Source organism: Lichenibacterium dinghuense (genome assembly GCF_021730615.1).
GTDB classification, from domain to species: domain Bacteria; phylum Pseudomonadota; class Alphaproteobacteria; order Rhizobiales; family Beijerinckiaceae; genus Lichenihabitans; species Lichenihabitans dinghuensis.
Genome location: NZ_JAJLMN010000001.1, coordinates 2,708,296 through 2,765,245, shown reverse-complemented (window position 1 = coordinate 2,765,245; position 56,950 = coordinate 2,708,296). Strand labels below are relative to the sequence as shown.

Annotated in this window: 49 protein-coding genes (2 of these 49 running past the window's edge); 30 read left to right on the top strand and 19 right to left on the bottom strand. The window is 73.2% G+C overall.

Annotation, left to right across the window (positions count from 1 at the left end; genetic code table 11):
• The 3 genes from L7N97_RS13240 to leuB all read left to right on the top strand — a co-directional run.
• On the top strand, window positions 1–273 hold the final stretch of the coding sequence (locus L7N97_RS13240) for a LysE family translocator (RefSeq protein ID WP_237478788.1). It extends 333 nt beyond the left edge of the window; only the last 273 of its 606 coding nucleotides appear in the window; its start codon lies beyond the left edge, outside the window; it ends in the stop codon at window positions 271–273.
• Window positions 274–372: 99 nt separating this feature from the next.
• Entirely contained in the window at window positions 373–654 is a 282-nt protein-coding gene (locus tag L7N97_RS13235; protein ID WP_237478787.1) for a DUF6894 family protein, read from the top strand.
• A gap of 73 nt (window positions 655–727) precedes the next feature.
• Window positions 728–1,837: a 3-isopropylmalate dehydrogenase gene (gene leuB / locus L7N97_RS13230; protein WP_237478786.1), complete on the top strand. Its 1,110-nt coding sequence runs from the start codon at window positions 728–730 to the stop codon at window positions 1,835–1,837.
• A gap of 109 nt (window positions 1,838–1,946) precedes the next feature.
• On the opposite strand, the gene L7N97_RS13225 is transcribed toward leuB, so the two are convergent.
• Entirely contained in the window at window positions 1,947–2,219 is a 273-nt protein-coding gene (locus tag L7N97_RS13225; protein WP_237478785.1) for a hypothetical protein, read from the bottom strand.
• A gap of 582 nt (window positions 2,220–2,801) precedes the next feature.
• Here L7N97_RS13225 and L7N97_RS13220 point away from each other — a divergent pair.
• A complete protein-coding gene (locus tag L7N97_RS13220; RefSeq protein ID WP_237478784.1) occupies window positions 2,802–3,974 on the top strand; it encodes a zinc-dependent alcohol dehydrogenase in 1,173 nt (390 codons plus the stop codon).
• Between the two features lie 136 nt (window positions 3,975–4,110).
• Window positions 4,111–4,539, top strand: coding sequence for a GtrA family protein (locus tag L7N97_RS13215; protein WP_237478783.1), 429 nt, complete (start codon window positions 4,111–4,113; stop codon window positions 4,537–4,539).
• A 145-nt stretch (window positions 4,540–4,684) separates the two neighbouring features.
• On the opposite strand, the gene lpdA is transcribed toward L7N97_RS13215, so the two are convergent.
• The 4 genes from lpdA to L7N97_RS13195 form a co-directional block, all read right to left on the bottom strand.
• Window positions 4,685–6,070 (bottom strand): dihydrolipoyl dehydrogenase, encoded by a 1,386-nt coding sequence (gene lpdA, locus L7N97_RS13210; protein WP_237478782.1) that lies wholly within the window; start codon window positions 6,068–6,070, stop codon window positions 4,685–4,687.
• 15 nt (window positions 6,071–6,085) lie between these two features.
• Window positions 6,086–7,375, bottom strand: coding sequence for a dihydrolipoamide acetyltransferase family protein (locus L7N97_RS13205; protein ID WP_237478781.1), 1,290 nt, complete (start codon window positions 7,373–7,375; stop codon window positions 6,086–6,088).
• A gap of 1 nt (window position 7,376) precedes the next feature.
• Window positions 7,377–8,390 carry an alpha-ketoacid dehydrogenase subunit beta gene (locus tag L7N97_RS13200; protein WP_237478779.1) on the bottom strand — a complete coding sequence of 338 codons (1,014 nt, stop codon included), beginning with the start codon at window positions 8,388–8,390 and terminating at the stop codon, window positions 7,377–7,379.
• A gap of 209 nt (window positions 8,391–8,599) precedes the next feature.
• Window positions 8,600–9,832, bottom strand: coding sequence for a thiamine pyrophosphate-dependent enzyme (locus L7N97_RS13195; protein WP_237478777.1), 1,233 nt, complete (start codon window positions 9,830–9,832; stop codon window positions 8,600–8,602).
• 336 nt (window positions 9,833–10,168) lie between these two features.
• On the opposite strand from L7N97_RS13195, the gene L7N97_RS13190 reads away from it, so the two are divergent.
• The 8 genes from L7N97_RS13190 to L7N97_RS13150 all read left to right on the top strand — a co-directional run bounded on the left by L7N97_RS13190 (window position 10,169) and on the right by L7N97_RS13150 (window position 20,857).
• A complete protein-coding gene (locus tag L7N97_RS13190) occupies window positions 10,169–11,773 on the top strand; it encodes a sensor histidine kinase (protein ID WP_237478776.1) in 1,605 nt (534 codons plus the stop codon).
• Between the two features lie 196 nt (window positions 11,774–11,969).
• The gene (locus L7N97_RS13180; RefSeq protein WP_309242796.1) at window positions 11,970–15,284 is read left to right on the top strand and encodes a PAS domain S-box protein; all 3,315 of its coding nucleotides are present in this window, start codon (window positions 11,970–11,972) and stop codon (window positions 15,282–15,284) included.
• A gap of 156 nt (window positions 15,285–15,440) precedes the next feature.
• Window positions 15,441–16,280 carry a prolipoprotein diacylglyceryl transferase gene (gene lgt, locus L7N97_RS13175; protein WP_237478775.1) on the top strand — a complete coding sequence of 280 codons (840 nt, stop codon included), beginning with the start codon at window positions 15,441–15,443 and terminating at the stop codon, window positions 16,278–16,280.
• Entirely contained in the window at window positions 16,277–17,371 is a 1,095-nt protein-coding gene (locus tag L7N97_RS13170; RefSeq protein WP_237478774.1) for a class I SAM-dependent methyltransferase, read from the top strand. Before lgt ends, L7N97_RS13170 begins: the two co-directional genes overlap by 4 nt.
• On the top strand, window positions 17,368–18,144 hold the full coding sequence (locus L7N97_RS13165) for a purine nucleoside phosphorylase YfiH/LACC1 family protein (RefSeq protein WP_237478773.1): 777 nt from the start codon (window positions 17,368–17,370) through the stop codon (window positions 18,142–18,144). Before L7N97_RS13170 ends, L7N97_RS13165 begins: the two co-directional genes overlap by 4 nt.
• A gap of 172 nt (window positions 18,145–18,316) precedes the next feature.
• A complete protein-coding gene (locus tag L7N97_RS13160; RefSeq protein WP_237478772.1) occupies window positions 18,317–18,529 on the top strand; it encodes a hypothetical protein in 213 nt (70 codons plus the stop codon).
• A gap of 64 nt (window positions 18,530–18,593) precedes the next feature.
• Window positions 18,594–19,028, top strand: coding sequence for a CBS domain-containing protein (locus L7N97_RS13155; protein WP_237478771.1), 435 nt, complete (start codon window positions 18,594–18,596; stop codon window positions 19,026–19,028).
• 392 nt (window positions 19,029–19,420) lie between these two features.
• The gene (locus L7N97_RS13150) at window positions 19,421–20,857 is read left to right on the top strand and encodes a nucleobase:cation symporter-2 family protein (protein ID WP_428980992.1); all 1,437 of its coding nucleotides are present in this window, start codon (window positions 19,421–19,423) and stop codon (window positions 20,855–20,857) included.
• 7 nt (window positions 20,858–20,864) lie between these two features.
• Here the strand turns inward: L7N97_RS13150 and L7N97_RS30265 are convergent, their stop codons facing one another.
• From L7N97_RS30265 to L7N97_RS13135, 3 genes are read right to left on the bottom strand one after another with little or no spacing between them, the layout of a single operon-like run.
• Entirely contained in the window at window positions 20,865–21,500 is a 636-nt protein-coding gene (locus tag L7N97_RS30265) for a DUF533 domain-containing protein (protein ID WP_237478769.1), read from the bottom strand.
• 3 nt (window positions 21,501–21,503) lie between these two features.
• A complete protein-coding gene (locus L7N97_RS13140; protein WP_237478767.1) occupies window positions 21,504–21,884 on the bottom strand; it encodes a response regulator in 381 nt (126 codons plus the stop codon).
• A 24-nt stretch (window positions 21,885–21,908) separates the two neighbouring features.
• On the bottom strand, window positions 21,909–24,224 hold the full coding sequence (locus L7N97_RS13135; protein ID WP_237478765.1) for a hybrid sensor histidine kinase/response regulator: 2,316 nt from the start codon (window positions 24,222–24,224) through the stop codon (window positions 21,909–21,911).
• Window positions 24,225–24,401: 177 nt separating this feature from the next.
• Here L7N97_RS13135 and L7N97_RS13130 point away from each other — a divergent pair, with 177 nt between their 5' ends.
• The gene (locus tag L7N97_RS13130; RefSeq protein ID WP_237478763.1) at window positions 24,402–26,177 is read left to right on the top strand and encodes an SLC13 family permease; all 1,776 of its coding nucleotides are present in this window, start codon (window positions 24,402–24,404) and stop codon (window positions 26,175–26,177) included.
• 31 nt (window positions 26,178–26,208) lie between these two features.
• Here the strand turns inward: L7N97_RS13130 and L7N97_RS13125 are convergent, their stop codons facing one another.
• On the bottom strand, window positions 26,209–27,600 hold the full coding sequence (locus L7N97_RS13125) for a pentapeptide repeat-containing protein (protein WP_237478762.1): 1,392 nt from the start codon (window positions 27,598–27,600) through the stop codon (window positions 26,209–26,211).
• Window positions 27,601–27,736: 136 nt separating this feature from the next.
• Between L7N97_RS13125 and L7N97_RS13120 the strand changes: the two genes are divergently transcribed.
• Together L7N97_RS13120 and L7N97_RS13115 are read left to right on the top strand one after the other, a co-directional pair.
• Window positions 27,737–28,666, top strand: a complete 930-nt coding sequence (locus tag L7N97_RS13120; RefSeq protein WP_237478761.1) for an AEC family transporter — start codon at window positions 27,737–27,739, stop codon at window positions 28,664–28,666.
• 123 nt (window positions 28,667–28,789) lie between these two features.
• The gene (locus tag L7N97_RS13115; protein ID WP_237478760.1) at window positions 28,790–29,014 is read left to right on the top strand and encodes a hypothetical protein; all 225 of its coding nucleotides are present in this window, start codon (window positions 28,790–28,792) and stop codon (window positions 29,012–29,014) included.
• A gap of 15 nt (window positions 29,015–29,029) precedes the next feature.
• On the opposite strand, the gene arfB is transcribed toward L7N97_RS13115, so the two are convergent.
• Both arfB and L7N97_RS13105 read right to left on the bottom strand, forming a co-directional pair.
• Complete coding sequence (arfB, locus tag L7N97_RS13110; protein ID WP_237478758.1) at window positions 29,030–29,452, bottom strand: alternative ribosome rescue aminoacyl-tRNA hydrolase ArfB; 423 nt, start codon at window positions 29,450–29,452, stop codon at window positions 29,030–29,032.
• A gap of 76 nt (window positions 29,453–29,528) precedes the next feature.
• A complete protein-coding gene (locus L7N97_RS13105; RefSeq protein WP_237478757.1) occupies window positions 29,529–30,032 on the bottom strand; it encodes a hypothetical protein in 504 nt (167 codons plus the stop codon).
• Between the two features lie 149 nt (window positions 30,033–30,181).
• On the opposite strand from L7N97_RS13105, the gene L7N97_RS13100 reads away from it, so the two are divergent.
• From L7N97_RS13100 to L7N97_RS13090, 3 genes are all read left to right on the top strand, one after another.
• Window positions 30,182–33,571, top strand: a complete 3,390-nt coding sequence (locus tag L7N97_RS13100) for a hybrid sensor histidine kinase/response regulator (protein WP_237478755.1) — start codon at window positions 30,182–30,184, stop codon at window positions 33,569–33,571.
• Window positions 33,568–34,482: a response regulator transcription factor gene (locus L7N97_RS13095; protein WP_237478754.1), complete on the top strand. Its 915-nt coding sequence runs from the start codon at window positions 33,568–33,570 to the stop codon at window positions 34,480–34,482. The genes L7N97_RS13100 and L7N97_RS13095 overlap by 4 nt, the downstream gene beginning before the upstream one ends.
• A 109-nt stretch (window positions 34,483–34,591) precedes the next feature.
• The gene (locus L7N97_RS13090; protein ID WP_237478753.1) at window positions 34,592–36,115 is read left to right on the top strand and encodes an MmgE/PrpD family protein; all 1,524 of its coding nucleotides are present in this window, start codon (window positions 34,592–34,594) and stop codon (window positions 36,113–36,115) included.
• 3 nt (window positions 36,116–36,118) lie between these two features.
• Here L7N97_RS13090 and L7N97_RS13085 read toward each other — a convergent pair whose 3' ends face one another.
• A complete protein-coding gene (locus L7N97_RS13085) occupies window positions 36,119–36,697 on the bottom strand; it encodes a hypothetical protein (protein WP_237478752.1) in 579 nt (192 codons plus the stop codon).
• A 443-nt stretch (window positions 36,698–37,140) separates the two neighbouring features.
• On the opposite strand from L7N97_RS13085, the gene L7N97_RS13080 reads away from it, so the two are divergent.
• Window positions 37,141–38,826, top strand: coding sequence for a hybrid sensor histidine kinase/response regulator (locus L7N97_RS13080; protein WP_237478750.1), 1,686 nt, complete (start codon window positions 37,141–37,143; stop codon window positions 38,824–38,826).
• Between the two features lie 52 nt (window positions 38,827–38,878).
• Here L7N97_RS13080 and L7N97_RS13075 read toward each other — a convergent pair whose 3' ends face one another.
• Both L7N97_RS13075 and L7N97_RS13070 read right to left on the bottom strand, forming a co-directional pair.
• Entirely contained in the window at window positions 38,879–41,797 is a 2,919-nt protein-coding gene (locus L7N97_RS13075; RefSeq protein WP_237478749.1) for a PAS domain S-box protein, read from the bottom strand.
• 123 nt (window positions 41,798–41,920) lie between these two features.
• Window positions 41,921–42,940: a sugar-binding transcriptional regulator gene (locus tag L7N97_RS13070; RefSeq protein ID WP_237478748.1), complete on the bottom strand. Its 1,020-nt coding sequence runs from the start codon at window positions 42,938–42,940 to the stop codon at window positions 41,921–41,923.
• 359 nt (window positions 42,941–43,299) lie between these two features.
• Here L7N97_RS13070 and L7N97_RS13065 point away from each other — a divergent pair, with 359 nt between their 5' ends.
• From L7N97_RS13065 to L7N97_RS13035, 7 genes are all read left to right on the top strand, one after another.
• Window positions 43,300–43,536, top strand: a complete 237-nt coding sequence (locus L7N97_RS13065) for a hypothetical protein (RefSeq protein WP_237478746.1) — start codon at window positions 43,300–43,302, stop codon at window positions 43,534–43,536.
• Window positions 43,537–43,673: 137 nt separating this feature from the next.
• A complete protein-coding gene (locus L7N97_RS13060) occupies window positions 43,674–43,859 on the top strand; it encodes a hypothetical protein (protein WP_237478744.1) in 186 nt (61 codons plus the stop codon).
• Between the two features lie 169 nt (window positions 43,860–44,028).
• Entirely contained in the window at window positions 44,029–44,988 is a 960-nt protein-coding gene (epsC, locus tag L7N97_RS13055; protein WP_237478732.1) for a serine O-acetyltransferase EpsC, read from the top strand.
• Window positions 44,989–45,041: 53 nt separating this feature from the next.
• Window positions 45,042–46,061, top strand: a complete 1,020-nt coding sequence (locus L7N97_RS13050) for a sulfate ABC transporter substrate-binding protein (protein ID WP_237478731.1) — start codon at window positions 45,042–45,044, stop codon at window positions 46,059–46,061.
• Between the two features lie 109 nt (window positions 46,062–46,170).
• Window positions 46,171–47,034: a sulfate ABC transporter permease subunit CysT gene (cysT, locus tag L7N97_RS13045; RefSeq protein WP_428980991.1), complete on the top strand. Its 864-nt coding sequence runs from the start codon at window positions 46,171–46,173 to the stop codon at window positions 47,032–47,034.
• Entirely contained in the window at window positions 47,027–47,884 is an 858-nt protein-coding gene (cysW, locus tag L7N97_RS13040; protein ID WP_237478730.1) for a sulfate ABC transporter permease subunit CysW, read from the top strand. Before cysT ends, cysW begins: the two co-directional genes overlap by 8 nt.
• Before the next feature lie 34 nt (window positions 47,885–47,918).
• Entirely contained in the window at window positions 47,919–48,956 is a 1,038-nt protein-coding gene (locus L7N97_RS13035) for a sulfate/molybdate ABC transporter ATP-binding protein (RefSeq protein WP_237478727.1), read from the top strand.
• 23 nt (window positions 48,957–48,979) lie between these two features.
• Here L7N97_RS13035 and L7N97_RS13030 read toward each other — a convergent pair whose 3' ends face one another.
• On the bottom strand, window positions 48,980–49,330 hold the full coding sequence (locus L7N97_RS13030; RefSeq protein ID WP_237478726.1) for a hypothetical protein: 351 nt from the start codon (window positions 49,328–49,330) through the stop codon (window positions 48,980–48,982).
• 459 nt (window positions 49,331–49,789) lie between these two features.
• Here L7N97_RS13030 and L7N97_RS13025 point away from each other — a divergent pair, with 459 nt between their 5' ends.
• Window positions 49,790–50,215 (top strand): hypothetical protein, encoded by a 426-nt coding sequence (locus L7N97_RS13025; RefSeq protein WP_237478725.1) that lies wholly within the window; start codon window positions 49,790–49,792, stop codon window positions 50,213–50,215.
• Window positions 50,216–50,317: 102 nt separating this feature from the next.
• Here the strand turns inward: L7N97_RS13025 and L7N97_RS13020 are convergent, their stop codons facing one another.
• Window positions 50,318–51,691, bottom strand: coding sequence for a hypothetical protein (locus L7N97_RS13020; RefSeq protein ID WP_237478724.1), 1,374 nt, complete (start codon window positions 51,689–51,691; stop codon window positions 50,318–50,320).
• 57 nt (window positions 51,692–51,748) lie between these two features.
• On the opposite strand from L7N97_RS13020, the gene L7N97_RS13015 reads away from it, so the two are divergent.
• Window positions 51,749–52,423 carry a hypothetical protein gene (locus tag L7N97_RS13015; protein ID WP_237478722.1) on the top strand — a complete coding sequence of 225 codons (675 nt, stop codon included), beginning with the start codon at window positions 51,749–51,751 and terminating at the stop codon, window positions 52,421–52,423.
• Window positions 52,333–52,779: a transposase gene (locus L7N97_RS13010; protein WP_309242863.1), complete on the top strand. Its 447-nt coding sequence runs from the start codon at window positions 52,333–52,335 to the stop codon at window positions 52,777–52,779. The genes L7N97_RS13015 and L7N97_RS13010 overlap by 91 nt, the downstream gene beginning before the upstream one ends.
• Before the next feature lie 179 nt (window positions 52,780–52,958).
• Here the strand turns inward: L7N97_RS13010 and L7N97_RS13005 are convergent, their stop codons facing one another.
• The 3 genes from L7N97_RS13005 to L7N97_RS12995 all read right to left on the bottom strand — a co-directional run.
• On the bottom strand, window positions 52,959–53,423 hold the full coding sequence (locus L7N97_RS13005) for a cyclic nucleotide-binding domain-containing protein (protein WP_237478721.1): 465 nt from the start codon (window positions 53,421–53,423) through the stop codon (window positions 52,959–52,961).
• A gap of 38 nt (window positions 53,424–53,461) precedes the next feature.
• Window positions 53,462–56,164, bottom strand: a complete 2,703-nt coding sequence (locus tag L7N97_RS13000) for an ABC transporter transmembrane domain-containing protein (RefSeq protein ID WP_237478719.1) — start codon at window positions 56,162–56,164, stop codon at window positions 53,462–53,464.
• A 148-nt stretch (window positions 56,165–56,312) separates the two neighbouring features.
• Window positions 56,313–56,950: the 3' portion of a GNAT family N-acetyltransferase gene (locus tag L7N97_RS12995; protein ID WP_237478718.1), read on the bottom strand. Its footprint extends 406 nt past the window's final position; 638 of the gene's 1,044 nt are visible here — the last part of the coding sequence; the start codon falls outside the window, past its right edge; the stop codon is at window positions 56,313–56,315.

Below are 56,950 nucleotides of genomic sequence, written 5' to 3'. Positions count from 1 at the left end.
CTCGGCTTCCTGCTCAACGTGTCGAACCCCAAGATGCCGGTCTTCTATCTCGCCCTGCTTCCGGGCGTGCTCGGCACCCATCCTCTCACGGCGGCCGACACGCTGGTCCTGCTCGCCGTGATCCTCGCCGTCGAGGGACTGGTGATCGGCGGCCACGTGGCCCTGGCGCTGCGGGCCAGGAGCGCGCTGGCCCGGCCCCGCCGCCTCCGGGCGCTCAACCGCGGCGCCGGCGCGCTGATGGTCGGCGCCGGCGCGCTCGTCACGGCGCGCTGAGGATACCGGGATGATATGGCGGCGATATAACGCCGCTATGTCGGCCGAACCAATCTGTCGGCGGGTGAATTGAAGGAGGTCCTCTGTCAGGGGCCTGCCATGCCGCTGTACTACATCGATCTGTACGACAACGAGACGCTCGCCCGGGACGAGTTCGGGCTGGAGCTCGACAGCCTCTACGAGGCGCGCGAGCAGGCCATCGCGCTGCTGCCCGACCTCGCCCGCCAGGGCCTGCCGGACGGCGACAGCCACGATTACACGGCCGTGGTGCGCTGCCGGGAGGGCCGCGTCCGCTACGAGGCGACGCTGTCGCTGCGCGGCACCTGGATCGAGGCGCCGGCCTACCCGCCGACCGGCGAAACCTCAGCGACCCACCACTGACGCATCGGCGCTTGCGTCCGCGGCGCGGCCCCGGCTAGTCCAGGCGCGACACCGACGCGCCGCGAGAGACACCATGCCGACCCATAAGCTGCTCCTCCTGCCCGGCGACGGCATCGGCCCCGAGGTGGCGGCCGAGGTCGAGAAGGTCCTGGCCCGGATCGAAGCCCGGGGCTCGGCGCGCTTCGCGGTCGAGCGGGGCCTCGTCGGCGGCTGCGCCATCGACGCATACGGCGTGCCGGTCAGCGACGCCGACGTGGCCCGCGCCGCGGCGGCCGACGCCGTGCTGCTCGGCGCGGTCGGCGGCCCGAAGTGGGACGGCGTGCCCTACGAGATCCGCCCCGAGGCCGGCCTGCTGCGCCTGCGCAAGGACCTCGGGCTCTTCGCCAACCTGCGTCCCGCCATCTGCCACGCCGCGCTGGCCGACGCCTCCTCGCTGAAGCGCGAGCTCGTCGAGGGGCTCGACATCCTGATCGTGCGCGAGCTGACCGGCGGCGTGTATTTCGGCGAGCCGAAGCAGATCATCGACCTCGGCAACGGCCAGAAGCGCGGCATCGACACCCAGGTCTACGACACCTACGAGATCGAGCGCATCGCCCGCGTGGCCTTCGAGCTGGCGCGCAAGCGCGGCAACCGCGTCACCTCGTCGGAGAAGCGCAACGTCATGAAGTCCGGCGTGCTGTGGAACCAGACCGTGACGGCGCTGCACGCCCGCGACTATGCCGACGTCGGGCTCCAGCACGAGCTCGCCGACGCGCTCGGCATGAAGCTCGTGCAGCGGCCGAAGCAGTTCGACGTCATCGTCACCGACAACCTGTTCGGCGACATGCTGTCGGACGTCGCCGCCATGCTGACGGGCTCGCTCGGCATGCTGCCCTCGGCGTCGCTGGGCGAGACGGACCTCGCGACGGGCCGGCGCCCCGCCCTCTACGAGCCGGTGCACGGCTCGGCCCCCGACATCGCGGGCCGCGGCATCGCCAACCCGCTCGCCATGATCGGCTCGCTCGCCATGGCGCTGCGCTACTCGCTCGACATGGGCGCAGAGGCCGACCGCCTGGAGCGCGCCATCTCGACGGCGCTGGAGCGCGGCCACCGCACCGCCGACCTCGCGCGGCCCGGCGAGGCCTCGATCTCGACGGCCGAGATGGGCGACGCCGTGGTGGCGGCGCTGGACGAGGCGGCCTGACGGATCGACGGGCCGGGCCGGGGCGCGCTCCGTCGCGGCGCCGTCCCGTCCGGCCGGCGACGTCGAGCCATCCCCGCGCCGCGCCCCACGGGACGGCGGAGGCTCGACGTCACGGGGCCTCCATGAAGCGGGGCAGCACCTCGAGGCCCGCCGAGCGGGCCGCGCGCGGGCTCGCGTAGCCGACGTCCCCCCGGCCGATGGTGACGGCGCCGAAGCGTCGGATCTCCCAGACGAACTGCAGGTGCGCTTCGGGGCGGCGGACGACGAAGACCTCGGGTGTTTCGCGCGGGAGCGCCTGCTCCCTCTTGCGGCGCCGCGCCTCGGCGGCGGCGGCCCGGGCGGCCGCGGTGAAGTGACGACGGTTGGGCTTGTCGAGCGGCATGGGATGACAGCTCCCGCGATGAACACACGTTCATGTGGCACGCGGGCCGCAGGCCCCTCGCCAGCACAGGTTAAGACGAGATCAACAAAATCTTCGGATCCGCTGAATTTCGCACCGCGATCACGCCTCCGCGAAGGAATTCGAGCAGGATGACGGAGCCCTCATAGGTCAATGACCTATGTTGATGCTTGCGGACATTCGACTCGACAGAGCGGCGGAGCCGTTCCAGGCGGCACTCTCATACGGCGAGGCGGCCTGCCAAGCATCGTGGCGCATCCGCACGCGCCAGCATGTCACGCGGGGCCGTCGCCCGTCCCGAGTCCCCGGTGCCGAGGCGCCCGTCGTGCCGCGAGCGTGGGCCGTGCCAGCTCCGATCGATTTCGCCGGCAGCCTCTGGGAGGCCGCGACCACTGGAGGAGTCCGACAGCGCGGAGGTCGGAGGACAATCCGTGCCGGCGTTAAGTAATGTTATAACATTGTATTTTTTTGCACAAATCGTCGATGGCGCCCGCACAGTCGAGCCCGGAACGCTGTCTTGTTCGGCCCCGTTGTTCGGCCGACGACATTTCGAGGAACATCGCCATGAAGGCCCTCTGCTGGCACGGCAAGAACGACATCCGCTGCGACACCGTGCCGGACCCGAAGATCGAGGACGCGCGCGACGTCATCATCAAGGTGACGAGCTGCGCCATCTGCGGCTCGGACCTCCACCTGATGGACGGGCTGATGCCCACCATGAAGAGCGGCGACGTGCTCGGCCACGAGTTCATGGGCGAGGTGGTCGAGGTCGGCCAGGGCTTCACCAAGTTCAAGAAGGGCGACCGCATCGTCGTCCCCTTCAACATCAACTGCGGCGAATGCGACCAGTGCCGCCGCGGCAACTGGTCGGTCTGCGAGCGGTCGAACCGCAACGGCGAGATGGCGGCCGCGCAGTTCGGCTTCCCCACCGCCGGCCTGTTCGGCTATTCGCACCTCACCGGCGGCTATTGGGGCGGTCAGGCCGAATACGTGCGCGTGCCCATGGCCGACGTGGCGCCCATGAAGGTGCCCGAGGGCATGACGGACGACGATGTCCTGTTCCTCACCGACATCTTCCCCACGGGCTACCAGGGCGCCGAGCACGCCGAGATCCGGCCCGGCGACACCACCGCCATCTGGGGCGTGGGGCCCGTGGGCTATTTCGCCATCCAGTCCGCCAAGGTGATGGGCGCCGAGCGCATCATCGCCATCGAGTCCGTGCCCGAGCGCATCGCGCTCGCGAAGAAGGCCGGGGCGACCGACATCATCGATTTCTCCAAGGAGGACACCTACGAGCGCATCCTCGAGATCACCAAGGGCAAGGGCGCGGACAGCGTCATCGACTGCGTCGGCATGGAGGCCTCGGGCGGCCACGGCATGGCCGGCATGCTCGACGCCGTGAAGGAGAAGCTCACCTCCTCCGAGCGCACGACCGCGCTCGACCAGGCGATCCGCGCGGTGCGGGGCTGCGGCGTGGTGTCGGTGCCGGGCGTCTACGGCGGGCCGGTGTCGGTCAACATGGGCAGCATCGTGCAGAAGGGCCTGACGATGCGCTCCGGCCAGACGCACGTGAAGCGCTACCTGGAGCCGCTGACCAAGCTCATCCAGGCGGGCAAGATCGACACGACGAGCCTCATCAGCCACCGCTCGACGGACCTGAAGCAGGGCCCGGACCTGTACCAGAAGTTCAAGGACAAGACGGACGGCTGCACCAAGGTGGTGTTCAACCTCGCCTGACGCCGCGCTGACGGCCCCTTAACGCCGTCGGCCTATCCCTTCGGCCCGGGCGGCGACGCGCGCCGCCCGGGCCGCACGAGGGGCGATCGATGGCGCATCCCGCCGACCCGCAGGGTTCCGTGTCCGAGGTCCGCCCGTGACGGCCGCCGCGCTCGGCCGCGCCGGAGGGGGAAGCCCGCGCCAGTTCCTGCGCTTCTGCTGCGTCGGCGGCGCCGGCTTTTGCGTCGACGCGCTGGCGCTGATGCTCCTCGTCCGCGCCGCCGGTCTCGACCCGATCACGGCGCGCATCCCGTCGGCGGCCGTCGCCATCCTGACGACCTTCGAGCTGAACCGGCGCTGGGCCTTCCGCGGCGCGGGCGCCCGGCGCTACGGCGCGGCGCTGCTCGCCTACGCCGGGGTGCAGAGCCTCGGCCTCGCCTGCAACGTCGCCGTCTACACCGGCTGCTACCTCCTCCTCCCGCCCCCGCTCGGCGCCCCGCTGGTCTGCCTCGTGGCGGCCTCGGCGGCCGCGCTGCTCGTGAACTACGCCGGGGCGAGCCGGGTGGTGTTCCGCAGGGAGGCGTGAGGGTGGCATATCGAGCGCATGTCATCGACCATCGAAAGTCGTGAACTACGTCTTCCACGCTCCTCGTCCTGAGCAGGGCCCGAAGGGCCCGTGTCGAAGGATGAGGGAGGTCGAGGACGGGGTTCAGACCTTCGGCTCCGCGACATCAGATGTGCAGCGCCTCCCCCAGCGCCCGCAGGCTCGCCTCCTGAAACGCCTCGCCCAGCGTCGGATGGGCGTGGACCGTGCCGGCCACGTCCTCCAGCCGCGCGCCCATCTCGATCGCCAGCCCGAAGGCCGCCGCCATCTCGGCCACGCCTCGCCCGACCGCCTGGATGCCCAGAACGACGTGGTTGTCGGCCCGCGCCGCGATCCGCACGAAGCCGTCCTCGCCTTCCAGCGTCATCGCCCGCCCGTTGGCTGCGAAGGGGAACAGCCCGACCTTGACCTCGTGGCCGGCCGCCGCGGCCTCGGCCGGCGACAGCCCCGCCGACACCACTTCCGGGTCGGTGAAGACCACCGACGGGATCACCCGCCGGTCGAAGGCGCGGCGTCGGCCCGCGATCACGTCCGCCACCGTCTCGCCCTGCGCCATGGCACGGTGCGCCAGCATGGGCTCGCCGGTGACGTCGCCCACCGCCCACACGCCGCGCATCGAGGTGGCGCAGCGCTCGTCGACGCGGATGAAGGGCCCCTCCATGTCGAGGTCGAGCCGCTCCAGCCCCCAGCCCGCGGTCTTCGGCCGCCGCCCCACCGCGACGAGCACGCGGTCGGCCGGCACGCGCCGGCGCCCGTCGGGGGCGTCCACCAGCAGCGCGCCGCCGTCGAGCCCCGCGGCCCGCGCGTCCAGCATCACCGCGACGCCGTGGGCGTCGAGCCCGCGCCGCACGGGGCGGACGAGATCGGCGTCGTAGGACGGCAGGATGCGGTCCGCCGCCTCCACGATCGTCACGGCCGCGCCCATCTTGGCGAAGGCGAGCCCGAGTTCCGCGCCGATGTAGCCGGCCCCCACCACGGCGAGCCGCCGCGGCACCTCCGGCAGCGACAGCGCCTCCGTCGACGAGATCACGGCGCCGCCGAAGGGCAGGCCCGGCAGCTCGGCGGCGCGCGACCCCGTCGCGATCACGACGTGCTCGGCCCGCACCGTGTCGGCCCCGACGTCGGTGTCGACGCGGCAGGTCTTGCCGTCCAGCAGGGTGCCGCGGCCGCGCAGGATCTTGACGCCGTTCTTCTTCAGGAGCGAGGCGACGCCGCTGTTCAGCCGCGCCACGAGCCCGTCCTTCCAGGCCACGGTGCGGGCGAAGTCGAGCGCCGGGGCGCCGGTGGACAGCCCGAAGGGCGATCCCGCCGCGCGGGCGACGGCGAGCGCGTATTCATCGGCGGCGTGGATCAGGGCCTTGGACGGGATGCAGCCGACGTTGAGGCAGGTGCCGCCGACCTTGGTGTCCTCGACCAGCACCGTGCCCAGCCCGTGGTGGCCGGCGCGGATGGCCGCCACGTAGCCGCCCGGCCCCCCGCCCAGCACCAGGACCTTGGCGGCGATCTCGGCCATCGTCAGGGCTCCCCCTCAGCCTTCCATGAACAGCAGCGCCGGCACCTCCAGCAGCGCCTTCACGGCCTGGATGAAGGACGCGGCGTCGTGGCCGTCGACCACGCGGTGGTCGAAGGACGACGACAGGTTCATCATCAGCCGCGGCACCACCCCGCCGTCCCGCCACACCGGCCGCAGCACCTGCCGGTTCACGCCGACGATCGCCACCTCGGGCCGGTTCACGACCGGCGTCGAGGCGATGCCGCCGAGCGCGCCGAGCGAGGTGACCGTGATGGTGGAGCCCGACAGCTCGCCCTTCGAGGCCGTGCCGTCGCGGGCGGCCTCGGCGAGGCGGCGGACCTCGCCCGCGATCTCCCACAGGCCCCGCGCCTCCGCGTGGCGCAGCACGGGGACGAGGAGCCCGCCCGGCGTCTGCGCCGCGATGCCGACGTGGACGCCGCCGAAGCGGTGCACCACCTCGGCCTCGTCGTCGTAATGGGCGTTGAGGCCGGGGAAGTCCGGCAGGACCCGCACCAGCGCGGCCACCAGGAAGGGGATCGGCGTCAGCTTCGGCCGCGCGCCGGCGTAGCGGGCGTTGAGCGAGGCCCGCAGCTCCTCCAGCGCGGTGACGTCCACCTCCTCGACGTAGGAGAAATGGGCGACGCGGCGCGTCGATTCCGCCATGGCGCGGGCGATGCGGCGGCGCAGCCCCATCACGCGCACGTCCTCGACCGCGTGGTTCTCGGCCCGGCCGGGGGCGGAGGCGGGCACGGCCGGGCCGCGGAGGTAAGCGTCGAGGTCGTCGTGGGTGATGCGGCCCGCGGGGCCGGTGCCGCGGAGCTGGCGCAGGTCGACGCCGAGGTCCAGCGCGCGGCGCCGCAGGGCGGGCGAGGCGAGCGGGCGCTCGCCGGGCGCGCGGGGCGCTCTCGCTGGAGGGGTGGCGGAGAACCGCGGCGGCGCGGGCCGGACCTCGGGCGTCGGCGCCCGCGCGGGCGGCGCCTCCATGTGCCCCCGGGTGCGCTCCGGCGGGCGCGGAGGGGCCGGCACGGCGGGGGCCGCCGGGCCGTCGGCGGGCGGCTCGGGCGCGCCCACCTCCAGCCGCACCAGCTCGGAGCCGACCGCCAGCACCGTGCCGGCCTCGACACCCAGCGCCGTGACGGTGCCGTCGGCGGGCGACGGGATCTCGACCGTCGCCTTGTCGGTCATCACGGCGGCGAGCACCTGGTCCTCGCGCACTGCGTCGCCGACCTTGACGTGCCACTCGACGACCTCGGCCTCGGCCACGCCCTCGCCGATGTCGGGGAGCCTGACGGAGCGGGTCGCCATCTCAGGCCTCCACGATCTTTAGCAGCGCCCGGGCCACGCGGGCGGGGCCGGGGAAGTAGTCCCACTCCTGCGCGTGCGGATAGGGCGTGTCCCAGCCGGTGACGCGCAGCACCGGCGCCTCCAGGTGGAAGAAGCAGCGCTCCTGGACCAGGGCCGCCAGCTCCGCCCCGTAGCCCGAGGTCAGCGTCGCCTCGTGCAGCACCACGCAGCGGCCGGTCTTCCTCACCGAGGCCTCGACGGCGTCGAGGTCGAGCGGCAGCAGGGTGCGCAGGTCGAGGATCTCGGCGTCCACCCCGCAGTCCGCGGCGGCCGCCTCGGCGACGTGCACCATGGTGCCGTAGGCCAGCACGGTCACGGCCGCGCCCTCGCGCCGCACCGCGGCGCGGCCGAGCGGCACCGCGTAATGCCCGTCCGGCACCTCGCCGAGCGGGTGCCTCGACCAGGGCGTGACGGGCCGGTCGTGGTGGCCGTCGAAGGGGCCGTTGTAGATGCGCTTCGGCTCGAGGACGATGACCGGGTCCGGGTCCTCGATGGCGCTGATGAGCAGGCCCTTGGCGTCGTAGGGGTTCGACGGCACCACGGTCTTGATGCCGCAGACGTGGGTGAACAGCGCCTCGGGGCTCTGGCTGTGGGTCTGGCCGCCGAAGATGCCGCCGCCCGTCGGCATGCGGATGACGAGCGGCGCCGTGAAGTCGCCGCCCGAGCGGTAGCGCAGCCGCGCCGCCTCCGACACGATCTGGTCGTAGGCGGGGTAGACGTAGTCGGCGAACTGCACCTCGACGCAGGGCTTGAGGCCGTAGGCCGCCATGCCGACGGCGGCGCCCACGATACCGAGCTCGGAGATGGGCGCGTCGAAGCAGCGGTCCGCGCCGAAGCGTTGCTGCAATCCCTGGGTGCAGCGGAACACGCCGCCGAAATAGCCGACGTCCTCGCCGAAGACGACCACGTCGGGGTCTCGCTCCATGGCCACCGCCATGGCGTCGCGGATGGCCTCGATCATGGTGCGGCGGGGCATGGGTCAGGGCCTCGCGCGACGCGTCCCCTTCTCCCCTCGCGGGAGAAGGTGCCCCTGCGGAGCAGGGGCGGATGAGGGGGGCTGGTGCCGCGCTCGACGATGCACCCGTTGATCGGATGGCGTCGCGCCATTCCCCCTCATCCCCCTCGGCTTCGCCGAGGGACCTTCTCCCGCGAGGGGAGAAGGGGAAGTCGCGCCGGCCGTCGCCCTCAAAACCCCGCCTCCTGCCGCTGCCGCCTCAGATGCGGCGGCATCTGCGCGAAGACGCCCTCGAACATGTCGCGCGGCGAGGGCTTCGGCCCGGAATGCAGCGTGCCGTGCGCTTCCGCCTCGCGCTGGGCGCTCAGGATCTCGTCGAGGATCTCCGCCTCGCCCTGGCGGTGCCGCTCCTCCGACCAGGCGCCGCGCCCGATCAGGTGCCGCTTCAGCCGGTCGACGGGATCGCCGAGCGGCCAGGCGTCGAACTCGGCCTTGGGGCGGTAGGCCGAGGGGTCGTCCGAGGTCGAATGCGCGCCGGCCCGGTAGGTCACGTGCTCGATCAGCGTCGGCCCGAGATTGCGGCGGGCGCGCTCGACCGCCCAGCGCGCCACGGCGTGGACCGCGAGGTAGTCGTTGCCGTCGACGCGCAGCGCCGGGATGCCGAAGCCGTGGCCCCGCGCCGCGAAGGTCGCGGAGGAGCCGCGCGCCATGCCCGAGAAGGTCGAGATGGCCCACTGGTTGTTGACGACGTTGAGCACCACCGGCGCCCGGTAGGTCGAGGCGAAGACGAGGCCGGCGTGGAAGTCCGGCTCCGCGGTGGCGCCGTCGCCGATCCACGCCGCCGCGATGCGGGTGTCGCCCTTGATGGCCGAGGCCATGGCCCAGCCGACCGCCTGGATGTACTGCGTGGCGAGGTTGCCCGAGATGGAGAAGAAGCCGAACCGCTTCGACGAATACATGACGGGGAGCTGCCGGCCGAGCAGCGGGTCGCGCTCGTTCGAGAAGATCTGGTCCATCATGGTCGAGAGCGGGTAGCCGGCGGCGACCAGCAGCCCCGCCTGCCGGTAGGTCGGGAAGTTCATGTCGCCCGGCTCCAGCGCCCGCCCAAACGCGCAGGACACCGCCTCCTCGCCGAGGTGCTGCATGTAGAAGGACGTCTTGCCCTGGCGCTGGCACATCAGCATGCGCGCGTCGAAGGCGCGCAGCGTCATCATGTGGCGCAGCCCGTCGAGCGCCGCGGCGTCGTCGAGCGTCCCGGCCCAGGGCCCCACGGCGCGGCCCCCGTCGTCGAGCACGCGGATGATCGTGTAGGCGAGGTCGCGGATGTCGTCGGCCGCGGCGTCGACCGGCGGGCGGCGGACCGCGCCGGCCTCGGACGTCGCCACGTCGGCGAAGTCCGGCGTGCCGCCGGGCCGTACGGCCGGCTCCGGCACGCGGAGGCTCAGTGGTTTCGCGTCCGCCATCGCGTCCCCCGTCGGGGCGGGGTCGGCCCCGTCTCGGAGGGGAGCCTAGGACGGGGCCGGGCGGAGATCAACGGCGGCACGCGGAGGGGCCGGCGGCCGACCTCCCGCGGGGGACATTGCCGCAGCGCTCCGACGTGCGCGACGTGCCGGCGCCATTATAGATCGCTCATTCCTCTCTCCCCCGCCAATCGACGGGCGCGGGCGATAACCTAGGTTGTTGTCGTTCATCAATATACGTCTTAACTTGTCGAGCGAGCGCGACTGGCCGAGCCTTGAACACCCGACCGGCGTCACAGCGTCTCGCGACATCTCGGGCGATCAAGGGGCCGGCGAGACATGCACGACTTCAGCCGCCACGCGCCCCCCGAAGCTCCCGTCGGCGACGGGATGGCCGAACGCATCCGCCGGCACGACTGGGCCGCGACGCCGCTGGGCCGGCCCGGACAGTGGCCGGCGGTGTACCGGACCGCCGTGGACTTCATGCTGGCCGCCGACGTGCCCATGGCGGCGCTCCTGGGCCCCGACCTCGTCCAGGTCTACAACGATCCCTACCGCGACGTGATGGGCGGCCGGCACCCGGACGGGCTGGGGCGGCCGGTGCACGCCTGCTGGCCCGAGTCGACCGGCCGCGACCGGGCCGCCGTCGCGCGGGTCCTGTCGGGCGAAACGGTGACGGTGGAGGACGGCCCGCGCGCGTCCGGGCGGGACGGGGCCCGCTTCCGCCTGTTCCACCATCCCCTGCGGGACGGCGGCGGCGCGGTGGTGGGCGTGCTGATCGTGGCTTCGACGTCGGAGGGCTCCACCGACGCAGGGTTGCGCGTCCGGGGCGCAACCGCCGCCGATCCGCGCGCGCTGCTCGACGAGGTCGAGCGCCTGCGCGGCGCCCTGGCCGAGCAGGCGCGGGTCATGCACGACCAGGAGGAGGAGATCCACCACCTGCACGACGAGGAAGCGCGGGTGCGGACGCTGATGGACGGCATCCCCCAGCTCGTGTGGCGGGCGGTCGACCACGGGCGCTGGACCTGGGCCGGCCAGCAATGGATCGACTTCACCGGGCAGGACCAGGACGACACCCACGGCCTCGGCTGGCTGGAGCCGGTGCACCCGGACGACCGCGCCCCGACCCTCCGGGCCTGGGCCGGGGCCGAGGCCGCGCAGAAGCTCGACGTCGAGCACCGGCTGCGCTTCGCCAAGGACGGCGCCTACCGCTGGCACCACACGCGCGCGGCGCCGGTGCGCGACGCGGAGGGCCATGTCGTCGAGTGGCTCGGCACCTCCACGGACATCGACGAGCTGCGCCGGCTCAAGGACGGCCAGAGCGTGCTCGTGGCGGAACTCCAGCACCGCACGCGCAACCTCATGGGCATCGTGCGCTTCCTGGCGGACAAGACCGCGAAGACCAGCGCCGACCTCGACGATTTCAGCGCCAGCTTCCGCGACCGGCTGGACGCGCTGGGGCGCGTGCAAAGCCTGCTGTCGCGGCTCGACGACCACGACCGTGTGACCTTCGGCGAGCTGATGCAGGCGGAGATGAAGGCCCTGAGCGGCATCGCCGACAGGGTGACGCTGGACGGGCCGCCCGACGTCCGCCTGCGCTCGTCCACCGTCCAGACGCTCGCCCTGGCGCTGCACGAGCTCGCCACCAACGCGATCAAGCACGGCGCGCTCGGCCAGCAGCAGGGCCGGCTGGCCATCACCTGGAGGCTCGAGGACGCGGGCGCGGAACACCGGCCCTGGCTCCACATCGACTGGCTCGAGAGCGGCATCGTCATGCCGGAGGCCGACGGCGAAGCCCTGCGCGGCGGCGGACAGGGGCGCGAGCTGATCGAGCGCGCCCTGCCCTACCAGCTCGGCGCCCGCACCAGCTACGACGTGAACCCCGACGGCGTGCACTGCGCCATCTCGCTGCCCGTGTCCGCGACGGACCCCGCGCCCGACTGACGCGGCCTGCGGCCGGAAGGGGCCGGGCAGGATGCCCGGACCTGCCGAGATTTGACCCGTCGCCGATGCTCTGGCACCGATCGGCCATGCTGCCTGCTGTCCCTTCAGCCGCCCCGCACGCCCCCGAGCCGAGCGGATCCGTCGCGCGCGAAGCCCCCATCGGCGGGAAGGCCTGTCCGGCCCGGCGCCCGGCGCCGTGAGCGCGGACGAGATCGCGCGCCTGCGGCGGCGCGAGGCCGAGCTCGAAGCCGAGGTCGCCCGCCTGCGCGCGGAGGTCGCGGGCGCGGCCGGCCGCGCCCCCGCCGATGCAGGGGCTCCGATGCCCGCCGGGCGGGACGAGCTGTTCTCCGCGATCGAGAAGGCGCGGATGCCGATGATCCTGACCGACCCGAACCGGCCGGACGACCCCATCGTCTTCGCCAACCGGGCCTTCCAGGAGCTGTCGGGCTACGCCGCCGCGGAACTCGTCGGGCGCAACTGCCGCTTCCTGCAGGGCCCGGATACCAACCCCGCCCAGATCGCCGAGATCAGGGACGCGATCGCGGCCCGGCGCGACGTCGCGGTCGAGATCCTGAACTACAGGCGCGACGGCACGCCCTTCTTCAACGAGCTGTTCATCAGCCCCGTCTTCGACCGCGACGGCACCCTGCTCTACCATTTCGGCAGCCAGCTCGACGTCACCGGCTGGCGCCGCAGCCGCCGCCTGCTGGAAGCCAGCGAGGCGCGCCTGCGCGCCATCCTCGACAGCGCGGTGGAATTCGCCGTGATGGTCACCGACCGCGACGGGCGCGTGACTGACTGGAACGTCGGGGCCGAGCGCGTCTTCGGCTGGCCGGCCGGCGAGATGGTCGGGGACATGGTGGAGCGCATCTTCACGCCCGAGGACCGCGCCATCGGCCGCGCCGCGACCGAGATGGCTCTGTCCCTGTCCGAGGGCCGGGCCAGCGACGAGCGCTGGCACCTGCGCCGCGACGGCTCGCGCCTGTTCGCGGCCGGCGAGATGATGCCGCTGCGCGGCGCCGACGAGGCGCATCTCGGCTTCATCAAGATCGTGCGCGACCGCACGGCCGAGCACCTCGCCGGGCGCGCGCTCCGGGACTCGGAGGCGCGGCTGCGGCGCGCCCAGGAGGCCGGCGGCGTCGGCCTGTTCACGACCGACGTGGCCGACGACCTCGTCGCGCCGACGCCGGAGTTCTGCCGCCTCTACGGCCTGCCGGTGCGGGACAGCTATCCGGCGCGCGCCTTCGAGAGCCTCGTCTTGCCCGACGACGCCGGCCTCATGTCGAGCGCGGAAAGCCGGCGCAGCGGCGACGTGCTGCGCGACGTCCAGTACCGCATCCGCCGCGCCGACACGGGCGCGCTGCGCTGGATCGCCCGCACGGGCGAGATCGAGCGCGACGACGCCGGCCGGCCCCTGCGCTTCTCCGGCGCGGCGCGCGACGTCACCGAGCGGCGCGAGGCCGACGCGGCCCTGGCCCGCAGCGAGGGGCTCTACCGCGCCCTGTTCGAGGCCATCGACGACGGCTTCTGCATCATCGAGTTCTTCGACGGGCCGCACGGGCCGCTGAGCGACTACGTCCACGTCGAAGCCAACCCCGGCTACCAGCGGCACACGGGCATCGCCGACATCGTCGGCCGGACGCTGCGCGAGATCGCCCCGACCCAGGCCGACGAGTGGGTGGAGCTCTACGGCGAGGTCCTGCGCACCGGCCGGCCCGTGCGCTTCGAGCGCGAGTTCGTGGCCGTGGCGCGCCACATCGAGGTGTCGGCCGCCCGCGTCGAGCCGGCGAGCCGGCGGCAGGTGTCGGTGCTGTTCCGCGACGTCACCGAGCGCAAGCGGGCCGAGGCCGCCCTGCGGACGAGCGAGGCCCTGGTCCGCGAACACGCGGAGCGCGTGCAGCTCGCCCTCGGCGCGGGCGCCATCGTGGGCACCTGGGTCTGGGACCTGCCCACCGATCGCTTCACCGTGGACGAGGCCTTCGCCCGCACCTTCGGGCTCGACCCCACGCTCGGCCGCGATGGGCTCAGCCTCGAGCAGGTGGTGCAGACCGTCCACCCCGAGGACGCCGCCGGCCTCGCCGCCGCCATCGACGCGGCGGTCGCGCGCGGCGGCGCCTACGCGCACCAGTACCGCGTGCGGCGCGCCGACGGCGTTTATCGCTGGATCGAGGCCAACGGCCGCGTCGACCACGGGCCGGACGGCACGCCGCTGCGCTTCCCCGGCGTGCTCATCGACGTGGAGGAGCGCCGCGCCGTGGAAGCGGAGCGGGACCGCGCCGCGGCCGCGCTCAGGGCCCTCAACGAGACGCTGGAGCAGCGCGTCGCCGAGCGCTCCGCCGAGCTGATGCGGGCCGAGGAGCTGCTGCGCCAGTCGCAGAAGATGGAGGCGGTGGGCCAGCTCACGGGCGGCATCGCCCACGACTTCAACAACCTGCTGACCGGCATCTCGGGCAGCCTCGACCTGCTGCAGAAGCGCGTCGCGCAGGGGCGGCTGAACGACCTCGACCGCTACCTCGTCGCGGCCGGGGGCGCGGCCAAGCGCGCCGCCGCCCTCACCCACCGGCTGCTCGCCTTCTCGCGCCGCCAGACGCTGGACCCGCGGCCCACCGACGTCACCCGCCTGATCCACGGCATGGCGGACCTGATCCGCCGCACCGTGGGGCCGGCCATCACGGTCGAGACGGTCGACATGGCGGGGCTGTGGACCGCGCTGGTCGACCCGCACCAGCTCGAGAACGCGCTGCTCAACCTCGCCATCAACGCCCGCGACGCCATGCCGAACGGCGGCCGACTGACGATCGAGACCGGCAACAAGTGGATGGACGACCGCGCGGCGCGCGAGCGCGACCTGCCGCCGGGCCAGTACCTGTCGGTCTGCGTGTCCGACACCGGCACCGGCATGGCGCCCGACATCGTGGCCCGCGCCTTCGAGCCCTTCTTCACCACCAAGCCGCTCGGCCAGGGCACCGGCCTCGGCCTGTCGATGATCTACGGCTTCGCGCGGCAGTCCGGCGGGCAGGTCCGCATCTATTCCGAGCCTGGCGAGGGCACGATGGTGTGCATCTACCTGCCCCGCCATTACGGCGAGGGCGAGGGCCGCCCCGCCGCCGAAGGGCGCGACGGCGGGGCGCCGCGCGCCGCCGCCGGGGAAACCGTGCTGGTGGTGGACGACGAGCCCACGGTGCGGATGCTGGTCGCCGACGTGCTGTCGGACCTCGGCTACGGCGCGGTCGAGGCCGAGGACGGCCCCTCGGGCCTCAAGGTGCTCGCCACCGCGGGGCGCATCGACCTCCTCATCACGGACGTGGGCCTGCCGGGCGGCATGAACGGCCGCCAGGTGGCGGACGCGGCGCGCGTGCTGCGGCCCGACCTGAAGGTGCTGTTCATCACCGGCTACGCCGAGAACGCGGCCGTCGGCAACGGCCACCTCGAACCCGGCATGGCGGTGCTCACCAAGCCCTTCGCCATGGACGAGCTCGGCGCCAAGATCCGCTCGCTGATCGAGGGGTGAGGCGCGGGCCGGAGGCGGGCTCGCGGCGCCGAGAAGGGCCGCGGCCGGTGCGACGGGGCCCGCCGGCGTCGGCCGGCCTGTTCAGAAACGGGGGGAGGCCCCCTCCTCGGGCCCGCCGCCTTGACGCCGCCCCGGCCCCGCGGGCATGTCGCCCCCATGTTGTTCGTCCTCCCCTACCCGGTGATCGACCCCGTGCTGGTCGACCTCGGGCCCTTGCCGATCCGCTGGTACGCGCTGGCCTACGTGGCGGGCATCGTGCTCGGCTGGTTCTACATGAAGCGGCTCTGCGCGGCCGACCGGCTGTGGGGCGACGTCCGCCACCCGACGCCCCTGTCGATCGACGACCTCGTGGTCTACGTGGCGCTCGGCATCGTGCTCGGCGGGCGGCTCGGCTACGTGCTGTTCTACAACCCCGGCTACTACCTCGAACACCCGCTGGAGATCGTGGCGGCCTGGAACGGTGGCATGGCGTTCCACGGCGGCCTGATCGGCACTGTGGTCGGCATGGCGATCTTCGCCCGGCGCGCGGGCGTGCGCTTCCTGTCGGTGGCGGACGGCGTCGCTGCCGTGGTGCCGATCGGCCTGTTCCTCGGCCGCATCGCCAACTTCATCAAGCCGGAGCTGTGGGGGCGCGAGGCGCCGGACGTGCCCTGGGCCATGGTGTTCCCCGGCGCGGGCCCCGTGCCCCGCCACCCGAGCCAGCTCTACGAGGCGGGGCTGGAGGGCATCGGCCTGTTCGTGCTGCTCTTCGTCGCCATCCGCCTCGGCGCGCTGAAGCGCCCCGGCCTGTCGACGGGGCTCTTCGCCGCCGGCTACGCCCTGGCCCGCATCGCGTCCGAGTTCTTCCGCCAGCCCGACCCGCAGCTCGGCTTCCTGTTCGGCGGCGCCACCATGGGCATGCTGTTGAGCCTGCCGCTGCTCGCCGTCGGCGTCGCGCTGATCGCCTGGGCGCTGCGCCCGCGGCGGCGCGCCGGCCGGGCCGGCGCTCCGGCATGACGAGCCGCCTCGGCGACGAGATCCGCGCCCTGATCCTCGACGGGGGGCCGATCGGCGTCGACCGCTACATGGCGCTGTGCCTCGGCCACCCAACCCTCGGCTACTATCTCACCCGCGACCCCTTCGGCGCGGCCGGAGACTTCACCACGGCCCCCGAGACGAGCCAGATGTTCGGCGAGCTCGTCGGCGCCTGGGCGGCGGCGGTCTGGGCCTCCATGGGCGCGCCCGACCGGCTGCGCCTCGTCGAGCTCGGCCCCGGCCGCGGCACCCTGCTCGCGGACGCGCTGCGCGCCCTGCGCCGCGTGCCGCCCCTGTTCGCGGCGCTCGACCTCCACCTCGTCGAGACCAGCCCGGCGCTGCGCGACGCGCAGCGCCGGGCGCTCGACGGCTGCGGCGTCCCCGCGTCCTGGCACGCGGGCGTCGAGGACGTGCCGCCCGGCCCGGCCATCGTGATCGCCAACGAGTTCTTCGACGCCCTGCCGGTGCGCCACTACGTGAAGACCCCGGGCGGCTGGCGGCAGCGGCTCGTCGGGCTCGCGGGCGACGCGCTGAGCTTCGGCCTCGCGCCCGAGCCCGAGCCCGCCATCCGGGTCGAGGCGCCGGACGGGGCCGTGCTGGAGGTGGGGCTCGTCGCGCAGGGGCTCGCCAAGGGGCTCGCGGCCCGCATCGCGCGCGACGGCGGCGCCGCGCTGGTGATCGACTATGGCTATGCCAAGCCCGCCTTCGCCGAAACGCTGCAGGCCGTGCGCCGCCACGGCTTCACCGATCCCCTGGCCGAGCCGGGCCTCGCCGACCTGTCGGCCCACGTCGACTTCGGCGGGCTGCGCCGCGCGGCCGAGGGCGCCGGCGCCGCCGTGCACGGGCCCTTGCCGCAGGGCGCCTTCCTGCGCGCGCTCGGCTTGGGCGCCCGCGCCGCCGCGCTGAAGGCGCGCGCGACCCCCGAGCAGGCCGCCGCGATCGACGCCGCGGCCGAGCGCCTCGCCACGCCCGGCACGGCGGGGCGCCCCGGCATGGGCGAGCTGTTCAAGGTCCTGGCGATCGCCTCGCCCTCCCTCCCCGTCCCGCCCGGCTTCGAGGTTCCACCGCCATGACGCTCCGGCCCATCTCCGCCCCGGCGCTCGGCGATCCCCGGATCGCGCACGGCTTCTTCACGCGCGAGGGCGGCGTCTCGACGGGGATCTACGCCTCGCTCAACGGCGGCATCGGCTCGCGCGACGCGCGCGAGAGCGTGATCGAGAACCGCCGCCGCATGGCGGAGGCGCTCGGCGTCGCGGCGGACCACCTCGTGCTGCCCCACCTCGTCCATTCGCCCGACGCGGTCGCGATCTCGGCCCCGTTCGGCCACGAGGACCGGCCGCGCTGCGACGGGCTCGCCACCCGCACGCCGGGGCTCGCGCTGGCCGTCACGGGCGCGGACTGCGGCATCGTGCTCCTGGCCGACGCGGAGGCCGGCGTCGTCGGCGCCTGCCATTCGGGCTGGAAGGGCGCGGTGTTCGGCGTGCTCGAATCCACCGTCGAGGCCATGCTGGGGCTCGGCGCGACGCGCGCCGGCATCGCGGCCGTGCTCGGCCCCACCATCGCGGCCGCGTCCTACGAGGTCGGCCCGGAGTTCCGCGCCCGCGTGGCGGAGCGGGACGCGACCTATGAGGCCTTCTTCGCGCCCTCGCCCCGCGCCGGGCACCACCGCTTCGACCTGCCGGGCTTCATCTGCCACCGGCTGCGCGGCACCGGCATCGGCCGCGTCGTCGACCTCGCGCTCGACACCTACGCCGACGAGGCCCGCTTCTTCTCCTACCGCCGCGCGACGCATCGCGGCGAGCCCGACTACGGGCGGCTCGTCGGCGCCATCGCGCTCAAGGGGTGAAGCGCGGCGATCGAGCGACGGGCGCAGCTCGATTGCAGTCGATGCAAGGTGGAAATGGAATAGATCCAGCTTCGGCATCCAAACGGCACAGTCACCGACCATCGACGGCCGGCTCTCCACCTGAGGAGCGCCGCGCGTTGACAGCCGGCGGGGCGTGCCGTTTGTCGGGCCGATGCTGTACGAGATCACCATCTGGCGGCGGACCGTCGGCGCGGCGCAGCTCCTGGCGACGCACCACGAGCTCGGCCACCTCAGCACCGTGAAGGACGTGGCCAAGCGCATGCTGCGCGAGCATCCCGGCGTCGGCCCGGCCCACCACGTCAAGATCGCCGAGGCCCACAACGGCCGCGAAGTCTTCGTGTGGAAGCTCGACGGGCGGAGCTGACGCGGACGCCGCGCGGGCGCGCGTCCCGTGCTACCGTCCGGCCCCTGAGACGGAGGGCGGGGGCGTGAGAGTCGCTGAGGTGATGAGCACGGTGGTGGAGTTCATCGCGGGCAACGCCCCGGTGAAGGAAGCCGCCGAACTGATGGGCGAGCTCGACGTCGGCGCCCTCCCGGTCGGCACGCCGGACGCGCTCGAAGGCGTCGTGACCGACCGGGACCTGCTGTTCCGCGTGGTGGCGGCCGGCCTCGACCCCAACGCCACGCTGGTGCGCGACGTCGCGTCCCGCTCGATGATCTCCTGCCGCGAGACGGACGAGCTGCAGGTCGCCATGGACCTGATGGCGGCCAACCACGTCCGCCGCCTCCCCGTCCTCGACGACCGCGGCGCCGTCGCCGGCTGGGTGACGCTGGCCGACGTGTCGCGCAAGCTCCTGGTCGACAGCCGCAGCCTGCAGGCCGCGCTGAGCGAGATCACCGAGGCCGGGCGCGGCGAGGGCTGACCGGCCGGCGCCGCGCCCGGGCGCGGTGCGTCGCCGCGGACGGGACGCGGGAGGCTCCCCGCCGCATTCCGCCGGCGGACCATTCTTCGCCTCCCGAGAGCTCCCGTGCGCGCCTTCACGCTCCCAGCCGCGGCGCCGGCTTCAGCTCTGGCCTTGGCCTCGCCCGCCGCGGCCAGCGGCGACGGCGGCAGGGCGTACGGCCGCACCAGGGTGGACGGACGCTACGTCCGGAGAAACGGGTCCAGATGCTTCCCGCACGGGAGCGCGGAAACGCGCGCCAGGCGCGAGCCGGCCGTCGTCGTCCGCCGCTGACGGGAGGGCATCGGGCGGCCGCGCCCGATCGGCACGCGCTTTGCACCTCCGGGTTGACCCCTCCAGCCCGGAGAGCGCCCATGTCCATGGTGACCGCCCCCTTCGCCGCTCTGCCGCCCGTCGCGCCGGCCGCCGCGGCGGTTGACGAGCGCCTGCCGCCGTCGCGCCTGCTGCCCCTCGCCGTCCAGCACGTCCTCGTCATGTATGCCGGCGCCGTCGCGGTGCCCCTGATCGTCGGCCGCGCCCTGAACCTGCCGCCCGACCAGGTGGCCTTCCTGATCAGCGCCGACCTGTTCGCGGGCGGGCTCGCCACGCTGGTGCAGAGCTTCGGCCTGCCCGGCATCGGCATCCGGCTCCCGGTGATGATGGGCGTCACCTTCGCGTCGGTCGGCCCCATGCTGGCCATGGCGGCGACGCCCGAGGTCGGCCTCCTCGGCATCTACGGCGCCGTGATCGGCGCCGGGCTCTTCGCCCTGCTGGCCGCGCCCTTCGTGAGCCGCCTCCTGCCCCTGTTCCCGCCCGTGGTCACCGGCACCATCATCCTGGTGATCGGGGTGTCGCTGATGCGGGTCGGCATCAACTGGGCGGGCGGAGGCCTGCCCACCGTGACGCGCGTCGTCGACGGCGTGCCGGGCGCCTTCGCCAACCCCACCTACGGGCAGCTGGCCGGCATGGGCGTCTCGGCCTTCGTGCTCCTGGTCATCCTGGCGCTGATCAGGTTCGGGCGCGGCTTCGTGGCCAACGTGTCGGTGCTGCTCGGCATCGTGGCGGGCGCGGCGCTGTCGGCGGCGCTCGGCATCATGCACTTCGACAAGGTGGCGGGCGCGCCCTGGTTCGACCTCGTCGTGCCGTTCCGCTTCGGGGTGCCGAGCTTCCACCCCGTGCCGGTGCTGACCATGTGCATCGTCATGATGGTTGTGATGGTGGAGTCGCTCGGCATGTTCCTCGCCCTCGGCGAGATCACCGGCAAGCCGATCGGCCCCGCCGACCTCACCCGCGGCCTGCGCGCCGACGGCCTCGGCACGGTCATCGGCGGCGTGTTCAACACCTTCCCCTACACGTCCTTCTCGCAGAACGTCGGCCTCGTCGGGGTGACGGGCGTGCGCTCCCGCTTCGTCACGGTGGCGGGCGGCGTCGTCATGCTGGTGCTCGGGCTCCTGCCCAAGATGGGCGCCCTGGTCGAGGCCGTGCCCCAGGTGGTGCTGGGCGGGGCGGGCCTCGTCATGTTCGGCATGGTGGCCGCCACCGGCGCCCGCATCCTCACCGCGGTGGACTTCGCGGGCAACTCCAGGAACCTGTTCGTGGTCGCGGTGTCGGTCGGCTTCGGCATGATCCCGATCGTCGCCCCGACCTTCTTCCGCGCCATGCCGGACGCGCTGCACCCGCTCCTCGAATCCGGCATCCTGCTCGCCGCCGTGGCCGCGGTGGCGCTCAACGCCTTCTTCAACGGGATCGCCGGGGCCGAGGAGGCCGGCCGGGCCGCCGCCGCCATGGCGTCGGCGGTCGAGCACCCCTGATCCCCGCTCACCGCCTGTAGCGGCGGTCCACCGAGCGCACGGCGTCGGCCGGCAGCGCGAGGCGCGCCGCGATGAAGTTGGCGAAGAGCCGGCCCGCGGGGTCGCGCGCGTCGGACGCCACCACGGCGGCCGCGTAGGCGTAGGGGGCGAGATCGCGCTCGCGCACCGCGGCCACGAGCCGGCTCAGCGGCTCCGGCGCGTCGAGGGCCGCGCGGAACTGCGCGATCGCCGCGCCCGCCGCCCCCACCTCCCCGAGCCAGCGCTCGACCCCGCGGCGGGCCGCCTCGTCGGCCTTCGACGCGTTGAGAAGCGCCGTCGCGGTGAAGCGCATCAGCACCGCCACGTCGCCCGCCTCCAGCCGGCCGAGCCGGAACGTCAGCGGCACCAGCACCTGGTGGCGGTTCTGCAGCCAGCCGTCGAGCACCTTGGCGGACAGGCTGCGGTCGAGGATCTCCTGCGGCAGCCGCAGCCGGCGGTCGCGCCGCCCGACGTCGCCCCCGTCGGCCGCGCCGCCCACCGGGGGTGCCGCGGTCGGCGGGATCTCGAGCGCGGGGGCGGCGCCGTCGTGGTCGACCCGCCGCTCCAGCAGGCGTTGCAGCCCCGCGAGGAAGCCGGAGCGGGGCGCCGCGGCGGCCTCGGTCACGCGTCAGGCCCGCGCCGGGGCCGCCTTGCCGCCCAGCGCCTCGATCTGGGCGAGCAGGCGGGAGAAGTCGACCGGCTTCGGGTGGTAGTCGTTGCAGCCGGCCGCGATGGCCTTCTCGCGGTCGCCCGACATGGCGTGGGCCGTCAGGGCGATGATGGGGATGTGGGCCGTCTTGGACTCCGCCTTGATCATCGAGGCCGCCGTCCAGCCGTCGATGATCGGCAGGTTCATGTCGAGCAGGATGATGTCGGGCGACTCCGAGCCGGCCTTGTCGACCCCTTCCTGGCCGTCGGCCGCGAGCACGACCTCGAAGCCGCGCCGCCGCAGCCGCCGGGACAGGAAGTCCCAGATCTCCTCGTGGTCCTCGACGAGCAATATGCGCATGCAACGATCTCCGACGATGTGTCCCTATCGCCCGGCCGCGGGGATGAGGTCCCGCAATTCCTGGGCGAGGTCGGGCAGGCTGAGGCTGCCCTTGCTGATGATCCGTTCGGCCTGTCCGGCGAGGCGGGCCCTTTCGTCCGGTGTAACATCCTTGGCGGTCAAAACCACCACCGGGACGAGCCCTCCGTCGGGGCGCTGGCGCAGGCGCTTCAGGAAGGCGAAGCCGTCCATCACGGGCATCATCAGGTCGAGCAGGATGAGGCTCGGCGCGACGCCGTCGAGCCGCTCCAGCGCCTGCCGTCCGTTCTCCGCCTCCACCACGGTCCAGCCCGCGCGCGCCAGCGCGAAGCGCATCCGCTCGCGCGCGCCGGCGTCGTCGTCGATCACCAGCACCGTGCCGTCCTTGCCGGGGTGGACGCGCTCCACCACGCGCTTCAGCCGGTCCCAGTCGACGGGCTTGAGGAGGTAGTCCGTGGCGCCGAGCGCGTAGGCCAGGCTCTGCTCGTTCTTCACGGACACCATCACCACCGGCGTGTCGACCAGCGCCGGATCCTGGCGCAGCGCGTGGAGCACCGACCAGCCGTCCATCTTCGGCATCTCCACGTCGAGCAGGATGGCCTGCGGGCGGAGGGCGCGGGCCAGCGTCAACCCCGCCTGCCCGTCCGCCGCGCCGGTGACGGCGAAGCCTTCCCGCTTCAAGAAGCGTGCCAGCAGGTCGCGGGCCGCCGCGTCGTCGTCGACGACCAGGATGCGCGCGCCCGCCTCGGCGGCGGGGGCGCCGGGGGGCGCGGGCTCGGGCTGGAGCGACACCGCGGCGGCCCCGCCGTCGTCGGAGCGCACCTGCGCGGCGAGTTCCAGGCGGAAGCACGAGCCGCGGCCGGGTTCGCTGCGCACGGAAACGTCGCCGCCGAGCTTGCGGGCGAAGGCCCGCGTGATGGCGAGGCCGAGCCCGGTGCCGCCGAACTGGCGCGTGGTCGACTCGTCGGCCTGGGTGAAGCGCTGGAACAGCCGCCCCACCTGCTCGGGCGTCATGCCGATGCCGCTGTCCTCGACCTCGAAGGCGACGACGTCGCCGGCGCGCCGCGCGCGCAGGGCGATCTCGCCGCCTTCGGTGAACTTGGCCGCGTTGGACACGAGGTTCATCAGGCACTGCCGGACCTTCAGCTCGTCCGAATGCATGCGGCCGAGGTCCGCCGCGAGGTCGAGGCGGAGGCGGTTCCCCTTCTTGGCGACGAGCGAGCCCGTGGCGTCGGCCACCTCGTCCACCATCGCGGCCACGTCGAAGTCCACGGCCTCGACCGTCATGCGGCCGGCCTCGATCTTCGACAGGTCGAGCACGTCGTTGATGAGCCCGAGCAGGTGGCGGGCCGAGGACTCGATCTTGCCGACGTCGCCGAGCAGCTCGGTCTCGCCGATGTCCTCGATCTCCTCGGCCAGCATCTCGCTGTAGCCGATCACGGCCGAGAGCGGCGTGCGCAGCTCGTGGCTCATGTTGGCGATGAACTGGCTCTTGGCGCGGTTGGCGCTCTCGGCCAGCTCCTTCGCGTCCTGCATCGCTTCCTCGGCGCGGCGGCGCTCGGTGATGTCCGCGTTGACGCCGACCCATTCGCGCACGGTGCCGTCGGTCGACAGCACGGGGGCGGACCGGGCCTCGCAGTAGCGCCACTCGCCGTCCCGCCGCTTCAGGCGGAACTCGGCGTGGAACAGCGTGCGGCTGTGCAGCGCCTCCTGCCAAAGGTCGGTCACGCGCAGGCGGTCGTCGGGGTGGACGATGTCGAGCCAGCCCCAGCCCGCGTAGTCCGCCTCGGTCTGGCCCGTGTAGGCCCGCCACGTCGGCAGCGGCGGGATCAGCCCCCCGTCCGGACCCGCGGTCCAGATGAGGTCGGCCGAGGCCGAGATCAGCGTGCGGAACCGCTCCTCCGAGCGGCGCACCGCGGCCTCGGCCTCGCGCGACTCCGTCACGTCCGTGTTGGTGCCGAACCAGCGCACGATCCGGCCGGCCCCGTCCCGCAGCGGCTCGGCGCGCGACAGGAACCACCGGTACGCGCCATCGTGCCGCCGCAGCGGGAACGTGTCCTCCCAGGTGTCGCCGCGCGAGAAGGCCGCATTGTAGCGTTCCACGACGTGAAGCACGTGGTCCGGGTGGTGGACCTTGGCCCAGCCGCGGCCCCGCATCTCGTCGAGCGTGGTCCCGGTGTAGTCGTACCAGCGGCGGTTGTACCAGAAGATCGAGCCCTCGCCGTCGGCGATCCAGGCGAGCTGCGGGATGGCGTCCGCGAGGTGGCGGAAGTCGGCCGCCGTCGGTCCGGCCCCGGCCGGCCCCGCATCGCCGTCGTCCATCGCCCCTGCCATCCCCGGCCGTCTCCCCGCGTCCCGCCTGCGTCCAGTCGCCATATGGCCCGCGCCCTCCCTGGAGGAAAGCCCGGCCCTCGCCTATAACGGCGCCGGACCGGATCGGCTCCCCGCGCCCGGCATCCGGCTCGCCGCGGGATGTCCGAGCCCGGCCGCGGAGCCCGGATGACACTCGACCAAGGGTTGGCCTTCGGCCTCATCGCCGTCACCATCGGCCTGTTCGTGTGGGGGCGCCTGCCCTACGACCTCGTGGCCATGTCGGCGCTCCTGGTCGGCATCGCGCTCGGCATCGTGCCGGAGAAGCACGCCTTCGAGGGCTTCTCGGACGAGATCATCGTGATCATCGCGGCGGCGCTGGTGGTCAGCGCCTGCATCGCGCGCTCGGGCACGATCGAGGTCCTGATGCGGCCGATCCTGCCGAAGCTGCGCACGGCCGCCGTGCAGGCGCCCGCGCTCTCGGCCTGCGTGCTCCTCCTGTCCATGGTGACCAAGAACGTCGGCGCGCTCGCCATCTTCATGCCGATCGCGCTGCAGCTGGCGCGGCGCCACGGGACCCCGCCCTCCGCGCTGCTGATGCCCATGGCGGCGGCCTCGCTCACCGGCGGCCTCGTCACGCTGGTCGGTACCTCGCCCAACATCATCATCGCCAAGGTCCGGGCCGACATGTTCGGCAAGCCCTTCACGATGTTCGACTTCACCCCGGTGGGCCTGTCCATCGCCGCGCTGACGATCGCGTTCCTGACGGTGGGCTGGCGGCTGCTGCCCGTGCGCCGCGCCGCGTCCTCCATGGACGCCGCCTTCACGATCGACAGCTACACCGCGGAAGCCGTGCTGGGCCCCCATTCGCCCGCGGTCGGCTTCACCGTGGCCGAGTTCGAGGCCCTGCAGCAGGGCGACGTTTCGGTGGCCGGCATCGTGCGCGAGCGCTTCCGCCGCTACGCCCCCACCCCCGCATCGCGGCTCCAGGCCGGCGACGTGCTGCTGCTGCGCGGCGAGCCCGAGAGCCTCGACGGCATCGTGGCCCGGGCGCGGCTCGACCTCGCCGGCGGGACCGCCCACGACGCCGAGGGCCACGCCACCGTGGTCGAGGGCGTGGTCACCGAGAATTCGCCGCTGATCGGGCACACGCCGAGCCAGATGGCGCTGCAGGCGCGCCACGGGGTCGGCCTCGTGGCGCTGAGCCGACGCGGCACCGCCATCCTGCAGCGGCTGTCGACGGTGCGCTTCCGCCAGGGCGACGTGGTGGTGCTGCGCTCGGCCTCGCCCTCGCTGCCCGAAACGCTCGGCGAACTGCACGTGCTGCCGCTGGCCGAGCGCTCCATCACGCTCGGGATCAGCCACCGCGGCTGGACCCCGCTCCTCGTGCTGGCCGCCGCGATGACGCTGGTGGCCCTCAAGCTGGTGGGCGTCGCGGTGGCGTTCTTCGGCGCGGCCGTGGTGCTGCTGCTGCTGCGCACCATGACCATGCACGAGGCCTACAAGACCGTGGAATGGCACATCGTGTTCCTGCTCGGCGCCCTGCTGCCGCTCAGCCACGCCGTGCGCGACACCGGCGGCACCGACCTGATCGCCCGCAGCCTCGGCCACGCCGTGGAAGGGCTCGGCCCCACCACCACGCTGGCCGTGGTGATGGTGATCGCCATGGCGGTGACGCCCTTCTTCCACAACGCGCCGACCACGCTGGTGATGGGTCCGATCGCCGGCAGCCTCGCGGTGAAGCTCGGCCTCAACCCCGACCCCTTCCTGATGGCGGTGGCGCTCGGCGCGGGCTGCGACTTCCTCACCCCCGTCGGCCACCAGTGCAACACGCTGGTGCTGGGGCCGGGCGGGTACCGCTTCGGCGACTACGCCCGGCTCGGCCTGCCCCTGTCGATCATGGTGGTGGCGGCCGGCGTGCCGCTGATCGCGTGGTTCTGGCCGCTGCACGGGCACGGGCCGTGAGGGCGGCCATGGCGTGGAGGCCGCCGCGCCGTCACCGGTGCATCCGGTTTCCGAGCACGTAGCCGAACAGCCCGATCAGCACGATGCCCACCGCGCCCTGCATGGACGTCACGAGATAGATGATCGGGCTCGTGGGCTTCAGCCCGATGTCGGGCGCCGAGGTCGAGAGCATGTTGAGGAAGGAATAGACCAGGAGGTCGAAGGGGTTCTCGGTCACGTGCCGGAGCTCGCCCGCCGGCCCCTGCGTGACGCGGTCGAGCGATTCGGTGAGGCCGTAGAAGACCGCGAAGAGCACGATCAGCGTGCCGAAGGCGCGCATCACCCGCCACAGGCTCTCGCCGTAGTCGCAGAGCCACTCCACGAAGCCGTCCGACAGCCAGTTGGCCCCGTGCCGCGCCGCCTTGCGCCAGTCCCGCCGGCGCCACCCGTGCAGCGCCGTCTCGCGCTCGTGCAGCTTGCCCATCAGCCGCCCCTTGCGGAACGCCCAGGACGCGCCGTCGCCGTTGCCGAGGGAGCGGAAGTTCTGCTCCAGCACCACGTAGGCGTCGCGCGCCGCGTGGTACTCCTTGGCCACCTCCTCGCCCACCGCGCCGCCGAGCTGTTCGGGGCGCAGGCGCGTGTTGTCGAGCCAGGCGCCGGCCAGGCGCGCGTGCTTGAGCGAGCAGGTCTGCAGGTTCAGCCGCGGCAGGCTGGCGTTGCTGAGGTCGGCGCCGTCGAAATGCGCGCCGTCCACCGCCGCGCCGTCGAGCTTGGCGCCGCGCATCTTGGCGCCGCCGAACTTCGCCTTCTTGAGGCTGGCCTCGCTGAGGTCGACGCCGGTGAGGTCGGCGCCGGAGAAGTCGGCCTCGTCGCAGCGGGCGCCCTTGAAGCTCGCGTCGTCGGCCTCGGCCTTCGTGGCGCGCACGCCCCACAGGTCGGCGCCGGCGAAGTCGGCGCTGTCGAGCAGCGCGCCCGCGAGCGTCGCGTAGCGCAGGTGCGCGCCGGCGAAGCGCGCGTCCTCCAGCATGGCGTCGGTGAAGTCCGCCTCGCCCGCGCTGGCCCCCGCGAAGGAGGTGCCGCCCATGTCGGCGCCGTTGAAGCGCACCTGCTCCAGCACGGCCTCGGCGAGGTCGGCCGAGCGGCCCACGACGTCCGTCATGTCGGCGCCGCGCAGGTTCGCCCCCCGGAGCTGCGCGCCCGCGAGCCGCCCGCCCGACAGGTCGACGCCCGCGAGCGCGAGCCCCCGGCTGTCGGCGTCCCACCAGGCCGGGGTCTGCCCGTCCGCCGGCGCCACGGCGTCGCGCCCGCCCTGCAGGCCGGACAGGTCGCGCCCCTCCAGCGCCTCGCCGAGCGGCAGGGCGCCGGCCTTCAGGCGCACAACGAGGACGTCGCGCGGGCCGCCGGGCGCGGATGCCGCGCCGGGGCGTGTCTCCAGGTCGGTCATGAGCCTCGTCGTCGCCCCGCGGATTCGCCGGGTCAACCCCGCGCCGGCGCGGGTGGTTCGCCCGGCGGGGCCGGGTTACGGAGCGGCCTTCCACGCGCGACCGTGCCGGAGCCCGCCGCAGGATGCCCCTCTGCCCATGAACGCCGTGATCGACGCCGTGCTGCCCGTCTTCGCGCTGATCGGCGTCGGCGCCCTCGCGGGGGCGCGCGGGCTGCTCGGCCCCTCCGTCACCGACGCGCTGAACCTGTTCGTGGTGTGGCTGGCGCTGCCGGCGCTGCTGCTCGTCGCGACCGCGCGCATGAGCTTCGCCGATGTCGACCACCCCGGCTTCCTGCTCGCCTGCGGGGCCGGCATCGCGGTCACCTTCCTCCTGTCGATGCTGCTCGACCGGCGCCCGGGCAAGCGCCTGGCCGACCGCGCCATCGAGGGGCTCGACGCCGCCTACGCCAACACGGGGTTCCTCGGCATCCCGCTGGGCCTCGGGCTGTTCGGGCAGGGCCTGCTGCCGGCCCTGGTGATCTCGACGCTGCTGACCGGCTCGGTCCTGTTCGGCTTCGCCATCGTGCTGATCGAGTTCGACCTCGCGTCCTCGCCGAGCCTCGGCCGCACGCTCCTCAAGGTGGGCCGCTCGCTGGCGCGCAACCCGCTCGTGGTGTCGCCGATCCTCGGCGGGCTCTGGGCCGCGACGGGGCTGCCGCTGCCCGGGCCCGCCGACCGCTTCCTCACCCTGCTCGGCGCCGCGGCCGGCCCCTGCGCGCTGGTCACCATCGGGCTGTTCCTGCAGCAGCAGCGCGAGCGGGCCGACCCGCGCGAGGTCGGCCGCCTCGTCGCCCTGAAGCTCGTGGTGCAGCCGCTGGTGACGCTGGGCTTCGCCTGGCTCGCGCCGATGCCGAAGCCCTGGTTCGACGCGGCGCTGCTGCTGGCCGCCCTGCCGACCGGCACCGGCCCGTTCATGCTGGCGAAGCTGTACGGGCGCGAGGCCGCGGCGACGTCGCGCGCCATCCTGTTCTCCACCGTGCTGAGCGTCGCCACCGTGTCGGGGCTGGTGGCCGTGATGGCGCGGTGACGGTCGCACCGCGACGGGGCCGGGCTGCGACGCCGCGGCACTGGCGCCCCGCGCCGGGCTGGCGTTGAGTGTCGCATTCCCGCAGACCGCAGGGGGCGGCGGCTCCGGGCAGAGTGGATGGGCATGGCGCGGATGGACATCGAGCGCGGCGAGGCGACGCCCCTGCCGACCGGCCCCTACGTCGACTGGTACGAGACCTGGCTCGCGCAGCACGGCCGGCGCGCCAAGGCCGAGGAAGCGGCCCGCCTCAAGGCCGAGCGCCAGGTGCGGCTCATCATCCGGCTCTTCGTGTGCTGGGCCGCGGTGGTGACGGCCGCCACCTTCGCCTCGATCTGGTGGATGCTGTGAGGCCGGGCGCGGCGCTCACTCCCCCTCGACGCGCCCCCGCATCGCCTTGACGTCGCCGCGGATGCGCTTGCCCTCGAGCCGCCGCTTCTTCGAGCCCAGCGTCGGGCGGGTCGGGCGGCGCGGCGGCGGGGGCGGGACGGCGGCCTCGCGCACCATCTCGCACAGGCGCTCGAGCGCGTCGGCGCGGTTGCGCTCCTGGGTGCGGAAGCGCTGGGCGGTGAGCACCAGCACGCCCTCCTTGGTGAGGCGCCGGCCGGCGAGCCGCATCAGCCGGGCGCGCACGCCTTCGGGCAGGTTCGGCGAGTGAGCCACGTCGAAGCGGAGCTGAACCGCCGTCTCGACCTTGTTGACGTTCTGCCCGCCCGCGCCGGAGGAGCGGATGAAGTCCTCGTGCAGTTCGTCCTCGTCGAGCGCGATGCGCTCCGTGATCCGTATCACCCGGCCATCCCCCGCCCGCCGCGCTTCATACAGGAGAGGCGGCGGCGGCGCGAGGCGTCGCGCTCCGGGCTCGCCGTCACGGGACCGGGCGCTTCCAGTGTCGCCAGCCCGCCACCAGGCTGACCGACACGCGGCCGAGGCCGAGCCGCACCCAGCGCCGCCACTGCATGTCGACAGGCGCGCCCGTGGCCCTGTCGTAGCGCAGCCGGCACTGGCGCGGCTCGGCCCGCCCCTCCATCACCCGCCCGATCTCGACGATGCCGGGCCGGTGGCCGAGCTTCCACTGCCCGACGCGGAACGTCCCGTCCGACCCCAGCGTGAAGCCGCGCTCCCCGCCGCCCGCGTCCGCCGCGGCGGTGTGGCCCGTGTCGGTCAGCCCCTGCGCGACGCCGCCCGGCGCCGACCACGACGCCCCGAGCTGGACGGCGCTCGGCCGCGGGGTGAGGGGCAGCAGGGCGATCAGGCGGCGCGCGAGCGGGTCCGGAAAGGTGTCGCCGTCGGCCGCGATCTCGTCCGCGATGGCGTTGAGCTCCAGGCGGGTCGCGAGGGAGATGCGGGAGGCGGGTGGGGGGAGGGGCATCGTGGGGTAGAGCGCTCGGGGGGTGGGGCGGTCATGTTTATGCCAACTGTGGGCTCGTGCGTCTGCGCCACGAGCCGCCCCTGTCCTCCCCCCTTGCCAACTCCGCCCCTCCCCGGCCCATAACCTGCATGGGCCCGCACGGGGGAGAGATGACCGGACGCCAACGCATCCTGCCCGTCAGGCGCGACTACAACCGATGGGTCGCCGACGAGACGCTGGAGGACTTCGCGCTGCGCTTCACCGCCAAGGGTGCGCGGCGCTGGTCGTCGTCGCGCGTCGGGCAGACGGCGCTCGGCGCCATCTCGTTCCTGGCGCTGGAGGCGATCGGAGGCAGCGTCACCCTCACCTACGGCTTCTCCAACGTGCTGGCCGCGACGCTGGTCGTCGGCGCCGTGCTGTTCCTCACCGGCCTGCCGATCTCGTTCTACGCGGCGCGCTACGGGGTGGACGTCGACCTGCTGACGCGCGGCGCGGGCTTCGGCTACATCGGCTCGACCGTGACCTCGCTGGTCTACGCCACCTTCACCTTCATGCTCTTCGCCATCGAGGGGTCGATCATGGCGACGGCGCTGAAGCTGTTCTTCGGCGTGCCCTTGCCCGCCGGCTACCTCGTCAGCGCGCTGGCCGTGATCCCGCTGGTCACGCACGGCATCAGCTGGATCAGCCGCTTCCAGCTCCTCACCCAGCCGCTGTGGATCGGGCTGAACCTCCTGCCCGTCGCCTTCATCGCGTGGCACGACCGCGCGGCCGTGCTCGACTGGACGCGGTTCGGCGGCCTCGCGATGCCGGCCGCCGGCGGCTTCGACCTCCGAGGGTTCGGCGGCGCCGCCTCCGTGATCCTGGCCCTGATGCCGCAGATCGGCGAGCAGGTGGACGTGCTGCGCTTCCTCCCCGCCCGCCCGGCGCCGGGGCGGGCCGCGCGGGCCTGGTGGTGGTCGCTGCTGGCCGCGGGGCCGGGCTGGATCGTGTTCGGCGCCCCCAAGCTGCTGTTCGGCTCGCTGCTCGCCGTCATGGCGCTGCGCGCCGGCGTCGCCCCCGACCACGCCGCCGATCCGGCCGAGATGTACCGCGTCGCCTTCGGCCGCGTGCTCGACGCGCCGGCCGCGGTGGCCTGGCTCACCGCCGGCTTCGTGGTGGTGTCCCAGCTCAAGATCAACGTCATGAACGCCTATGCGGGCTCGCTCGCCTGGTCGAACTTCTTCTCCCGCCTCACCCACTCGCACCCCGGCCGCGTGGTGTGGCTGGTGTTCAACGTCGCCATCGCGCTCCTGCTGATGGAGCTCGGCATCTACGCGGCGCTGGAGCGCGTGCTCAGCCTCTTCGCCGTGGTGGCGGTGGCCTGGCTCGGCGCGGTGGTGGCCGACCTCGCGGTCAACAAGCCGCTCGGCCTGTCGCCCCCCGGCATCGCCTTCATGCGCGCCCACCTGCCCGACATCGACCCCGTCGGCTGCGGCGCCATGGGGATCGCGACGCTGGTGGCGCTGCTCGCCGCCGCGGGCGCCTTCGGGGAAGCTCCGGCCGCGCTGGCCCCCTTCGTGGCGCTCGGCACGGCGCTCGCCGCGGCGCCCCTCATCGCGCTGCTGGCCCGCCGCCACCGCATGCCGGCCCGCCGGGCGCGGGCCGCACCGTCGGGCGGCGCCTCCGTCGCCTGCTCGATCTGCGCCCACCCGTTCGAGCCGGAGGACATGGCGCACTGCCCGGCCTACGCGGGGCCGATCTGCTCGCTGTGCTGCTCGCTCGACGCGCGCTGCGGCGACCTGTGCCGGCCCGGCGCCACGGCGCCCGTGCAGGCCATGGCGGCGCTGCGCGCGCTGCTGCCGCGGCGCTGGGGGTCCCGCGTCACCCGCTCCGCCGTGCAGTTCGGCGGCACCTTCCTGTGCTTCGTGCTGGTCGTCAGCGCGGTGCTGCTGCTGATCGACTTCGGCGCCGCCGCCACGGGGCCGGAGATCCGCCCGGTGGTCGACCGCACGCTCTGGGCAGCCTTCGCCATCCTGTCGATCGTGTCGGGCGTGCTGGCCTGGTTCTTCACGCTCGCGGGCGAGAGCCGGCGCGCCGCGCAGGACGAATCCGCCCGCCAGACCGCGCTGCTTCTCGACGAGATCGCGGCCCACCGCCGCACCGACGCCGAGCTGCAGCGCGCGCGCGACGTGGCCGAGGCCGCCAACTCCGCCAAGAGCCGCTACGTGGTGGGCCTCAGCCACGAGCTGCGCACGCCGCTCAACGCGGTGCTGGGCTACGCGCAGCTGATGGAGCGCGACGGCGACCTGCCCCCCGCGCGGCGCAACGGGCTGCGCGTCATCCGCCGCTCGGCCGAGCACCTGTCCGGCCTCATCGACGGGCTGCTCGACGTGTCCAAGATCGAGGCCGGGCGGCTGCAGATCCGCTCGGACCGCGTGCGCACGGCGGAGTTCTTCGCCGGCCTCGTCGACATGGTCCGGCTGCAGGCCTCGGCCAAGGGGCTGGAGTTCCGCGTGTCCGGCCTCGACGCGCTGCCGGCGGCCGTGCGGACCGACGAGAAGCGCCTGCGGCAGGTGCTCATCAACCTCCTGTCCAACGCCATCAAGTTCACCCCGAGCGGCCACGTGTCGCTGGGCGTGTCCTACCGCAACCAGGTCGCGACGCTGGAGGTCGCCGACAGCGGCCCCGGCATCGCGCCGGAGGACCGCGCCCGCATCTTCGAGCCCTTCGACCGGGGGCCGCAGGCGCGGGCCGACGCCGCGCCGGGCCTCGGGCTCGGGCTCACCATCACGAAGCTGCTCGCCGAGCTGATGGGCGGCGACATCGCCGTGCTGGAGCCGGCGGAGGGCGGCGCGCTGTTCCGCGTGCGGCTGATGCTGTCGGCAGCGTCCGCGCCCGCCGTCGCGGTGCCGCGGGCCGTGGCGGGCTACCGCGGGCGGCGGCGCACCCTGATGGTGGTGGACGACGACCCCGAGCAGCCGGTGCTGATGCGCGCCATCCTGGAGCCGCTCGGCTTCGCGGTGCTCAGCGCGCGCGACGGGCCGACCTGCCTGTCGCTCGTCGCCGACGTCGCGCCCGACCTGTTCGCACTCGACGTGTCCATGCCCGGCCTGGACGGCTGGACGCTGGCCCGGACCCTGCGCGCGCGGGGCGTCGAGGCGCCGATCCTGATGATGTCGGCCAATCTCGCCGAGGGCGCCCCCGCAGGCGTGGCGGACGACCACGACGCCGTGCTGCCGAAGCCCTTCGACCTGTCGCGCCTCATCGACCTCCTGGGCGCCCTGCTGGCGCTCGACTGGATCGAGGGCGCGCCCGCGCCCGACGCCGCGGCGGCCCCGGCCCGGCCCCCGGCGGCGCTGGCCGCGGCCGACCTCGCCGAGTTGCGGCGGCTCTGCGCCATCGGCTACGTGCGCGGCCTCGAAGCCAAGCTCGCCGAGGCCGGCGACGCCCCGCTGGCCGCGCTGCTGCGCGAGCGCCTCGCCCGCTTCGACCTCGACGGCGTCGCGCGCCTGCTGGACGAGGCCGAGGCCGCCGGAGCGCCTCCGGGAGCCGAGGGCGCGCGCGAGGGCGTGGCGCCGTGAGCGGGCCGGCGGCGCCGCCCCCCGTCCGCGACACCGTGCTGGTGGTCGACGACACGCCCGACACGCTGGGCTTCCTCACCGAGGCGCTGGAGCGCGCCGGCCTCACCGCGCTGGTGGCGACGGGCGGCGCGCAGGCGCTGGCCCTCGTCGGGCGCGTCGTGCCGGACCTCATCCTGCTCGACGCCATGATGCCGGGCATGGACGGGTTCGAGTGCTGCCGCCGCCTCAAGGCCGGCCCGGCCGCCCACGTGCCGGTGATCTTCATGACGGCGCTGTCGGACACCGAGCACGTGGTGGCGGGCCTCGGCGCCGGCGGGGTCGACTACGTCACGAAGCCCATCCGCCTCGACGAGCTCCTGGCGCGCATCCGCGTCCACCTCGGCAACGCCCGCGCGGCGCAGAGCGCGCGCGCCGCGCTCGACACCTCGGGCTCCTCGCTGGTGGCGCTCGACGGCTCGGGCGCCGTGCTGTGGTCGACGCCGCAGGCGGCGGCGCTGCTGCGCGCGGCATCGCCCGACGGGGACGCCGCCCTGCCGGACGGCCTCGCGGCGCGGCTGCTGGCCGCCCGCGACGCGCCCGGACCCGTGCTGGCGCCGGGGGACGGCGGCCGCGCCTCGCTGAGCTTCGCCTTCGTGGGCGCCGTGGGGGCGGGCGAGCTCCTGTTCCGCCTGTCGCCCCACGACCCGCGCGGCGACGAGGAGGTGCTGAAGGAGCGCTTCGCCCTCACGGCGCGCGAGGCCGAGGTGCTGCTGTGGCTCGCCCGCGGCAAGAGCAACCGCGACATCGCCGCCATCCTGGAGCTCGCGCCCCGCACGGTGAACAAGCACCTGGAGACGGTCTTCGCCAAGCTCGGGGTGGAGAACCGCGCCTCCGCGGCCGTGCTGGCCGTGCGGGCGCTCGGGGAGCGGTGAAGCCCCCCACGGCGATCGGCCGGCCGCCCCGTTGACGTCCCACCCTGGCCGGCCAACATTGCATGCAGATCCGGGCCGCGATGCCCGGCTCCCGAGGGAGGACGACACCATGGCGCCGATCCAACGCCGCACCCTTCTGCGCGGCTCCGCCGCCGCGACCGCCGCCACCCTCGCCGGTGGCCCCGCCCTGGCGCAGCCGGCCGCCCCTCCGGCCGTCCCTGACGCCGGCTCGCCCTCCGCCAAGGCGCCCGCTGCGCCGCCGCCCGGCGCGGCGCCGAAGGGGCCGCCGGCCGAGCCCGTCACCCACATCCTCGCCCGCTACGCCGCCACCGCTCCCGTGGAGCAGATCCCGCCGCCCGTGCGCCACGAGGCGGCGCGCACGCTGCTGAACTGGGTCGGCGTCGCGGTCGGCGGCTCGCGCGAGGGCGCCCCCGGCCGGGCCGTGAAGGCGCTCATGCCCTTCTCCGGCCCCGCGCAGGCGAGCCTGTTCGGCCGCACCGAGCGGATGGACGTGCTGCACGCGGCCCTCGTCAACGGCATCTCGTCCCACGTGCTCGACTTCGACGACACGCACCTGAAGACCATCATCCACCCCGCCGGCCCGGTGGCCTCGGCGCTGACGGCGTGGTCGCAACACCGGCCCGTGGCGGGCTTGGACTTCATGAACGCCCTGGTGCTCGGCTGCGAGATCGAGCTCCGGCTCGGCAACGCCGTCTATCCCGAGCACTACGCCAAGGGCTGGCACATCACCGGCACCACGGGCGTGTTCGGCGCCGTGGCGGCGACGGGCCGCTTGCTCGGGCTCGACGAAGGGCACATGGCCTGGGCGATCGGCCTCGCGGCCTCGCAGCCGGTGGGGCTGAAGGTGCAGTTCGGCTCCGACACCAAGAGCTTCCACCCCGGCCGCGCGGCGCAGAACGGCATGGTGTCGGCGCTGCTGGCGCAAGCCGGCTACACGGCTTCCGAGGTCGCGATCGAGGGCTTCGACGGCTGGGGCCAGGCGATGAGCACGCGCCACGACTGGTCGGAGGTCACCGAGGGCCTGGGCACCCGCTACGAGGTCGCGCTCAACACCTACAAGCCCTTCGCGGCCGGGATCGTCAGCCATCCGGCCATCGACGCCGCGATCCAGCTCCGCGACGCGGACGCGATCAGGCCGGAGGACATCGCGGCCGTCGACCTCAAGGTCCATCCCCTCGTGCTGAACCTGATGGGCAAGACCGATCCGAAGGCGGGGCTGGAGGGCAAGTTCTCCATCTACCACGCGGTGGCGGTGGCGCTGGTGACGGGCCGCGGCGGCGAGAAGGCCTTCACCGACGAGGCCGTGACGGACCCGCGGGTGGTCGCCGTGCGCAAGGCGGTGACGGCCGAGGTCGACCCGGCGATCCGCGCCGACCAGGTCGACATGACGGTGACGCTGAAGGACGGGCGCGTGCTGCACAAGTTCATCGAGCACGCGGTCGGCAGCCAGGCGAACCCGATGACGGACGCCCAGCTCGAGGGCAAGTTCACCGACCTCTGCGAGGGCATCCTGCCGCCCGACCGGGTCAAGCGCCTGATCGACCTCTGCTGGGGCGTGTGGGACCTGCCGGACGTCGGCGAGATCGGCCGCGCCGGCGCGGCGGTGGCCTGAGCGTCACCGCGCCGCCGCGTCGCCCCCCGGCCGCGGCACGCCGCACCCCGGCTTGGCGGTGGCGACGTCCATCTCGCTGCAGCGCTTCCGCGTCGTGCCCGTCGGCCCATCGTCGACCTTGGCTGTGCCGGTGGTGCTGCGGGCCCGGCCGGCCTTCTGGTCCGCCAGGAAGGACTTCAGCTCCGCCGACGAGCGGCGCACGTCGGCGGCGAGGGGGCCGTCGTTCGTGTCGATGACGAAGGGCTGGCGCCAGCTGTCGGGACGGGAGCCGGCGGGGTGGAAGTCGAAGATCTGGTGCGGCGAGGGCACGGCGGAGGCCAGGGCGGCGGGCCGCGGCTCGGGATCGCGCGACGCCGCATCCGATGAGGGGGCCCGCGGGGCGCCGCGGGGCCGCACCGTCCTGATGTCCGGGCGCGAGGGCGGCGCCTCGTCGTCGGCCGCGACGGCAGCCCCCGCGGGCGCGCCGCCGATCCGGCCGACCGTCTCGACGCCGTGGTGCACCTCGGCGCAGCCGCCGAGCAGCGCCGATGCGAGCGCCAGCACGAGGACGGGCCGCGCGGGCGAGGGTGGACGACGATGCATGCGCGGCTCCCGGGACGGCGGGAGATCACCACGGGTCGCACCCGCGCGTCCAGTGCACGGGAGCGTTTCGCCCCCGAATTCCCCCGTGCTGTGGTCTCGCTGCCGTGCCTCCCGCGCCCCGCCGCTCGCCGCACGAGGTGTCGGCCGAAGGCGAGGCGGCCTTCCGGGATGCGGTCGTCGCGGTGGCATCGGGCGTGGGACCTGCCCTCGAAGACCTTCGCGGCGGCGACCGTGTCGGGCCGGATCCTCGCGCGGAGCCGCCCCGCCATCGGGCCGAACGGCGCCCCGGATCGGCCACGCTTGGCGGCCATGGTCGGGCCGTGGGATTCCGCGGTGGTCCGGCCCTGCCGCGACGACCCCGGGATGAGATCGAGGTGGATCGGTGCGGCCAGGCGCGGTAGAAAGGTGTCGTGGCCGGTCCTGGCCCGGGGCGCGCTGACGCCATGCGATACGAGCTCAAGCAACGCGCGAGCGCCGCCCTCGACATCGTCCGGGCCGGCTCCCGCCGCCTCGTGTATCGCGCCGCGGCCGCGGCCATGCTCGCCGTGATGCTGCTCGTGGCGGGCGTGCTCTGGGGCTACTGGTCGAACCTCTACAAGGACGCGCAGGCGCGGTCCGCCACCCTGGCCCTCCTGCTGGCCGAGCAGACCACCCGCACCTTCCAGGCCGTGGACCTGACCCTGGCGGGGCTGGAGCCGGTGCTCAGCACCGTGCCGCCCCTGCCCGACCACGCCCCCGCGGTCGAGAAGCTGCTCGCCCAGCGCGTGGCCGAGCTCGACTTCGTCCGCGCGATCTCCGTGGTGGACGCGGCGGGCCGGGTCACGCAGACCTCCGGCGCCCTGACCGGGATCGTCGCCGACGGGGCGGCGCAACCCTACCTCGACCAGTTCCGGCGCGACCCCGACCTCAAGTTCCTGGTCGGCCAGCCGCTGTTCTCCAGCCCGGGGCGGCTCAGCGCCATCCCGGTCATGCGGCGCCTGTCGACGCCCGCGGGCGACCTCGACGGCATGGTGGTGGCGAGCGTCGAGCCGCAGTACTTCTCCGACTTCTACCGCAACCTCGACCTCGGCCGGCGCGGCTCGATCGACCTCTACCAGGACAACGGCTCGATCCTGCTGGCCTCGACCAGCGAGGCGCCCGCGCCCGACGCGCCCCTGCCGCTCGCCGCCGCGCCGAGCTTCGACCTCGCCTCCACGCTGGGCAACTTCCGCTCGCCCGGCGCGGTCTCGGATCAGCGGCTGATCGCCTTCCACCGGGCCGGGTCCTACCCGCTCGTGGTGGCGGTGGGCATCGACCTCGCGGACCTGCGGGCGCGCTGGTGGCGCATCGCCTGGCCCTCGATCGCCGCGACGGTCGCCATCGCGGCGCTCGGCTGGTCCCTGGCCGTCACCGCCGTGCGGCGGCTCGACGAGCGGCGCCGCGCCCGCAGCCGCGCCGTGATGGTGCAGAAGCTCGAAGCGCTCGGCCAGATGACCGCCAGCGTGTCGCACGACTTCCGCAACCTCCTCGCCGTGATGACCTCGACGCTGCGGCTGGTGCGCCGGCGCGGCCCCGACGAGACGGTCCTGCGCGCCGCCGAGGAGGCCCTGGAGCGCGGCGACAAGCTGATCGGCCAGCTCCTGGCCTTCTCGAAGAACAGCGAGCTGCAGGCCCGCCCGGTCTCGATCAACGCGCTCCTCGACGCGCTCGACGGCATGCTGCGCCACGCCGCCGGGGCCGGGATCGCGCTCTCCTACGACAAGGGCGAGGACCTGCCGCTCTGCCAGGCGGACGCGACGCAGTTCGACGCCGCGCTGATGAACCTCGTGGTCAACGCCCGCCAGGCCATGCCGGGCGGCGGCCGGGTGACCATCGTCACCCGCTCGGCCGGCGCCCGCGGGGTGGAGCTCAGCGTCGCCGACACGGGCACCGGCATCGCGCCGGGCGACCTCAAGCGCGTGTTCGAGCCCTTCTTCACCACCAAGGCCGAGGGCGGCACCGGGCTCGGGCTCGCCCAGGTGTTCGGCTTCATGCGGCGCATCGGCGGCGACGCCACGGTGACGAGCCAGGTGGGCGTCGGCACGACCTTCACGCTGCTGTTCCCGCTCGCGGCGGAGCAGCGCAAGGAGGCGGCGCGGCCGGCGGCGTGAGGCCAAGCCCGCGCATGGGGAAACGGAGCGTTCCTCGACGGCCGGTTTTCGCTCACCCCGCCTCGATCATCGCCCTGATCCGCCCCGCCAGCGCGTCGATGGTGAAGGGCTTGGTGAGCATCTGCAGGCCGGGGTCGAGGCGGCCCTCGCCGAAGGTGGCGTCCTCGGCGTAGCCGGTGATGAACAGCACGCGGAGCCCCGGCCGCAGCCGCCGCCCCTGCTCGGCCAGCTGCCGGCCGTTCATGCCCGGCAGGCCCACGTCGGTGACCAGCAGGTCGACGCGCTCGCCCCCCTGCAGAACCTTCAGGCCCGACGGCCCGTCGGGCGCCTGCAGGGCCCGGTAGCCGAGGTCGGCCAGGACCTCGACGACGAGGTCGCGCACCGACAGCTCGTCCTCCACCACCAGCACGGTTTCGGCCGCCCGCGCGCGGAGCGAGGCGGCCGGGCCGGGGCGCGCCGCCTCGCCGGCCGCGGCGCCGGCGAAGCGCGGCAGCAGGATCCGCACGCGCGTGCCGCGGCCGGGGGCGGTGTCGATCGCGACATGCCCTTCCGACTGGCGCACGAAGCCGTAGACCATCGACAGGCCGAGCCCCGTGCCCTGCCCCATCGGCTTCGTGGTGAAGAAGGGGTCGAAGGCCCGCGCCGCCACCTCGGGCGCCATCCCGCCGCCCGTGTCGGCCACGGTCAGGGCCGCGTAGTCGCCCGGCGCCGGGCCGTCCGGCGCGGCCTCGCCCACCGTCACGTTGCCGGTCTCGATCGCGAGGCGCCCGCCGTCCGGCATGGCGTCGCGCGCGTTGATGACGAGGTTGAGCAGGGCGTTCTCGAGCTGGTGCGGGTCGCACAGCGTGGGCCACAGCCCTTCGGCCAGCGACACCTCGAAGCCGATCGCCTCGCCGGTGGTGCGGCGCAGGAGATCCTCCATCGTGCCGACGAGGCGGCCCATGTCGGTGGGGCGCGGGTCGAGCGGCTGGCGGCGCGAGAAGGCCAGCAGGCGGTGGGTCAGCGCCGCGGCCCGGTCGGCCGAGCGGACCGCGATCTCGACGTAGCGGCCGACGTCGCCGGTGCGCCCCTGCGCGATGCGCCGCTGCATCAGGTCGAGCGCGCCCGTGATGCCGGTGAGCAGGTTGTTGAAGTCGTGCGCGATGCCGCCCGTGAGTTGGCCCACCGCCTCCATCTTCTGCGACTGGCGCAGCGCGTCCTCGGCCTTGGCCAGGGCGGCGGCGGCGTCCTTCTCGTCGGTCACGTCGCGCACGATGCAGTAGATCAGCCCGTCGTGCGGCACCGCGCTCCACGAGAACCAGCGGTAGGAGCCGTCGCGGTGCCGGTAGCGGTTCTCGAAGGCCGGCACCGTCAGCCCCTCGGCCAGGAGCGCCAGGGCGCTGGTGGTGCGCCACAGGTCGTCGGGGTGGACCAGCGCGATGGACGACGTGTCGAGCAGGTCCTCCGGCGTTCGGCCGAGCGTCTCGGCCCAGGCGGGGTTGAGCCGCACGAAGGTGCCGTCGAGGCGCGCCACGCAGAGCATGTCGCGCGCGTGGCGCCAGATGCTGTCGAGCTCGTGGGTTCGCGCCGCGACGGCCGCCTCCAGCGTCTCGTTCATGCGCCGCAGCGCGGCCTCGGCGTCCTTGCGCGCGCCGATGTCCTCGATGCAGACGACGCCGCCCGCGATGCCGCCCGCGGCGTCGCGGATCGGCGCCGCGGTGAGCTGCACCCAGGCCAGCGTGTCGTCGCCGCGCCGGTACAGGTATTCCTCGCCGGCCGAGGTTTCGCCCCGCGTGATGGCCCGCGCCAGGGGATAGCGGTCGAGCTCCAGCCGGGTCCGGTCCGGCCTGTGGAGGATCCAGTCGCGGTGCTGCTCCACCGCCTCGGTGGGGATCAGCTTGTGGCCGAAGATCTCGTCGGCGCGCGGGTTCTGCCCGACGACGCGGCCCGAGGGCGCCTCGGCGAACAGGATGCCGACGGGCGCCGCGTCGAGCACGGCCTTGAAGCGCAGCCGCTCCGCGTCCCGCTCGGCTTCGGCCGAGCGCGACGCCGTGACGTCGATGGCGATGCCGGCCAGGCGCCGCGGCGCGCCGTCCTCAGCCCGGTAGCAGCGGCCGCCGAGCAGCAGCCACAGCGCGGACCGCGGCGCGGTGCCCCCCTCCGGCGCCACGCGGAACTCGGTCACGAAGTCCCGCCCCTCGGCGAAGGCCGCCCCGACCTCCCGCCCCACCCGGTCCCGGTCCTCGGCGCGGACCCGGGCCAGGAGCGCGCCGGGGTCGAGGCCCGCCGCCGCGGCCTCGGGCGGCAGGCCGAGGAAGCCCGCGAAGCGCGCGTCGCCGCGCACGAGGCCGGTGCCCGCGTCCCAGTCGACGAAGCCGACGAGCCCGCTCGCCAGGGCGGCGTCGGACCGCTCGCGGCTGTCGCGCAGGCTCCGCGCGGCGGCGCGGCGCTCCGCCTCGGCGCGGCGCTCGCGCGCGAACGCCCGGTCGCGCTCCGCCACGGCCCGGCGCAGGTCGAGCTGCGCCATCACGGACCGTCCGAGCGCCTTCAGGATGAAGAGCTGCTGCTCGTCGAGCGTCCGGGGGCGGTGGTCGAGGACGCAGAGCGTGCCGATGGCGACGCCGTCCGGGGTTTTCAGCGGCACGCCGGCGTAGAAGCGCGGCGCCGGCCCGGCGAAATCGCGCAGGGCGCCTCCGGGCAGGGCCGCCGTGTCGGGGACCACGAAGATCTCGTCCGCGTCCAGCGTCGCGGCGCAGAGCGGGGCCGTCGCGGGCAGTTCGCGGCGGCCGATCCCGATCTCGGCCTTGAACCATTGGCGGTGGCGGTCGAGGAAGTTGATGTGGGCGATGGGCGTGTCGCAGGCCCGCGCCGCCACAGCGACGATGTCGTCGAACTCGGGCTCGCGGTCCGTGTCCAGAATCGCGTAGGCGCGGAGCGCCTCCAGGCGTTTCCGTTCGCGGTCACCGGCCGGGTCGTCGGTGGGCGTTGGCAAGGGTCCTGATCCCATCGGCGGAGCGGCCGAGCTTTGGCTGCCGAGACTGGCCCAACCCGCGGTTCGGCGCAACGGCCCGCCGCGCCTCGGGTGATCCTGAAAAGGCCACCCCCGACGTTTCCCTCAGGTTGCGGTGTCGGGTGCGGGGCCGGCCAGCTCCAGCAGCGCCGTCGCGGTAACCTCGTCGGTGATCAGCACGGTCGGCCGCGCGAGCCGGATCGCGCCCAGCAGGGCCCGGACCTTGCCGGGGCCGCCGGACGCGATGACGCGCGCCGGCGCGGACCGGATGCTGTCGACCGGCACCGCCATCACGCGGGCGTTGATCGGATGGTCGAGCAGGGCGCCGTCGACGTCGAAGAACTGGTACAGGAGGTCGCCGACCGCCCCGGCGTCGAGCAGCGAGCGCCGCTCCTCCTCGGAGAAATAGCCGAAGCGGTAGGAGATGTTGTCCGGCCCCATGCTGCCGACGCTCATCACCACGGCGTCGAGCTCCCGGCCGAGGTCGAAGATCTCGCCGAGGCCGCAGCGCTCGACCAGCGCCCGCTTGGTGTCGGGGCTGTCCACCACGGCCGGGGCCGGGATCAGGAAGCAGTCGGCGCCGAGCAGGCGGGACAGCTGCCAGGCGAAGTCGGCCGGGTTGTACTGCAGCACCTTGGCGATGCCGCCGAGCATCGACACGACGCTGAGGCCCGGCACCACGCGCTCGTCGATGGCGCCGAGGGCGGCGATCATCGTCTTGCCCCAGCCGACGCCGACCCGCATGCCGGGCCTGAGCAGGTCGGACAGGGTGCGCCCCGCGGCGGCCCCGATCGGCAGGGTGGGGTCGGCGTCGGGGCCCGACAGGGGCGCCACCACGACCTCGCCGATGCCGAACCGCCGCTCCAGCCCGCGCTCCAGCGCGGTGAGTTCGGCGATGTCGCGGCTGAGCGAGACGCGGACCTCGCCGAGCGCCTGCGCGTCCGACAGCAGGCGCACCACGGTGACGCGCCCGATGCCGAGCGCTTCCGCGATGGCGGTCTGGGTCATCTCCTCGACGTGGTACATCCAGGCGGCGCGCAGCCGCAGCCGTTGCGACCGGCGCCCCGGCTGCAACGTCCCGTCCGGGGGCGGCGTGGCGGGTCCCCCGCGGCTGTCCTTGGCCATGGCCCGATCCTTAAACGCCGAGCGGCGGCGCCACAACGGTCCGTTCAGCGCCGCGACGGCCAGAGCAGGATCCAGCCCAGCAGGCCGAGCAGGGCGAGACTGCCCAGGAAAGCCCCGACATAGGCGACCATCAGGTTCACGCGGCGCCTCCCGCCGGGACGACGCCGGCGCGGCCGGCGGCCGGGACGGCGTTCCGGGGCGCATCGCGGGTCATGGACCGGAGCGGTAGCCCCGCGCCGGCCCCCGATCTCTCACACATGATGGTGGACGCGCCGCTTTCCGCCCGGCCCGGCGGCGGAGCGGAACTCGCGACGCGAGCACCCGCGTTCCCACGCATACCCGGATCGGAGATGGACGGCATGACGGTCGAGCGACGGTTTTCCAACCTGTTCCCCACGGGCGAGGAAGCCCACGCCTTCGAGACCGCGGTGCGCGGCGCGGCCCTCGAAGCCGGCCTGTCTGTCGGGCCGGGGGGCGTGACCGACCGCGGCCTGCCCGGCCACGACGTGCTCATCGTGCTGAGCGGCGCCCGCGAAGCCCTCGACGCTTTCGCGGCCGAGCGGCACGAGGGGACGACGCTCGCACCCCTGCGCTGAACGGGCGCTCGACCCGCCCGCGAGATCGGCGGTGGCCAATGCGCAGCCATGCGCCTCCACGGGGCACCCGACCCTCGATGCCGCGCTGCGGCAGGCTTGTCTCGTGTCGCGACGGCGGCGGCCGGAGGGGGTCTCGGATGGATCATCGCATGCAGCGGGCGGACGGGCGGTCCGTGTCCGAGATCCTGGCCGACGCCCGCGCCCTCCAGGGGCGGCACGGCCCCGGCCTGCTCGACGCCGCGATGCGCTGGCTGCGCGCGGAAGCCGCGGCGCGGGCCGGCGACGCCCCGACGCCGTCGCATCGCCAACTGGTCCTGCACTGACGGGCGCGACCGGGATCGGGTCGCCGCCCGGCAGGGCCGACCCCGCTCGGAACGCCGGACGGCCGGCCGGCGAGCCGCCGACGCAAGTTTCAATTTATCTATAGACATTGTAGATTTTCAGGGTAGCTTGGCGCCGATCGACCGGTTCCGCCCAGAGGCCCCATCCGCGATGCTCGACAGCAAACTCCAGCGAAGGGCCGGCTTCGGCCTGTCGTCGCCCGCGCCGATGTCGCGCTACGACATCGACGGGGTCGCGACGGCGCTGCGCCTGTCGCGGGACCACACCCACAACATCCGCCATGGCGGCCGCATCCGCCCGATGCCGTCGCGCGACGCCCTCGCGGGCATCGTGGCGGACCTGTCCGCGGCCCTGTTCCCGAGCCACTACGGCCAGTCCCAGAGCGGCGCCGCCGCCTTCGACGGCTTCGTGTGCGGCACGCTGTCGACGGCGCTGGGGCTGCTCGAGGACCAGGTGCGCCTCGGCCTCGCCTTCGCGGACGAGGACCTGGCGCCGGCGGGCGGGGCGGACGGCAGGGCGCTCGACATCACCCGCTCCTTCGCGGCGGCGCTGCCCGAGGTCCGCGCGCGGCTCGTCGGCGACCTCCGCGCCGCGCTCGACGCCGACCCCGCCGCGTCGAGCGCCCCCGAGATCCTGCTCGGCTATCCGGGCATGGCGGCGCTGCTGCACCACCGCCTGGCGCACGTGCTGCACGGGCTCGGCGCCGGCTTCCCGGCGCGGCTCATCTCGGACGTCGCCCGCTCGCTGACCGGCATCGAGATCCACCCCGGCGCCACGGTCGGCGACAGCTTCTTCATCGACCACGGCACCGGCGTGGTGATCGGCGAGACCGCGATCGTGGGCGACCGCGTCCGCCTGCACCAGGGCGTGACGCTCGGGGGCCGGCACGCCCCGGCGGGCACGTCGCTCCGCGGCGTCCAGCGCCACCCGATCCTCGAGGACGACGTCGTGGTCTACGCCAACGCCACGCTGCTCGGCCGCATCACGGTCGGCCGCGGCTCCATCATCGGCGGCAACGTCTGCCTGAACGCCAGCGTGCCGCCCGGCAGCCGCGTCACCCAGGCCTCGGCGTCGCGAAACGGCGCCGAAGCGCAGCGGCTGTCCGACTGACCCCTTCCACCGTGGGACGGTCGACGTCCCTCCCTCACGGCCCGAGAACCCCCATGTCAGCGCGATCGCTCATCCTGTCCGGCGCGGCCGGCGTCGCCCTCCTGCTCGGCCTCGCCGGGGCGGCCGGCGCGGCGAGCCTCCTCAACGTCAGCTACGACCCGACGCGGGAACTCTACAAGGACATCAACAGGGTCTTCGCCGACGACTGGAAGGCCAAGACCGGCGAGACCGTGACGATCCAGGCCTCGCACGGCGGCTCGGGCGCCCAGGCGCGCTCGGTGATCGACGGCCTCAAGGCCGACGTCGTGACGCTGGCGCTCGCCGCCGACATCGACGCCATCGCGTCGAAGACCGGGCGCATCGCGGCGGACTGGCAGAGCCGCCTGCCCGACCGCTCCTCCCCCTACACGTCGACGGTCGTGTTCCTGGTGCGCAAGGGCAACCCGAAGAACATCAAGGACTGGGACGACCTCGCCAAGCCCGGCATCTCGGTCGTCACCCCGAACCCGAAGACGTCCGGCGGCGCCCGCTGGAACTTCCTCGCCGCGCTCGGCTACGGCCGCAAGGCGAACGGCGACGACCCGAAGAAGGCGCAGGACTTCGTGGCCGCCATCTACAAGAACGCCCCCGTGCTCGACGCGGGCGCGCGCGGCGCCACCGTGTCCTTCGCCCAGCGCGGCCTCGGCGACGTGCTGATCGCGTGGGAAAGCGAGGCCTTCCTGGCCTCGGAAGAGTTCGGCCGCGACAAGTTCGACATCGTGGTGCCGTCGCTGTCCGTGCTGTGCGAGCCGCCCGTGGCCGTGGTGGACGCCAACGTCGACCAGAAGGGCACCCGCAAGGAGGCGGAGGCCTACCTTCAGTTCCTGTACACCCCGGCCGGGCAGAAGATCATCGCCCACGACTTCTACCGGCCGATCCACCCCGAAGCCGCCGACCCGGCCGACCTCGCCCGCTTCCCGAAGCTCGACCTCCTGACGGTCGACAAGGACTTCGGGGGTTGGACCAAGGCGCAGGCGACCTATTTCGCCGACGGCGGCATGTTCGACCAGATCCAGGCGGCGAACCACCAGTGAAGCCCTCGAATGTCGCCCGTCTCCGACAGCCGGCCATCCCCGCCTGCGCGGGGATGAGCGGAGGGGGGCATCACGGTCGTTTCACGGCGCGTCCGGGAAGGGGGCCGGCATGTCGGTCCTGACCGTCGAGGCGCCGGCCCGCCGCCGGTTCCGGCGCGCCAGCGCCCTGCCGGGCTTCGGCCCGGCGATGGGCTTCACGCTGCTCTACCTCGGCCTGATCGTGCTGTTCCCGCTCGCCGTGCTGGCGTGGCGCGCGACCGGCATCGGCCCGGCTGGGGCGGCGCGCATCGTCACCGATCCCCGCATCCTGTCGGCCTTCCGGGTGTCGTTCGGCACGGCCTTCGCGGCCGCCTGCATCGACACTCTGTTCGGCGTGCTGCTCGCCTGGGTGCTGACGCGCTACCGCTTTCCCGGCCGCCGCCTGCTCGACGCCGCCGTGGACCTGCCCTTCGCGCTCCCCACCGCGGTCGCCGGCATCGCGCTCGCGTCGCTCTACGGGCCGAACGGGTGGCTCGGCGCGCCCCTGCTGCGGCTCGGCATCAAGGTCGCCTACACGCCGCTCGGCATCCTGGTGGCGCTGATCTTCGTCGGCCTGCCCTTCGTGGTGCGCTCCGTGCAGCCGCTGGTCGTCGACCTCGACCGCGAGGTGGAGGAAGCCTCGGCGACGCTCGGCGCGTCGCGGGCCCGGACCCTGTTCGCGGTGGTGCTCCCCACCCTCACGCCCGCGATCCTCACCGGCTTCGCGCTCACCTTCGCCAGGGCCGTGGGCGAATACGGCTCGGTGATCTTCATCGCCGGCAACGCCCCCTACGTGTCGGAGATCCTGCCCCTGATCATCGTGCAGCGCCTCGAAGAATACGACTACGCGGGCGCGACCGGCGTGGCGGTGGCCATGCTGCTCGTGAGCTTCACCGTGCTGCTCGCCATCAACCTCGTCCAGGCCCTCGGGCGCCGGAGGTACGGACATGGCTGACGCGGGTCCCCGGCGCGACGCCCTGGGCGAGAGCCCGGCCGTGCGCGTCCTCCTCATCGCGGTCGGGGCGGGGTTCCTCCTGCTGTTCGTCGCCGTGCCGCTCGTCGCCGTCTTCGTCGAGGCCCTCGGCAAGGGGGTCGACGGCTACCTCGCCGCCCTTTCCGAGCCCGACGCGCTGGCGGCCCTGCGGCTCACACTGACGGTGGCCGCCATCGCGGTGCCGCTCAACGCCGCCTTCGGGGTCGCGGCCTCCTGGTGCATCGCGAAGTTCGCCTTCCCGGGCAAGAGCCTGCTGCTGACCCTGATCGACATCCCCTTCTCGGTGTCGCCCGTGGTGTCGGGGCTGATCTACGTGCTGGTGTTCGGCGCGCAGGGCCTGCTCGGCCCCTGGCTCGACGCGCACGGGGTGCAGATCGTCTTCGCCGTGCCGGGCATCGTGCTCGCCACGGTGTTCGTGACCTTTCCCTTCGTGGCGCGGGAGCTGATCCCCCTCATGGAGGAGCAGGGCCGCGCCGACGAGGAGGCCGCGCTGACGCTGGGCGCCTCCGGCCTGCGCTGCTTCATGACCGTCACGCTGCCCAACATCCGCTGGGGCCTGCTCTACGGCGTGCTGCTCTGCAACGCCCGCGCCATGGGCGAGTTCGGCGCGGTGTCGGTCGTGTCGGGGCACATCCGCGGGCTCACCAACACGCTGCCGCTCCACGTCGAGATCCTGTACAATGAATACGACCTCGCCGCCGCCTTCGCGGTCGCTTCGCTCCTCGCTCTCCTGGCCCTCGTCACCCTGGCCCTCAAGGTTCTCCTCGAAGGGCGCCACGCCGACGCCCTCGCCGGCGCCCGGCGGCACTGACCCGGTGGGCGCGGCGGACGCCGCCCGCGCGGGCGTGAGCATCGCGGTGCGCGACCTCGTCAAGGCCTACGACGGGGGCGCCGCCCTGCGCGGCGTGTCGCTCGACGTCGACCGCGGCGAGCTGCTGGCCCTGCTCGGCCCCTCGGGGTCGGGCAAGACCACGCTGCTGCGCGTGATCGCGGGGCTCGAAAGCCACGAGGAGGGCAGCGTCGCCTTCGACGGCGCCTCGACGGCGGGCCTCGCCGTGGGCGAGCGCGGCGTCGGCTTCGTGTTCCAGCACTACGCCCTGTTCCGCCACATGACGATCTTCGACAACGTGGCCTACGGGCTGCGCGTGCGCCCGCGCCGCCGGCGGCCGTCCTCCGACGACATCCGCCGGCGCGTGCTGTCGCTCATCGACCTCGTGCAGCTCGGGGGGCTGGAGAAGCGCTACCCGGCGCAGCTCAGCGGCGGCCAGCGCCAGCGCGTCGCGCTCGCGCGGGCGCTCGCCATCGAGCCCCGCGTGCTCCTGCTGGACGAGCCCTTCGGCGCGCTCGACGCCCGCGTGCGCAAGGACCTGCGCCGCTGGCTGCGGGAGATCCACGAGCGCACGGGCCAGACCACGGTCTTCGTCACGCACGACCAGGACGAGGCGATGGAGCTGGCCGACCGCGTGGCCATCCTCAACGCCGGCCGCATCGAGCAGGTGGGCCGGCCCGCCGACATCTACGCCGCGCCGCGCACCGCCTTCGTGGCCTCCTTCGTCGGCGACCCGACCGCCCTCGACGTCGCGGTCGCGGGCGGCCGCGTGCGCTTGGCCGGCTTCGACATCGGCGCGGCGCCGGACGGCCTGCCCGACGGCGCGGCCCGCCAGTTCCTGCGCCCCGGCGACGCCGCGCTGGTTCCGGCCGGCCAGGGCGTGCCGGCCCGCGTCGAGACCCTGCTCTGGGCGTCGCGGGGCGCGCGGGCGGAGCTGAGCGTGGCGGGCCTGGCGCGCCGCGTCGAGGTCGACCTGCCGGACGCCGGCGGCCTGCGGGTGGGCGACCCCGTCGGCCTGCGCTTCCACAGCCTGAGGGTCTACTCGCCGGCCTGAAGCGGGGGATTTCGCGTCATACGTCAGCGCTCGAGCAGTCGAATCGATCGAACAGAGATTCGATTCACGGCCGCGAAGGCGAGCGTCCGGCCCGAGAAGGCATAGCGCAGCTTGGCGTCGTGGCGCGCCGCCCATCGCTCCTGCTCGGCCGCGATCCGGTCCGCCGGCCAGGCCCGCTCGCCCGCCGACAGCCAGGCGGCATCCCTCGGCCCGTCCGACAGGATGAGCAGGCACGCCACGCCCAGCAGCACGGCCGGCAGGCCCTCGATGAGGGACAGCCACGGCCAGCCATGGAGGCCCAGCGCCCCGTCGAAGATCAGGAGCCAGCCGGACAGGGGCGAGCCCAGCATGTCGGCGACCGGGATGCCGACCACCAGGAAGGCCGAGGTGGCCCGCGCCCGCCACGCGCCCGGGGACCAGTGGGTGGAGAGGGTCGCGCGGCTTCATCATGGGGCTGATCGACGACGGGGCGCGCGTGGGCGGCTTCCTCGCCCCCAGCATCATCGGCCAGCTCGCCTCGGGCTCCGGCGGGCTCCGGCCGGGCTTGGGATCACCCTGGCGTCCTTCGCCTTCGCCCTGGTCGCCCCCTCCTCGTCCCCGAAACGGAGGGCTGGACGCTGCGCTGATCGGGCGGACGGCGATGGCACCCTGATCCGAGCCGCCCTGACCGAAGCCGGAGCAGCGGCCACATCGACGGCCTCAAGCTCATCGAGCCCCAGAGCTGCGGGCGAGCGGGCCTCGATCTGCTCCAGCGCCGCATGGTTCTGGCCGCATGATCCGCGCAGAGTGAGCATCGCTGGAGCATCGAAGGGCTGTTCGGGCGACTGGAGCGCGTGCTGCACAGCGAGATCGCGAGCCTCGGCCAGCCGCGCGCGGCCTGCCTGGCCTTCGCGGCCGCGCTTTTGGCCCACAACGTGCTCGCCCTTGTGGCGCGCTGCGTGGAGCGGGCGCATGCGCCAGCCCCGCCCGTGTCGCTGTTCCACCTCGCGGTGCACATCCGCAGCGGCTTCGACGGCCTGCAGATCGCCGTGCCGCCCGAATACTGGCCCGGCCCGGTCGAGGGCGGCCTGACGGGTCTCGTCGAGCGCCTGCTGCAACTAGGCCGACGCATCGACCCCAGGCGCGTGGCCACCGCCAAGCGGGCCCCCAAGCGCAACGCGCCGAAGGTCTACGTCGACGGCAAAACAGCCCGCGCTCACGTCGCCACAGCCCGCGTCATGGCAAAGGCAGAGCTGGCACCTTGGAAGGGGTGGCTCTGAGGCTCTGACCTTATGGACGTCAATAAGGTCAGATCTCAGCCGCGCGACACGCCTCCCGCAAGGCCGCCTTCACCGCATTGATACGTTCATGACGCAGTATAACTAGAACGGCAGGAGCCTGACACCCAACAATTGTAACGCTAGCAGGCGACGGTCCTCATTCAGGCCCATAGAGGAGGGGCTAACGCAGAGCGGCGTCGTGAGCAAGATCTCCGGTGTCGCGCGTTTGATCGGCAATCTGACCTCGACGGGCCGGCCGACGTCGCCCGCCTCGTAGGAGAATGCTGTGTCGACGACGTGCTCACCGTCGATCGCGACAGACAGGAGCTGCCGGCGGTGGGCTTCGCCGAGCAGGGGACATACGGTCAAAACAACCTGCGTCTCGGGACGATCGGCAAAGTCCATGATGTGCAGACGCAGGATGTGGTAGATACCCTCAGACCAGACGAAGCTTCCGCTTTCGAGGCCGAACCAGCCATATCGCGCCAGCTGCGGAAATGTGGCAGGCGGGATGATCTGCGCGGCATGGACGACGGCGACCGGCGCATCGGCCCCGTCCACGGCGACGGCGACGGCGTTGAGAGACGCCGGCCGCGTGCCCTCGTCCATGAGCATCGAGGCCAGAAATTCCGGCACGTTGCTCGGACTGGTCTGATAGACCGCGGCCGTGTCGACAGCGAGCCGGGGCGAGAGACCCTCGGTCATCGCGCGCTCGACGAGCTCGAACACGCGGCGATCGGCATCAAACACGCCGGTTCTCCTCAACACATCGTCGTCCCGGTCGAGTAGCGCCTTGACGAAGCGATCGAGCGCGGCGCGGCGCCCCATCTCGGCCCCGATATTGTGATCGCCGTGGACGAACGAGACCCTGAGGTCGGCCCTGCGAGCCACCAAAGCGCGGACATGACGGACGTCCTCGGGGATGTCGATGGGGCAGAGAACGTGGACATGTCCGTCCGCTCTCATCGTCAGGCTGAGGTCGGGATAGCGGAAGGTTTCGACCTTGGCCCAGAGATCGTCAAACCGGTGATCGAAGGAGCAGGCCTCGTTCCCCAAAAGCACTTGGGGGCCCATGACGATGGCGTGATCGAATTTCAGGTCGTGGTCGAGGACGAGAAGCCCCGAGCCGCCCATGCTGAGGCCGAGGCCGATGCGCTCGGTGATCTCGTGTTCGGCGCAATAGCCTTCGATGAAGGCGACGACGTCACTCCACCCGGTCTCGTCGTTGAACCAGGAGCGGTTCAGGTCACGCAGGAAGATCACGTGATCGTGCAATCCGAGCCGTGTGAAGGTTCCGTTCCACTCGAGCGCCATCGACGGCCGTCCCGGTCGATCGGCCTGCGGCACGCCGATCCCGGCGAGGCTGACGATCAGTCGCGCGGTCGATCCATGCTTCACATCGATCTGATAGCCGCTGAACGTGTGCTTGACCGCTCCGGCAACTTCGCCTCGAAAGTGCGTGCACTCATCCGTCATCCAAGACCTTCACGTCCGTAAGATCACCGCTTCCTCAATATCGAATGTCAATCGGCGTTGAAAGTTGACTCCTCATCGGCGCTGAGCGCCGTGACCGGTGCAGAGGTTCCGGCGTGGCTCCGCAAAGTGCCAGCTGTCGAGACTCTGCGCCGTGTCTCGGTGCAGAATCTCTGTCGGCTGGACGACAATGTCGGCCCATCCGAACCCGTCAATTCTCAAGCCCTGCGCTGGCGCACCGAAGTGGAAGGCTATCCGCCATCGGCCATGATGGTGGCGTCGCCCTATGATCTCGACGTCCACTATGCCAAGAAGTGCCAGACGTCGTGGATCGGCTACAAAGTTCACCTCACGGAAACTTGCGAGATCGGACAACCCAACCTGATCACCCACGTTGAAACCACGGCGGCGCCGGTGGTGGACAGGGCCGTCCTGGCCGACGTGCACGCGGCGCTCAAGCACAAAGGCCTCCAGCCGGAGCGCCACCTCGTGGACGCCGGATACATAGATGCCGACGCCCTCGTGGCCAGCGCCCGCGATCATGGCGTCACGCTCGTCGGCCCACCCCGGCTCACAATCAATGGCAGGCGCGCACCGAGGGGGCCTTCGCCATCGCGCAGTTCGATCTCGACTGGGACCGGCAGATCGCCACTTGTCCGGCGGGCCAGACGAGCGAAAGCTGGATCCCGGACACCAACTGCGGCCATGACGACGTCCGCATCCGGTTCTCCCTGACGCACTGCAAGGCCTGCCCACTCAAGGCTCGGTGCACGCGCTCGAACCGGCGCGTCCTCGCCCCGCGCCGTCGGGAAGAGCACGAAACCCTCGTCGCGGCCCGGACCGCGGCCAAGGATCCGGCCTTCATCGCGGAACGAAAGCGCCGAGCCGGCATCGAAGGCACGCTGTCGAAGGCCGTACGCGCCAACGGCCTACGGCGCAGCCGCTATATGGGCGCGGCCAAGACCAACCTTCAGCAGGTTCTCACGGCGGCTGCGATCAACCTCGGCCGGATCACTGATTGGATCGCAGACCACAAGCCCGCACAGACCCGGAAATCCCCATTCAATCGCCTCGTGACGGCCCCCTCTTGAGCTCGCCCATTCGCCAGCAGTATCGAAACAGGGGCAATCCCCCACGTCGAGGCCTTGGCCGAACTGGAGCTTGTCGCGTGTGCGGAGGACGGCTGCTTGACGGTCCCCTCGACAGGATGGTGTCGACGACCCGCTTCGCGGCCCGAGCGGACCCGGGGCGGCGGGCCCGCCCTTCGCCCTCAATGCGCGTGGAACCTGTCGAGCTCGGCCTGGGCCAGCGCCTTGTTGGTGCGCTCCAGGCGGAAGGCCAGCACGCGCATCATGGCGATGCCCATGTCCGGGAAGCTCTTCAGCAGGCCCATGAGCTGGGTCTTGCCGATCACGAGGGTCTCGCAGGAACTCGAGGCCTTGACCGTGGCGGAGCGGGGCCGGTCGCACAGGATCGCCATGTCGCCGATGAAGTCGTTGCGCCCCACGGTCGCCACCTTCACCTCCGTGTCGCCGGCGCGGACGAAGACGTCGGCGGAGCCCTTCACGATCACGAAGGCGCGGTCGCCGAGCTCGCCCTCGACGCAGAGCACCTGCCCGCCGTCGAACTTCAGCCGCTGCGACGCGAAGGCCAGCAGCTTCAGCTTGGAAGGGTCCACGGAGGCGAAGATCGGCACCTCCCGCAGCACCTCGACGTCTTCCTTCAGCAGGCTCACGGTCCCCTCCCCCCATCCCGTCCCGATCACGCCGCCCGTCACGCGGACGCGCGCATCGGCTCTCGCTCGTGTTCCCGGTGCCGGCCGTCCCCCGCGGCGGAGTCGTCGACCACGCGGCCGTTCTCCATCCTCACGACGCGGTCGAAGTGGCGCGCCAGCGCGTCGCTCTCCAGGTTCCACAGCACCCCGAAGCCGGGCCGGCCGCCGGCGCCGCGGCTTTCGGCCACGATGCGCTCCACGATGGCGTCCTGGCTGCCGGGGTCGAGCTGCATCAGCCCGCGATGCACGAGCAGCAGGTCCGGCCGGCGCAGCAGGGCGCGCGCCATGGCAAGCTTCTGGCGCTGCGCGCCGCTGAGCCGCTTGCCGCCCGAGCCGACGTTGAAGCCGAGCCCCGTGTGGAACACGACCGGCCGGAGCCCGAGCTCGTCGACCGTGGCGCGCACCGCCGCCATGACGCGCGACTCCGCCTCGGCGATCCCGTAGGCCACGCGCCCCATCAGCACGTTGTCCTTGATGCTGGCGGCCTCGTTGTAGTGGTCCGGGTGGTAGAACGCGATGGCGGCCTGGTCCTCGCCCAGGGCGTCGTGGAAGGCGTGGCGGGCGTCGAGGAGGCCGCTTTCCAGCTCGGGGGTCAGCAGGCCCAGGCGGTCGCGCGGCTCGATGTAGCCGAAGGCGAGGTCAAGGAACACGGCCTGGTCGCCCGAGGCCGCCTCGGCGAAGGGGCGCGAGCCGACGCGCTTCAGCGCCGCCTGATAGTCGGGGAACTGCTCCGGCGTCATCAGGCTCAGCTGGTCGAACAGCGGGCTGTCGGCGTCGAGCCCCTCGAAGACCTCCAGGATGGTCGAGGCGATGTCCCGGCCCATGCCGAACAGCGCGGCGTCGAGCCGGTGCTCGGCCAGGACCTTGCGCACCGTCCGGTTCGAGCCGAGCTGGCGCAGGCTGTAGGTGTCGTCGAGCGGCGTGCCGAAGATCAGGTTCTCGGCGATCGTGGACTGCGAATTGTAGTGCTCGGGGTCGAAGGGCTCGACGAGCCCCGTCATGCCCCCGCCGTCCAGCTTCTCGCGGAGGATGGTGCGGGCTTCCACGAAGCGCTCCGCCGCCTCGTCCCAGATGTCGGGGATGCGGCGGTTCAGCCCGAAGGCCAGCACGTCGTGCTCGAGGTCCACCGTCACCATGGCGTCGTGCATGCGCTCGCCGAGGTCGTCGGGGCCGGACGCGTCCGCGGCCGCGTAGTCGACCCAGTCGGCGCGGACGTCGAGGTTGTTGCCGCGCGACTTGATCACGTCGTAGCGGCCGGGCGGGTCCGGCGGGCGGCTCGTGTGGCGGATGCCGAACAGCATCGCGTCCTCGATGGTGCCCTGCGGAAAGAAGGTGTCCACCCCCGCGAAGGAGGTGCGCCGCCCGGTGACGGCGAGGGGCACGTCCTTCAGGTCGGCGTCGCCCAGCGTGACGCGGCCTCCCTCCACCGCGTCGAGCCGCGCCAGCACGCCCACGAGCGTCTCGGCGCCGCTGGTCGAGCCGCCTTCGAGCGCCACGGCGTCGCCCACCCCCATGCGGAACGACAGGTTGTCGAGCAGGCGCACCCCGTTGCCGTCGATCACGGACACGTTGGACAGCGCCAGCTCGCCCGCGATGTGCGGCACGGGCCCGTCGTGGTCGGGCGGCGGCAGCAGCTCCACGGCCGTGTCGACGGAGAACTGCTCGATGATCTGCTCGTACTTGACCTCGACGTCGAGCCGCTGCTGGTCCCAATCGATCAGGTCCTTCACCGGCGACGGCAGGTCCTTGTAGGCCGAGATGACGGCGACGAGCTGGCCGATGTTCAGCGTGCCCATGATGGCGAAGAAGCCGCCCACCATGTAGAACAGGAAGGGCGTCACCTGCGCGAGCAGGTTGTTCAGGAACTTGACGAAGAACTTGCGCTGGTAGAGCTCGAAGCGGATGCCGAAGATCTTGACGAGGCGGGACGCGAGGTCGGCGCGGGCGTAGTCGGACGCGTCGTTGGTGTGGATGGCGGCGACGCCGTCGACGATCTCGCCGACCGCGCCGGCCAGCGCGCGGGATTCGAGCTGGCGCTGGCGGCCGAGCACGAGCTGGCGGCGCCGGAGCTTCGGGATCACGATCCCCTGCACGGCCAGCAGCACGAGCGCGATCAGCCCGAGATACGGGTTCTGCACCAGGATGAACACGATGGCGGTGAGGATCTGGCCCGCCAGGAACACCGGCTGCACGATGGCGTCGCCGATGAAGCCGCCGAGCGGCTCCACCTCGTCGCGGATCATGGTGGCGACCTCGGCGCCCTTCACCCGGCGGAACTCGCTCATGGGGAAGCGCAGCACCCGGTCCATCAGCTCGTAGCGGAACTGGCCGAGCATGCGCTCGCCGAGCCGTCCCTTGTAGAAGTTGATGTAGTATTTGAAGAGGCCGTTGATCACCACCAGCGCCAGGAAGGCGGCGGACAGCATCACCAGCGACGACACCCGGTCGAGGTCGAAGCCGTGCAGCACCTCGAGGAAGCCTTCCTGCTTCACCGAAAGGGGGACGGGGATGCGGATCTGGAAATAGTGCTGGGTGTCGCCGGGATGCTCGAAGCCCTTGGCCTGGATCGGGCCGTTGACGATGTATTTCGGGAGATCGAGCAGCCAGAACGAGAACGGCATCGAGGCCAGGATGATGAACAGGATCCAGATCTGCTCACGCCGGGTCTCGTTCCAGATGTAGCGGAAGAGGCTCGACTCCATGCCTTGGATCGCTCCGGCCCGGCCGCGCACGGCCGGGGAATGGGTGGTGACCGGGGGACCGGCCGACCTCCCATCATCGGCGCAACCCGCGATGAGGGCAAGGGGCGCGGCGAGGGCGCAACGCGGGAGCCGGCCGCCGCGCGCGGCCTCACGCGAAGTCGAAGTCGATCACCTCGAAGCGGGACAGCCGCAGCGGCGGCGCGTCCCGGGGGGCCTCCTGGGCGAAGTCGCGCGTCTGCAGGATCATGGGCGAGGGGCGGAAGCGGGCCGGCAGCAGCGCGCCCGGCAGCGGCACGGCGGCGTTGACCCCGGCGTAGACGAAGAGCGGCCGGCGGTGCGCCCGGCAGGCGGCCGACACGACGGCCGCCACCTCGCGCCGGCCCGGACGGGCGTTCGCGCGGGGCAGCAGCGCGCAGAGCAGCGTGTGGGCGGCGCGGCGGTCGCGCCGGGGCGCCGACACGAGCAAGAGGTCGTCGGTCGCGTGGAGCGCGTAGCCGGCGCCGGGCTTCCCCAGCCGCTCCCACAACCGCGCGCCGGTCCACAGCAGGCCGTCGCCCCCGCCGCCGCAGTAGCGGTCGAGCCAGGCGCGCCCCTCCTCCGCTCCGAGGTCCGCCACGCGGCGGGTCTCGACGCGGCGGCCGAGCCCGCCGAAGCCGCCCAGGCCCACGCGGATCTCCAGCCGCGCCGCCTCGGCGAGCGACAGGTAGCGGACGTTGACGCCGGCCGCGTTCTCGTTCGGCACCGCCACGATGAAGCGGATGGCCTCGTCGCGGCAGAACCGCTCCA

Bases quoted from the DNA above. Each gene is read 5' to 3' on its own strand.
- L7N97_RS13220 (WP_237478784.1), top strand. From the start codon at position 2,802: ATGAAGGCCCTCTGCTGGCACGGCAAGAACGACATCCGCTGCGACACC.
- L7N97_RS13125 (WP_237478762.1), bottom strand. From the start codon at position 27,600: ATGACCGACCTGGAGACACGCCCCGGCGCGGCATCCGCGCCCGGCGGC.
- epsC (WP_237478732.1), top strand. From the start codon at position 44,029: ATGCTCGACAGCAAACTCCAGCGAAGGGCCGGCTTCGGCCTGTCGTCG.
- L7N97_RS13120 (WP_237478761.1), top strand. From the start codon at position 27,737: ATGAACGCCGTGATCGACGCCGTGCTGCCCGTCTTCGCGCTGATCGGC.
- L7N97_RS13135 (WP_237478765.1), bottom strand. From the start codon at position 24,224: ATGGACGACGGCGATGCGGGGCCGGCCGGGGCCGGACCGACGGCGGCC.
- lgt (WP_237478775.1), top strand. From the start codon at position 15,441: ATGTTGTTCGTCCTCCCCTACCCGGTGATCGACCCCGTGCTGGTCGAC.
- lpdA (WP_237478782.1), bottom strand. From the start codon at position 6,070: ATGGCCGAGATCGCCGCCAAGGTCCTGGTGCTGGGCGGGGGGCCGGGC.
- L7N97_RS13080 (WP_237478750.1), top strand. From the start codon at position 37,141: ATGCGATACGAGCTCAAGCAACGCGCGAGCGCCGCCCTCGACATCGTC.
- L7N97_RS13205 (WP_237478781.1), bottom strand. From the start codon at position 7,375: ATGGCGACCCGCTCCGTCAGGCTCCCCGACATCGGCGAGGGCGTGGCC.
- L7N97_RS13020 (WP_237478724.1), bottom strand. From the start codon at position 51,691: ATGACGGATGAGTGCACGCACTTTCGAGGCGAAGTTGCCGGAGCGGTC.
- L7N97_RS13160 (WP_237478772.1), top strand. From the start codon at position 18,317: ATGCTGTACGAGATCACCATCTGGCGGCGGACCGTCGGCGCGGCGCAG.
- L7N97_RS13070 (WP_237478748.1), bottom strand. From the start codon at position 42,940: ATGGCCAAGGACAGCCGCGGGGGACCCGCCACGCCGCCCCCGGACGGG.
- L7N97_RS13060 (WP_237478744.1), top strand. From the start codon at position 43,674: ATGGATCATCGCATGCAGCGGGCGGACGGGCGGTCCGTGTCCGAGATC.
- L7N97_RS13140 (WP_237478767.1), bottom strand. From the start codon at position 21,884: ATGCGCATATTGCTCGTCGAGGACCACGAGGAGATCTGGGACTTCCTG.
- L7N97_RS13170 (WP_237478774.1), top strand. From the start codon at position 16,277: ATGACGAGCCGCCTCGGCGACGAGATCCGCGCCCTGATCCTCGACGGG.
- cysT (WP_428980991.1), top strand. From the start codon at position 46,171: ATGTCGGTCCTGACCGTCGAGGCGCCGGCCCGCCGCCGGTTCCGGCGC.
- L7N97_RS13200 (WP_237478779.1), bottom strand. From the start codon at position 8,390: ATGCCCCGCCGCACCATGATCGAGGCCATCCGCGACGCCATGGCGGTG.
- L7N97_RS13105 (WP_237478757.1), bottom strand. From the start codon at position 30,032: ATGCCCCTCCCCCCACCCGCCTCCCGCATCTCCCTCGCGACCCGCCTG.
- leuB (WP_237478786.1), top strand. From the start codon at position 728: ATGCCGACCCATAAGCTGCTCCTCCTGCCCGGCGACGGCATCGGCCCC.
- L7N97_RS13130 (WP_237478763.1), top strand. From the start codon at position 24,402: ATGACACTCGACCAAGGGTTGGCCTTCGGCCTCATCGCCGTCACCATC.
- cysW (WP_237478730.1), top strand. From the start codon at position 47,027: ATGGCTGACGCGGGTCCCCGGCGCGACGCCCTGGGCGAGAGCCCGGCC.
- L7N97_RS13150 (WP_428980992.1), top strand. From the start codon at position 19,421: ATGTCCATGGTGACCGCCCCCTTCGCCGCTCTGCCGCCCGTCGCGCCG.
- L7N97_RS13065 (WP_237478746.1), top strand. From the start codon at position 43,300: ATGACGGTCGAGCGACGGTTTTCCAACCTGTTCCCCACGGGCGAGGAA.
- L7N97_RS13085 (WP_237478752.1), bottom strand. From the start codon at position 36,697: ATGCATCGTCGTCCACCCTCGCCCGCGCGGCCCGTCCTCGTGCTGGCG.
- L7N97_RS13190 (WP_237478776.1), top strand. From the start codon at position 10,169: ATGCACGACTTCAGCCGCCACGCGCCCCCCGAAGCTCCCGTCGGCGAC.
- L7N97_RS13050 (WP_237478731.1), top strand. From the start codon at position 45,042: ATGTCAGCGCGATCGCTCATCCTGTCCGGCGCGGCCGGCGTCGCCCTC.
- L7N97_RS13000 (WP_237478719.1), bottom strand. From the start codon at position 56,164: ATGGAGTCGAGCCTCTTCCGCTACATCTGGAACGAGACCCGGCGTGAG.
- L7N97_RS13225 (WP_237478785.1), bottom strand. From the start codon at position 2,219: ATGCCGCTCGACAAGCCCAACCGTCGTCACTTCACCGCGGCCGCCCGG.
- L7N97_RS13195 (WP_237478777.1), bottom strand. From the start codon at position 9,832: ATGGCGGACGCGAAACCACTGAGCCTCCGCGTGCCGGAGCCGGCCGTA.
- L7N97_RS13235 (WP_237478787.1), top strand. From the start codon at position 373: ATGCCGCTGTACTACATCGATCTGTACGACAACGAGACGCTCGCCCGG.
- L7N97_RS13100 (WP_237478755.1), top strand. From the start codon at position 30,182: ATGACCGGACGCCAACGCATCCTGCCCGTCAGGCGCGACTACAACCGA.
- L7N97_RS13090 (WP_237478753.1), top strand. From the start codon at position 34,592: ATGGCGCCGATCCAACGCCGCACCCTTCTGCGCGGCTCCGCCGCCGCG.
- L7N97_RS13165 (WP_237478773.1), top strand. From the start codon at position 17,368: ATGACGCTCCGGCCCATCTCCGCCCCGGCGCTCGGCGATCCCCGGATC.
- L7N97_RS13115 (WP_237478760.1), top strand. From the start codon at position 28,790: ATGGCGCGGATGGACATCGAGCGCGGCGAGGCGACGCCCCTGCCGACC.